Raw genomic sequence first — 57671 nt, 5'->3', positions numbered from 1 at the left:
ACAACAATATTGCATCACCATCTTCACGTTCACCAGTTTTATCAGAAGGCAGATTTTGAGGGATACCATTAATTGTCATCATTGTTGACCCACCACCATCTAACTTCATTGCGTCCACTGCACCAAGGTATTTCATTAATTGCGCAGTCTCTGGTACAGAAAGCCCTGCACTATAGCGTGGAGCACGCCCATCAACTGTGACAAATAGCAATGTACCATCTTGTGTTTTTCCAACAATAGCGTGTGGATTTCTTCTTAAATACCAGTCATTAATGAAGTAGGAACGGTTTGCATTGTTATAGTGAGATGGAACTCCGATAAGACTCTCATAGCCCCACCCTTCACGTATGATTTGCTTACCTTCAGGGAAAGTACCATTTATGAGTAGTGTTGGGCCACCATTTACTGCATATGTAGTTTCAGTAATAGGAATATCTTTTTGAGTATCTTGATTAATTAAACGAGAATCAAATTTTAAAACTTGCCCTATCTGAATATTTTTTAATACCCAATCTACACTTGCCCCAGTTGCCTGTAGTGTTATATTCCCTTGAGCTAGGTTCATACCACGTGTTTGATTAATTTGTTGAACAATACCTTTTTCATTAAGTAAAACTTCAACACCAGCACCCGAATCTGTTTTAGTACCAAAATCCTCAGTAAAAATAATCATTTCATTTGGATCTGTACAAACAACATCATGAAGAGCAAATGATGTTTCAATATCAAAGGGGTTACCGCAGTTAAAGTTCTTGCCAGGGGTACGGTTTAGACCATCAATACGACGACTCTGTCCTTGAGCGGTTGTAATGGTTAATAATGTAGAAATATTTGTTTCCAAATGTGATGCATGTTTGCCATTTTTTGTCTCAAAAAACATTGCTGGACGGCCTTCAACACCTTCACTAACAATTTTACCTTTCACAACTGCTAAACCAGCTAAGTCACCTGGTGTGCCCATTGTTTCATTAACAACAAAAAAACCAGCATTGATTGCTGCAAAAGCCCCTAAACGTTTGGATAAGGATGTAGTGGTTTCCTTACCTGGAATAATATCAGTTGCTAAGGCACTTTTAAGTTGACCGGTAAAACTGGGTCTAACAGCAAGAATATTGATAACCCAAGGACCTGACGTATTTAAACCATCCTCCGCCGTATAACGTGTCTTTGCCTGTACAAATCTTTCTTTCTTGAATAAATTAACAATATCATCAGCTTGGTTTGCTGAAGAAAATCTTGAGTCTACACGTACCCAATAACCCATATTTTTTCCAGCTTGTGAATTATTAGGTGGTATCACTTTCTTAGCTGAATAACCTAATTTTTGAATAGCGGCTTCAAATTTTAAAAATTCTTGTTCATCTTTAGCAAAACCTATTTCAGCTTCAAAACCATCTTGTAAAGAGGCATAACCCCGAATAATACGGTATTGTTCAACGCCTTGGACCAAATCTATTTTTTGGCGATTCTCATATAAATTTTTTTCACCTATAGGCAATTGTGTTGATGGTAACTGCCAATCCAGTAAGGTAGATAAATCTGAATCAGATTTTTTATCATTATTACAACCATTTAAAAACAGTACAGCCATACATGTACTGAGAAGAATATATTTATTCATAGTTAGTATTTCTAAATAATTTAATTTAATAATTATTTATTTCAACATCATTAAAGTAGAATCTAACTCCAGTCACCCTATAAAAAAACTTAACAAAATTAGAGATAGGTAAATTCAATATCTCCAATTTAATCAAATAACTAGTTTTTTAAATAAAATATATGATGAGTAGTTAAAAAATACTCAAGCGATCTCTTCCACTTATCTGGCTTATTTAGGTCTAAAATACGCTTGGGGATGTGTTTCCACAATCCCTCTCATTTTCCAACTAGCTCAGGTTATAATAATGGACTCCCAAAATATTGTTGATCTATTATGAACGCCTCCAATGACCCTTTACACGGTAAAAAACTTGCTGACATTTTGGATGAATTATTGGATTACTACGGTGGATTTGAAGGCTTAAGTCGTAAAATTGAAATTAGATGTTTTTGCATAGATCCAAGTGTTAAATCATCATTACGTTTCTTACGTACTACACCATGGGCACGTGAAAAAGTAGAAAGCTTATATTTGTATGTCTTACGCCAAAAAGCCAAACAGAAATCATAGCGATCAAAATCCTAGCCTCAGCATTTTAATTAGTGGTGGACTACCACCACTCTCCTAGACAAATTTAGTCTATTCTTAAGACCTTTTTAGTAAGAAAAACTGGTTAACCCTATTTCTAGTCTTAGCCAGAATGATTCTCTAGACAGCGTTCTAACAATTAAGCCCTATAAGTTGAACATTTAAACTATTTACTTAAGAAACATATACATCCTTTTCATAAATTTTATTTTACCTTACTATAAATCCCGAAATTCAAGTGATCACACATGACCAAAAGAACAATAAATATCTATGGAGCCAGACAAAATAATCTTAAAAATATTTCGTTGAAGATCCCTAAACATGAAATCGTTGTTTTTACTGGAGTCTCTGGTTCAGGTAAATCTTCTTTAGTTTTTGAGACTATTGGCGCAGAGGCTCAAAGACAAATTAATGAAACTCAAGATAGCTTTGTTCGCAATCGTTTACAGCATTTTGGGGTCGCTGATGTTGATAAAATTGAGAATTTAAATGTACCTGTCATTATTAATCAAAAGCCTTTAACGGGTAACATCCGCTCAACCGTTGCAACCATTACAGATATTTACGCCAATCTTCGCTTATTATTTTCACGCATGGGTGAACCATTTGTTGGCTATTCGAATGTTTTTTCTTTTAATCATCCCAATGGCATGTGTCCACAATGCGAAGGCATTGGTCTTGAACAAACAATTGATATTTATAAAATATTAGACTTAGATAAATCCTTAAATGAAGAAGGTGCTATTAATTTCCCTACCTATCAACCTACTGCATGGCGTTGGACGCGATATGCAGATTCAGGTTATTTCGATTTAGATAAAAAATTAAAAGATTATAGTGAAAAAGAATGGGACTTGTTTTTGCATGCCCCTCAGCACAAGCCTTTAAATCCCACAAGTAAATGGAGAAAAACTGCACTTTATGAAGGACTGATTACTCGATTTGAACGCAACTTTTTAAAAGGTGAAGCGCAGGAAAGAAATCGTTATCGTAATAAACTTGAGGAGATTATTACAACCAAGGAATGTTCTTTATGTAAGGGGCAACGACTTAATCAAAAATCTTTATCTTGTAAGATTAACGGTAAAAATATTGCTGAATGCACAGCTCTATCTGTATCAATGCTTTTAGAGTTTATAGAATCGATAAAAAGTGAAAAATTTGAAACTGTTCTGCATGAAATCATTAATAAGTTGAGCAACTTAAACTTGGTTGGTCTCAGTTATTTAAATCTTAATCGTGTGAGCAATACATTATCGGGTGGTGAGTCACAACGAATCAAGATGGTTAAACATTTGGGTAATAGTTTAGTTGACCTACTCTACATCTTTGACGAGCCAAGTATTGGTCTTCACCCAAAAGATTTAGATAATATTATTAAAATCATTCAAAAGATTAGAGATAAAGGAAATAGTGTTTTACTGGTTGAACATGACCCTGATCTTATTAGAACAGCTGACCATGTCATTGATATGGGCCCTCTGTCTGGTATCCACGGCGGTCAAATTATTTACCAAGGGACCTTCGAAGAGTTAAAGAACTCATCAGGTTTAACAGGCCAGTTTTTTAGAAGACCAAACGTATATAAGAAAACACCACGCATTCGTTGTGAATGGATTTCAATTAAAAATGCCCATTTATTTAATCTAAAAAATATTGATGTCGATATTCCTAAAAATTGTCTAAGCGTTATTACAGGTGTCGCGGGCTCCGGAAAAAGTACGTTAATCAGTAAAGTCTTACCGCAACAATATCCTGAAACAAAAGTGATTGATCAATCTGCAATTACTGCAAGCATTCGGTCAAATTTACTGACCTATCTAGACCTTCTTGATCCGATTCGCCAACTATTTGCAAAAGCAAATAAAGTGAGTGCTAAGCTCTTTAGTTTTAACAGCGAAGGTGCTTGTCCTCAATGTAAAGGATCAGGTATAGAGAAAATTGAACTCGCATTTTTAGATGATGTCGAAATGACATGTGACCTTTGTCACGGCTCAGGATACGCCCCAGAAGTGCTGAAATATCAATATAAAGGTAAAAACATTGCTGAAATTCTAAAAATGACTGTTACAGAAGCCAGCCACTTTTTTGAAGATCGTAATTTACAACAGCAATTTAATTCATTGGTAAGCTTGGGCTTAGACTATATTGCAATCGGCCAACGCTTAAATACTTTTTCTGGTGGCGAGCGCCAAAGATTAAAACTCTCAAAAGAGCTCAATGAAACAGATAATATTTTTGTATTAGATGAGCCGAGTACAGGCTTACACCCTTCTGATACTGAAAAATTGATTAGTTTATTAAATAGCTTGGTTGAAAAAGGCAATACGATCATCGTTATTGAACATAATCTAGACATTATTAGCCAAGCAGATTGGATTATTGATATCGGTCCATTAGCTGGTGACAAAGGTGGTGAATTGGTGTTTTCTGGAACTGTTACTAGTTTGCTCTCAGCAGAAAAATCATTCACAGGTCACTATTTGAAAAAATATCTAGAGCTGTAAAGATTTGATCGACTAGCTTGGCACAACAATGAATCAGATTTTGCTTGAAGCAGAGCGGCATGTATCAAGGAATAAATGGAGTAATTAAAATCAACTACTCCATTTAAATTTAAAACCGATATCCAAATTTTAGACCATAGGCGATTGCATGATTGTCTTTAAAATCTGCCTGTTCTGCGAATGGTTTAATTCCTTCTATTGGCAAGTAATAAGTTCCATCTTCGGTTTTTGTATCACCTAACCAATAATATTTTATGCCACCAGCTATAAAGTAGTTTTTAGCGGGGTTAAATTGGACACCTAAACCAAGCGACCATGAACCTTTGATTGGTCCCATTGTTGATGCAGGATCACCCGTACCAGAATCCCAACTTACATCTGTTGAAGCAGCCCATTTTTCTGTAAATTGATGTGCGAGACCGACAGTCGCACTATATTGATCGTTCTGATAAGAATCGAGCTTAAAGCCTTGGGTATAAGCTCCACCAGTTGCCTCTTTCATAATAATTTCAGATAGAGCGCCATATTGCGGAGGGCGTGTTTCAAACTCTTTCCAATTCACCCATCTTAAATTCATATAAATAAGTGATTGTTCAGAAATGCCTGTCTGAAAATCAATATTTAATGATGCTGGAGTCTCTAATTTGGTTTTCTCATTTTCAACGAGTTTTAGTGGTTCACCATAAATATCTTCATCTACTTGAAATTTATATTTGATTTTAGACCGATAGGTTATCGCTGCTTTTAATGCAAGATCGGGTAATTGATAACTTCCTCCTAACAACCAGCCGACTTCGCCTTCTTGCTGAAACTTAGCATTATAGCCATTAAAAGCCTGAGTATAGGCATTGCCCCGAAGACCTAGGTTTGCTTTTACGGTTTGATAAACTGGTCCACCGTAAATCTGAAAATGCTCAACTGGTGAATAACCCACAATCATACTTAAATTTTGAGTATCGGCTTTTACGAATGTACCTTGATGGCTAACGTCATTATCAAAATAACTATTATTAGAACGTGCCGGATATTTAATGTCAGCACTAAAGGGCTGATCGTATAGCACACCAAAACTTAAACGATCTGTAAGTTGTAACTTTAGAGCAGCTGTATAGAACTGCGTACTTTCTGCAATATCGCCTGTATCACGACTTTGGTGATCTCGTACAAGATCGGCTCTATCGTTGACTATGCCAGAAACAGATGAATCGACTGCAAATAAATTCGCTTCTGCATAATTACCGTTTTCTAGAAATGGCAAGATAGATTGGCCTGATTGTTCCAAGGCTGAAGCGTGACTAATGTTACTCACAAATACGCCAAGCATTCCTATTAAAATCGGATTTGTCCTATTAGTTGGCATTCCATTCATACCTATATCCTTTTTCGTTGTTATTTCCCAAAATCCTTAGGATAGTTTTTTATTTTTAGAGCCATATTTCACAACATGGCTCTAAAATTCTTTACATCTATTTTCGTAATAAACCCAAACCGAAAAGGCTTAGCCACACGACCTGTACTGGTAATAAGAACAGTTCAAGGAATAAGGCCGCTTTAGGAAAGCCTGAGAAAAGAAGTGCAGCAAACCCAACATATCCCAACCCAACCAAAACCAATGGGAAACCTAATGCAGATTTGTTTTTTCTCAGAAGTAGTCCGTTAACTATTGCCCAGAAACCGATTGTCGGTCCTTCCATTGGCCATAAGCCATTTTGTGAGCCTTGAGAAATGGTGGCCCACACAGTGCCCGCTGCCTGTTTAGCCATTTCATTTCCAGACATATATGTTTCAGCAAGTGGTCCTAACACAGCGGCCTGTAAAACAGCCCCTGCTATACCTAACATGGTTGAAATCACAAGGAATAAAATAGCGATATCGGACAACAACCCTCCCGAAGAGCGCAACTTTCTCCACAGATATACGCCCACAGCCAAAAAAGGAAGATAAAACCCAAAACAATCAGAAATCATTGAAGTTCTGAAAAGTGCTTGGTCTTTTGCCGACAAAGTTAATGCAAATTCAGGTTTAAATATTTGATGCAAATCAAAACCTGTAACTGCAAGAAAACAAAGTAAGCAAGTTGCAGCCATTACCGTACCGATTAGTGCAACCCACGCTGTAAATACGTGTCCATCATCATATTGTTTAATCGAGTCCAAGACGTCTTCTCCTAGAAAGTGCTGATACTCGTTCGTATTCGAAATAAGTACGTAGCGCAGCGATAAGACCCGGAATTAATGGGAAACGTTTAAATTTAGCGTGTCCTTTTTCTCCATTGGCAACAAACCAATGCTCGGTAAGCTCCGTTTTACGTTGCAATGCAAGATCAGCTAAAATTCGGCCATAATTTTGTGACATCATTACGCCCGCACCACTGTATCCATAGGCATAAGAAATACGACCATTATGAAGTGTGCCCACTTGAGACCTTACGTCAAAAGGAATAGAACAAGCGCCACTCCAACGTTGAGCAATTTTTAATTTCTGAAATGTAGGAAATACCTTTTTATACATTCGCTCAGCGGCATCATAAAACTGCACTTTCTGAGCTTCATCCATAGAGCGCCCTTCACCCACGTAGATATCACATAGGTTAAATTGCAATCTTCCATCTACAGTCGTTCTACAGGTTGGAGGACAATAGGTTGTTTTGTCATAAAACTGACCACGATGTTTCCAACCAAGCGCTTTCCAATCTTCATCAGTTAAAGGTTCAGTAATTAACTGATATACAAACATTGGAAGTTGTGCGCGTTTAAGCCCCAATTCTGGTTGCAATAAATGGGTAAAACCATTTGTTCCCAATACAATATGTTTAGCTCTAACCTCACCTTCTGGGGTTTTGAGAATAAAGAACTTTTCCTTATCTTCTATATCCAGTACTGGCGTTTGCTCAAAAATTTGTGCGCCCGCAGCTTCAGCTATTCGCTTGAGTTCTCGAGAATGCTTTACAGGGTTGACTTGTCCAGAATGTGGCATTCGGCAACCACCAGAAAATGCATCACTATTTAGAGCTTGGCTGACTGTAGCTCGATCCATATAGACACTGTCTTTTGAGCGAGGTTGATCGTGCCAATATTGAGTAAAATGCTCTAATCTTTTTTCATGGCCGCGAAGTGTCGTAAATGTCACACCGGGCATTTCAAAATCGCTATCCATATTTTCGCGTTTGATTAGGTCCTGCACATAGTCCAGACCATTCCATGCGAAATTTTGAAGCTCAGTTAATCTTTCTTTTCCATAAAGTACTTTTGCAGTGGTAGGGTCAAGTACTGGAACTGGCACAACCCAACCAGAAGTACGGCCTGAGGCACCAAATGCCACACATTCGCCTTCAAGAACAGCCACTGATGCAGCAGAGTCGGCTTTTTTTATGTGATAGGCGGTAGATAATCCAGTAAACCCTCCTCCAATAATCACCACATCTACATCGATAGTACCTTTAAGAGGTGGTGAAGGAATGTATTCGCCTGAGTGGGCTAACCAGAATGACTTATTTGCATGTGGAATATTATTCATCTAATGCTCCTTCCTTTGATATTTGATATTGCTCAGTCCACGTACCCATACTTTCGCCTATTCATTTTTTTTCAAAAAAAAGGCTTATCGCAAACTCAAGACATAATTTCTTCCCTGAAAAAATGTTGAGTGCTTTATCACAATGCGTACGAAATCGTAGAGCTGAATATATATTGCTCCAACAATTACACAGTGTCAATGACACTGTGTAATTAAAAATAAAAATTTAGCTTCTGATAAGAATGTTTAGAAAAAAGGAAAATGAGATTGAAAAAATAATTGAAAAAATTTTATTAAATATTAAACACATATATTTTTTAATTATAGAAATGAATGAACAATTCCTTTTGAACATTCATAAATTTATAGTTAATATTTTTTTAATTAGCACCATAAAGTGTCGATAACCAAATGTTTTGAAGTACCCTTATCGCTACCTTTGGATCAACTTCTGATGGACGTCCGAAAACTTCAGAAAGATATCTTTCTTCAAGCCAGATAAGTGCTTTTGCTGTTTCTTCTACATCTAAATTTTTCTTAATTCTACCAGCTTCTTGTTCTTCTTTAATATGTTGAGCAGCAGCGTTAATAAAGTCTTGCACTAAACTCCGATATGCATTGTCCACACGTTCATCGCCTCCTGCTGCTTCTCCGAAAGCTCGTAGTACACGCCCATGCTGCATGTAAACTTCTACCAAACCAACTAAAGTACGGCGCAAATCTTCTTGAGGACTATCACCTTGCAGCCACCTATCTGCAATAGTAAATAATTCTTTCCCAATATTTTCAACAAGGCGTAAGGCCAAGTCATGCTTATCTCGGAAATGTACATAAAATGCTGGACGTTTTAAGCCCGTTCGGCGCATGACCTCATCTACATTGAGTTCACGAAAAGGATGTTCACTTAAAAACTGTTCAGCAGCATTTAATATTTCATTTTCAGAAACTTTAGGGTCGTGTTTGGGTCTACGTCTTGTAGTTGTCATACTATCCAATTTCTCATTGACACGATGTCATTGTAGGTATTAATAAATTATTCGACAAGCATTAATGCACTATTGTGGAACAAATTCTTGGAAAAAAAATAAATAAGAAGATTTTTATACTTAATAACACAATCAGAATTATATATTTTTAAAATCAAACTTTTCAAATATTTAAATAATTATTTAGAAATGCTCAATAACAAAATAAGTATAATTACACTGTGTCATTGACATTGTGTAATTATTAAATTAATAATATTGAACAGCCCCTTTTTATGACGGGGACTTCTTAAATGAAAACATACTGAGCTTAAGTAAGGCGTTTGTTCATCAGTTCCATGGATCAGGGAAAATGAAGATTAATAAATTCATCATCTTAGAAAATCTAACTGATGCTCAATTTACTGAAATTTGTAGAGAGGAATAAGATATGAATACATCAGAACAAGTTACTACTACTGATGTTTTAATCATTGGCGCAGGGATTGCTGGTATTAGCGCAGCGTACCATTTAAAGAAATATCGTCCTAATTCAAGCTTTTTAATTCTAGAAGGCCGAGAAAAAATCGGTGGTACTTGGAGCCTATTCCGTTACCCTGGCATCCGCTCCGATTCAGATATGCAGTCTTTTGCATTTGGTTTTAAGCCTTGGACCGAAAAAAGGACTTTCGGTAGCGCGCAAATGATATGTGATTATTTGCAAGAAACCCTTACTGAAAATGGTATTGACCAACATATTCAATTTAACAGCTATGTAACGAGTGCCGAATTTTCATCAAGTGAAGGCATGTGGACTGTTAAAGTCAAACAAAAAGACCAAAAAAATTTAGTCACCTTACGTTCGCGCTTCCTGCTTATGGGCACAGGTTACTACGATTATAATAATGGTTATTCGCCTGAGTTTCAGGGAAGCGAAGACTTCAAAGGTCAAATCGTTCATCCTCAACACTGGCCAGAAAATCTCAACTATTCAGGCAAAAAAGTTGTCGTAATTGGCAGTGGAGCTACAGCGGTAACCTTAATCCCAGCTATGGCTAAAGATGTTGAACATATCACCATGCTTCAAAGATCACCTAGTTATGTGATTGCGATGCCAAGTGTCGACCCTATTGCACTGGCTTTAAATAAAGTTCTCTCGCCTCAACGTGCATATGAAATTATTCGCAAGAAAAATATTGCACTCAGCCGAGGAATGTATAAATTAAGCCGCCGTTTTCCAGATGTGATGCGCCGCCTACTGATTGCAGATGTAAAACGCAGACTGCCTAAAGGTTTTGATGTCGCAACTCATTTCTCGCCAAAATACAATCCATGGGATGAACGCTTATGTGTTGTACCAGATGGAGACATGTTTAAAGCAATTTCTTCGGGCAAAGCTTCTGTTGTGACCGATCATATTGACCGCTTTACTAAAGATGGAATCTTACTGAAGTCAGGTAAAACATTTGAAGCAGATATTATTATTACTGCAACGGGTTTAAACATGCTGGCATTCAGCAAGATTCAACTGACTGTCGATGGTAAGAAAATCGATTATCCAGATACCACCATTTATAAGTCTATGATGCTATCTGATATTCCAAATTTTGCCTTTGCATTTGGTTATACCAACATCGCATGGACCTTAAAAGTAGATCTAGTATGGCGATACTTCTGCCGTCTACTTGACTACATGGATGAGAATAAATACGGAACATTTACGCCAGTGATTGCTAATAAAGACATGAAGCGAGTTCCGTTTGTTGATTTGAGTCCGGGATATGTTCAACGTGGTTTAGCTCAGTTCCCTAAGGCAGGAACAGAAGGACCATGGGAATTTCAACATGATTATGAGTTTGATTTAGAAAGGCTCAACAAAGGTCCTGTTGTCGATAAAGCATTACATTTCACTGCTCTTTTACCTAAGAAAAAATTGGCAGTTGTTCCAGAGTCAAATTCAGATGAATTGAAGATCAAAGCTTAATACTACCCTCAAAATTAAGGTCTCTTATTTAAGTAAAACCTAAATAAGAGACTAAATATATTAGGTAAACATTATGGAAAATATTAAATTTACCAGTAAAGGAATTACATGTTCGGCTTGGTATATCCCGACCACATCCGATAAGTACAAAAGCTCTCGAGGGCGCCCCTGCATTATTATGGGAAATGGCTTCGGAGGTACAAAAGATACAGGGTTATTACATTTTGCAGAGCCATTTAGCAAAGCAGGCTTTGATACATTTATATTCGATTATCGTAGTTTTGGAGAATCTGATGGTTTTCCAAGACAGAATGTGTCCTATAAAAATCAACGTGAAGACTATCATGCAGCAATTGCAGCTGTGCGAAGCTTACCCAATGTAGATCGAAACCGTATCGCACTTTGGGGCACGTCTTATTCTGGTGGACACGTAATGGTCGTTGCAGCTCAAGATCCAAAAATCTCAGCTGTAATCTCTATGAATCCAGCTACAGATGGCCTAGCCGCCCTTACCCAGATCTTACGTTACGGCGGGCTTAAGCAGTTAACAGTTGCCGTGGCTCACGGTTTAAAAGACTTAGCCCGCTCACTGTTAGGTCAAGAAGCACATGTTATTCCAATTGTTGGGCAACCTGGCACGGCAGCCATGATTAGTACACCAGGGGCAGAAACTTCTTATAAATCGATGGCTGGACCAACATGGCGTAACGAAGTATGTGCCCGTACAGCTTTAGAAGTTGCAAGAAATCGACCAATTAATTTCGCTCGTCAAATAAAGTGTCCTTTACTGGTACAAGTTGGTTCAAATGATCAAGTTGCTCCACCTGAAGCTGCACGCAAGTCCGCTAATTTAGCAAGTGGTAAAGTTGAATTAGCGGAATACCCAATCGATCATTTTGATTTTTACAGCGGAACATGGCAAACAAAACTATTAGATGAACAAATCAACTTTTTAGCAAATGTTTTAAGCCATCCAAAGGCGAAATAAAATTTTATAGTCATCAATAAACATATGAAAATAAGCTGATTAGGAATCTATCTAATCAGCTTATTTGAAGCCATTATCCCCATAACTTTTATGTATATAGTTAACCTTATGATCGGTACTTGGCCTGAATCATCAGCATGATAATAACGAACAACGAAGGTATTGCCGCAATCACAAATAAATGGGTAATGACCAGAAATTGAGAAAGATAACCACCAAATAACGGCCCAATGACCGAACCCAAACGGGCAATCCCAATACTCCAGCCCACCCCAGTGGTACGAAGTGAAACTGGGTAATAACTCGCAGACAGCGCATTAATAGCAGGTTGCCCACCAACAATCGCAAAGCCAGCAATGAAAATGATGATAAATAATAAAACAATATGGCTAACAGCATAGCCAATTAAAGCAACACTAATTACTGCAACTAAAAAAACAGGAATTAATACTTTATAAAATCCAGTCTTATCGATTTTAAGACCCATCACAACACTACCGATCGTACCGCCTAATTGTAGAGTTGAGCCGATCATCAATGCCTGATTTAATGACAGCCCTGACTCTTTAGACAAAGTCGGTAGCCAGTTCGCCAGAAAATAGAGACTGATCATATTTAAAATACTGATGATCCAGATGGAATAGGTAAAAAACGCACGCTTATTTTTAAATAACTCAAGCGGTGACTTCTTAACCTGAACTTCAGTAGTATTAATGATTTTCATCTCTGAATTAAATGTTAATGCAGGATAAAACTTCTTTAACCAAAATAAAATTTTGGGCGTATTTTTACTATTTTCACTTAAAAAATATAAAGACTCTGGTAACTTAAAGAACGTGATAAAGAAAATAATTAAAGGAACAATACCGCCAAAATAGAAAATCGCCTGCCATCCTCCCCAAGGAACTAACAAGGCTGATATGCCTCCCCCCAACATTGCCCCGACCGTATAGCCACAAGAAATGACCATCATGGTGAAAATACGAGATTTATATGGAACAATTTCGGAGCTATAAGCCATGACATTTGGCATGATACCTCCTAAAAAAATTCCTGTAACAAAGCGGATTGCAGTCAATTGCTCAATATTGCCAACATGTGGTGTTACCAGCATCAATATGGAGAACATAAAGGTTGAGATCAGTAATATGGGACGGCGGCCAAAACGATCAGAAAGTGAACTTAATAAAAATGATCCAACAAACAAACCAAATAAGCTGGCGCTAAACACAACGCCTAGCATAGTTTTATGAACACCCCATTCTTCAATAATCATGGGGGCTGCGTAAGCCATGGACTGAATATCATACCCATCCATAATCATCAGCAATAAACAGGTGAACAAAATAAATTTCTGATAGCGTCCAACTTTCTGCTGATTGATCAAATCACTTAATGCAACTTCTTTCATGGTCATCCCTTCTCCATGTTGCGCTTTAAATTATTCTCATTCTAATTACGTTATTCATAATTAATTTACGAATAACGTAAAACAAAATAACAATATTACCCCCCCAAAGTCAAAATTTTAATTTTTTAGAATATAAAAAAGGTTAGATCAAATTATTTGATCTAACCTTTTTAATGATCTTGACAGAATGTTGAGTGTAACTCTAACGGCTGTTCTACACTTGCATTGTCATTCAAAACTGAAGTTAACTGGCGTCTCACCTTACCGCACAGCGACTGTGGTCTGCTCATCTAATAAAAATCGCTTCAACACCTCCTTTATCAGTATGAAATGATCAACTCATATATTGTCCGCCATTGATATGAAGATTAGCTCCTGTCATATAACTAGCATCGTCATTACATAAATAAGCTACTAATTCTGCAATTTCTTTTGGATAACCAAGTCGTTTCATTGGAATAGAGGATATTATTTTATTACGAATTTCCTCAGGAACTGACATCACCATTTTGGTCTCTTGATAGCCTGGTGAAATACAATTAACAGTTACACCTTTCTCTGCCAACTCTAAGGCCAAGGCCTTTGAAAAACCAATCATTCCAGCTTTTGCTGCCGAATAATTAGTTTGACCGAATTGACCTTTAGATGCATTTACAGAAGCGATGTTAATGATACGCCCCCATCCTTTAGCGATCATTCCATCAATAAATTGATGTGTAATATTAAAAATAGAGTCAAGATTAGTTCTTAAGACTAAATTCCAATCCTCAACTGTCATTCTTTTAAAAGAAGCGTCTTTGGTAATTCCAGCATTGTTAATTAATATATCAACTGAATGACCTTCTTTTTCCAAATATTTAAACATTAGAGATGCAGAATCATAATCGGAAACATCAACTCCAACACAAATAAAATCATATCCTTCTTCTTTATGCTTAGCTTGCCATTCATTTACTTTTGAATTATGAGGAGAATGAGTAACAATTACATTAAATCCCCTATCATGAAGTTTTTTTGCAATTTCTTGACCTATACCACCCATACCACCAGTCACTAATGCAGTTTTTACTATATTACTCATTTATATTAATCTTTTATTTATTAAAAAATTATGTTTCGATTTCAGTAGAACTTTTCCATTTAACTATCGTAATAATCATACCCACCGTGATAATCAGTAAGCCAATTACAGACGAAATATGAGGAAGTTCATTTAAAGAAATTGCTGAGATAATTGTCGCTAAAGCTGGTACAAGTGCAGCAAATACCGATCCCACAGTAGAGCCCAATAAAAATACAGATTTACTATAAAAATAAAGAGCGACAATGGAAACAAAAAAGCCTTGATAAATAATTTGAGGTAAAAGTACTCCTATAGGTATAGAGAAAATATCCAATCCTTTTAAGTAAAAATAGATTGGTGAATAAAATAACATTGAAAAAAATGAAACTAATCCAGTAGCATATAAAGCTGAGTCACAATAATATCTAGATGCTACGGTATACATTGCCCACATAACGCCACCAAGTAAAAAAAGCAGGTAGGAATAAATACTTGATCCATTAAAGGCAAAGAAACCAACTAAGATAACACCTGCTATGATTATGGATATTCCAAGGTATTCATTATTGAGTATTTTATTCTTAAGGAAAATCACACTCAATATAAGAGAAAAAGCAATCATACTGGCTGGAGTTACAGCCGCAAATTGTTCTACTGGAGCAAATTTTAGGCCTTGAGCAATAACTAACATATAAGGAGCACCAAGACCAACAACCATAATTACTATCCCAATAATTGGAATTTTCTTTTGCTTGTGCTTAATAGAAGAATAAAATAAATATGGAGATAATAATAAGCCTGAAAAAATAAAACGGAGAAATGTCATATCCCATGCATCAAGATTTGATCTGGCTACTCCAAATCTTGTCATTACGGGAAAAGCTGCCCAAATAAAAGCAGCAATTAAACCGCATAATACACCTACCCAATATTTATTTTGATTCTTCATGGGAATTCCAATATGTAAGTTAATAAAGTTAAAATACTTACTCTGATTTTAGGTATTTTTTAAGTCCTTCAATTGTCTCAGAATTCAATGGCATTGCTTTACGAGTTTCAACATTAACTTGAACAATAACAGTCTCAGCTGAAGCACAAAGTTGCTTATTTTGAAAAATTCCTTGTTCAAAAATAAGTGAACTATTTCCAATTTTTTTTACAACTGTCCCTATTTCGACAGTACCTGGCCATAAAATTTCATGGATATATTTAATAGTTAAATTTGCGATAACAAACTCAGCATCATGGGGTTTAATGACAATAGTAGGGTTATAAATTAATTCAACACGACCGGTTTCAAGAAATGTTGAAAACAACGCATTATTTATATGACCTTGACGATCAGTATCTGAATATCTTAATTTATCACTTGTAACAATTGGATAATCTATTGACGTTATATCCATTTCTACCTCCAAGACTAAAAGATAGCTATTACAAAGAATATTGTAATAGCTAATTTTTATTATTTATGACCGATATTAACTGACTCAATAGGTGCTTTTTTTCTAAGATAAGCATATTCAAGATCATTCAGTAACATTTGGGCTCTATTTAAATCTCGAGAAGCATAATTAATACTTGTTAAGAAATGAGCGAGTTCTTCACTATTTTCAAAATTATTAAAAACGTCTACTCTCGATACATCTAAGTTTTTTCTTTCTTCTAGTTGTTTTAAATAATCTGCATCTATTACTCGAAATGCTGCACCTATGCTCAGACCTTTTGCATTAAGAACCTTATGCCATTCGAATGGGGGATTCACTAAGACATCACCCAACCGCACCGTTCTGAGGTTCACCATAATCTTGAGTACTATTTCCTAAAAACATATGCCCTGTAACTATCCAATTAGGAATATCAAACCAATTATTTTTAAAAATAGATTCACGAACTTTTTTAAATGCTAATTTCCCCCAAGGGAATGGATCATTGTAACCAGAAGAAATTGTTCCTAAGTGTGAATAGACATCCAATTGATCATCAAAAATATTTTTTAAGAATTCTTTTGCTGGACCAATCTTTCCGGTTACATAATTATAGTCTGATTCGCCATCCTTACTACGCATAGTAACGCCACTATTACCATTCTTTACTCGCCACTGTAGTTCTAAGTTCTCGTCAATTTCACCAAAAAATTGGCGAGACTTTAGTTCATCATCTATTAATGCCAAGTTTTTAAATAAGGCTGGTTTCGTAAAATCCTCAGTGTATTTGTTTAAATTTTCAGAGGTCATTTTTCCTCTATGTTCTTCTGGTTCAACAATATTAAGAAATTTATACTGACTATTTAGGGTACTCATTTTATACTTTCCTCTTCTTTTTTTGAAATCTTGTTCTGTAATTTTGATAATCCACAGTTATCTTTGACAGTGTTGTCAAATTTGACACCCCTGTCAAGTATAAGGAATGTAAATTGTCTGGTATTCGTCAGTTTGATGAGCAAATAGTCTTACCTATCGTGCTCGATATTTTTTGGAACAAAGGATGGCAAGCGACCTCTTTTGTTGAAATTGCCCAAGTTACAGGTGTTCAACGAGGTTCTCTTTATAATGCTTATGGAAGTAAAGAAGCTCTTTTTCTACATGCCTATAAAATCTATACAGATAATTTTATAAAAAATGTAAAAAAAGCAATGGTAGGTGATTCTCTACAAGATGTTTTGAGAGGTTTTTTCAAAACAGCACTAGAAAACATGACTAAAGGAACTCCATCGAGAGGCTGTTTAACAACAAAAATGTTGATTGAAATAGACGTAACTAGCGAGCAAATTCAACAAAGTATTAGAGACTTTATGAATGATTTAAAGCTTATTATGGTTGTGCGATTATCAGAGAAAAATTTAGAAAAATCGTTATCTATTACTGCGGAAGAAGCTGCAGAAGTCATATTAACATTTGTAAGAGGAATTGCAGTAATGGAAAGAATGCATAAAGATCCACAAAAATTAATGACGATTTACGAGGCATTTATTTGCTCATTTATAAACTAATTAATTACATTATTAGTTTATAAGTCCCCTCTCTTTAAAACACATTCATTAAGCCACTATTGAAGATTAGTTGGCTTAATGACTCCCCAAAACTAAATTCAATTGATGAACTTGCCTCATCGTAAGGCTCATGGTCTACTCATCACATCATATTTTTAGATTATTCTTTTTCATTCAAATGTTTGGTTTAAAAAACTGCTCTAACATCACATCCCTTTCTTCTAAACTGTTCGAACTTAGAAACTGCATCATCAAGCCATCGATTAGGTTTAACACCATGTTGGCATCGGGTTTTATTGTACAAGTTTCTAGAATAAAAATCAGATCAAAAATCTCATGAAGTAGCCATTTTCGATATTCAATCGCCATGCGGTAACCTTGCGAATAAACGAGTTTAATTTCAAATATGGCTTTGAGTAATAAGTGGTACAGGCTATTAGAACAGACATGTAAACGCACAATTTCTTTGAGTTTATCGCTTGAAGTGTAGTAACGGTTTGAGTAGATAATAGACAACACTTCTTCTTTAAGGAGTCTCTTTTGAAAGGCGATACACATTTCAATCAGGCGCTCTTTTGAGGCAAAGTAATTATAAAAAGTGGTTTTGGTTATTCCAGATTCTTTCACAATCAGGTCTATTCCCGCTGTGTGAAAACCATAGGTGGTAAATAAGCGTATCGCCGTGCGAATAACCTGTAATTTTTTGGAAGAGATTTCTAAATTTGACATAGTTTTACCGTTATAAATTCTTGTTGTTTCTAAAAGAGATACTTTTCTGGGAGAAAAAAGGCATAGCAAAGCCATAAAGACTGTGCTGGGCACATCTCAAGGTTTATTGTTGATATAAGTTTTTAGACGAAACGAATGAAAGCTTGAAAAGCCGAACGGCGATCAAACCTTTGTAAAAAGTTTAAGTTGTGTCGTTATAGTGAATTTTGGCAATGGTTGCCAATAAATAATGAATGTGCAAAGCCAACTCCTTTATATATGGAGTTCTGCCAGAGCATTATAAATTATGGTGGCAGAACGAAAGAGGGTTAGCAGACTGGTACGACAACCAGCACACCCGAGGGTGTCCCTCTCCCGTCCTACCGCTACGGGAGGGAACGAGGAGCTTACGCACAAAACTATTCCTCAGAAGAAATAATCCTGATGCGGTCGTATACGGTCTGCTAAAACCGTCTGGCAATGTAGGCCAGCCCGCAAATGTTAATCTTCAAAAATTAAGGTGTCAATGTGAAATTGGCTAGAAATTATTTAATTAATTATTGTTTTTCATTTAATTATACAATTAAGGAAAATCTTAAGTAAAGATTGATTAAAGCTTCAGAATAAGAGTAATTAAACTTAACTACTGCATTTAATTTTAGAACCGATAACCAAACTTTAAACCATCCCCATCTTTAAATATATTATTTATCTTTTGATCCCATATAGTTATTTCACCAATTGAATTACTTAGGAATTCAACTTACGATTACTAATTAAGTAAAAAATAAACTTATATGAATAGACTGGAATGTAATCGAATGTTTATTTCGATCATTGAACTAGGAAGTTTTGTTAAAGCTGCCGAAAATTTAAATACAAGCGTAGCACAAGCATCCAAGCTCATTTCAAAGTTAGAGAACGAATTGGGAGTACAGCTTCTAAAAAGATCAACTCGCTCATTGAAGCCCACAGAACTGGGATTAGCGTATTACCACCGAATTAAGCAACTCATGTCAGAGTTTGATGAAATTGAAATTAGTATTAAAAATCAATCTCGAGCCCCAGTCGGAAAACTAAAAATAAGTGCTCCTAATTCTTTTGGAACAGTACAACTAAGTAAAACACTGGTTAACTTTGCACAAAATTATAGTCAAATTGAATTAGATGTGAGTTTTACCGACCGCACGGTGAATGTCATTGAAGAAGGATTTGATATCGCCATTCGAATAGGCGAGCTTAAAGATAACAATTTAATTGCGACTCCTTTATCTCAAATTAGATTTTTATTAGTCGCATCTCCCCTTTATCTAGAAAAATTTGGCTATCCTCAAAGTCTTCAAGACCTAGAATCTCATTCCTGCATAATTGATACAAATTTTAAAGATCCATATGAATGGACTTTTTTTGAGAAATCACCTTCGAATGTATTACATACCATTAATGTGAATGGTCGGATTCATTTTGCGAATACAGAAGCCTGTTTAGCGGCAACCATAGCAGGACTTGGCATCGCCAGATTACCTATGTTTATTTTAAAAGATGCACTTATCGACAAAAAGATTATTCCTATTTTAGAAAACTATGAATTACCGCGAAGAGGTCTCTATGCGGTTTACCCTCCTGCAAAACATCTAGCCAACAAGGTGAGAACCCTGATTGATTACTTAAAAGAGCAATATGCGTACCCTGCCGAATGGGAAATTTACGAGTAATTATTTCCAAAATAGAAATAAATATTCAATTTCAGCCTACTTAATCACTTAAAAAATCAACAGTAGTATGTATTCATCAAGTTAATTCTCATCGAGATAGAAAATGAATACATCTAACACAGCTCCTTATGCGGCATTACTACTCCGTATAACCTTAGCGCTTTATTTCTTTGCCCATGCTGGTCTCAAACTATTTGTATTTACACCAGCAGGTACAGCACAATTTTTTCAATCTGTTGGAGTTCCGGGATGGATGGCATATGTAACTATTCTCTGGGAGATTTTAGGAGCAATATTATTATTGATTGGTTTTAAACCTCGAATTGTTGCGATTGCACTAATTCCAGTCTTATTGGGTGCAATATTTACTGTACATGGTGCTGCCGGTTTCTTTTTTACAAACCCTAATGGTGGTTGGGAATTCCCATTTATGTGGATTATTTCTTTAGTTACTCTGGCACTCATTGGTGATGGATCGTTTTCTTTAAGTAAATCTTTTAAAAACTAAGCTCGTTAATAGATGAGATGCCATCGTATGAATGGCATCTAAACACCAAATATTCAGCTCATTCAGGGTATTAAAATGAAAGATCTATTTATAATTTTATTACACGGCGTAGGTAGTAATGGTGAAGACTTAGAAGCAGTTGGAGAATTTTTTAAAGCCAATCATTCTAATTTAAATTTTGTCGCACCCAATGCTCCTTTTAGCTTTATGAACAGTAAAGAGGCCTATCAGTGGTTTAGTATCGCTGGGGTTGATGAGGAGAATCGATTTAGTCGGATTAAAGAAGCCAGACCTCATTTTGACCAAAAAATCCAAGAAATCATTACTCAAAACCAATTGGAAAACCACCTAGATAAAGTCGTTTTTTTAGGATTTTCTCAAGGTGCAATAATGGCTTTAGATGCGGTCGTTTCAGGGCGTTGGCCTATTGCTGGGCTGATTAGCATCGCTGGAAGATTAGCAAGTCCAATCAATAATGAAATTAATAAAAATACGAAAGTTTTATTAATTCATGGTGAGTCAGACGCCGTCATTCCTCCAACCGAAAGCCAAAGTGCATATCAACAAATGCATGCAGCCAACTTAAATGTTGAGTTGAATATTTTACCCGCTACGGGACATACCATTTCGCATTCAGCCCTTCAGATAAGTCTTGATTTTTTAAACACTATTTAATCCATTTGGCCTAAAAATCCAAATCTGAACTTAGATCTTCCTAAATCTAAGTTCCGTACTTTCTCGTCTCAAATTATTCTTCGGAGTTAAAAATGACTACATCAATCCGTGCAGAAGATATTATCAGCCCTATTACTGATACTATAAAAGCGAATACAAACTCACCAAAAGAAGCAAAAAATCTAGGTTTGTTTGCTTATGATAAACCAACCCCAGAGAATACCGTTTTATTACTTATTGATCATCAAGTTGGTTTAATGGCTAGCGTTCGTGATACTTCAAGCCTAGCTGAATTAAAAAGTAATGTTCTTGGTTTAGCACGTACGGCTAAAGCTCTTAATATTCCAACATTAATTACCTCATCAAATGCGCAATGGCAAAATGGCGACACTCTCCCAGAAATTAAGTCATTGTTCCCAAATAATTCAATTTATCGACGTACGGGGATCATTAATGCATATGAAGATCCGACTTTTCGTAAAGCACTTATTAATTTACTAGAAGCAACAGGTCGAACCCATATTATTATTGCAGGCGTAACCATTGGTACTTGCTGTACTTTCCCAACACTATCGCTATTAAATGATGGATATAAAGTATACCCAGTCATTGATGCATGTGGAGCATGGAATCAATATGAGGTTCAGGCCGCTACATTACGCATGGCAAATGCTGGTGCAGAACCAGTAACGACCTTTAGTCTAGCTTGTGAATTACAAGCTGACTGGAAAAAGCCTTCCGCAGACCAAATGCTTGAGCCTTTCAAAGAAAACTTATCGGAGTATGGATTTGTACTACAAAACTTCTGGGATAATGTAGGCACCCCAGCGGTTGAAGATCCTTTCAAAATCAAATAATTGATTTTTCTTAAGCTTTGTATCTTTGATTTTTCGTTAAAATTATAGATACAAAGCTTTCTAGTTTATTACCGCTGATAAACTTTCTTTCCATTAAAAATGGTCCATACCACCTTTGTTTCAGCCAACTGTTCAGGCGAAACTTTAAAAATATCTCGATCCACTAAAATCATATCGGCTTTTTTGCCCGGTTCGAGCGTGCCGATGCTTTTATCTAAATAAAGTGCCTTAGCCGAATTAATCGTATAAGCCTTAAATACTGTATCTCGATCAATCGCTTCCGCTGGATTTAAAACATCTCCTTCAATTCCTTTTCTTGTAATTGCAGTAGCCATAGCAACAAAAGGATTGGCGGTTGAAACTGGTGCATCGCTTGCGCCTGCAATTGTCGCGCCGTTAACCAACAACGAATGTGCAGGATACATCCCCTTATAAGAAGCTGCATCAATATAAGGTTTTACCAGTTCTTTGTTAAAACTGTCTTCGTAGGCCCATGCTAGTTGCATAGAAGCAATCACATTATTTTGTTTAAAGCGCTTATAGTCTTTAGGGTCTACGAGCTGGAGATGAGTAATACTATGTGGGACATTGCTCTGACGTTTTGAACGAGCATATTCAATTGCATTTAAAGATTCCTGTACAGCTCTATCCCCAACAGCATGGATATGAACCAGCATATTTCGCTTGTCAGCTTCATCAACAACTAACTTAAAAATATTTGGATCGAATAACAAAGTCCCTTGCTTGTTACTATTAGAATATCGGCCAAGTAGTGCAGCTGATTGGGCTGGAAACTCTAATACGCCATCCGCAAATACCTTTACACCAATTAGATTAAAGTTATCTATGTTTTTATATTTACTATTGATTGACCCAATGATGTTAAAAACTTGAGGCGTACTTTTTGAGTTAATTACATGTAACCCAGAAACTCGCGCCGTTAACTCTCCTTTCTGAGATAATTCTTTATACATTGGAATCATCCCTAATGTTTCCTCTGTATTTTTAATATTGGTAATTCCCTTATTGGGACTGGCATTTGCAGCAATATCCATCCATGCCGTGAGACCCAAACTGTTATAGTATTTGACCGCTTCTTTAGAGCCTTTATAAAGCAGATCATGTGATACAGATGGAATTTTATCACTCACCATATCCCAGCCTGAATCGACCACAAATCCAGTTGGCTCAAATTTTTCATTATGTGCAATATTTTGCTGATCATCTGGGCTTAATTGCTGAATGAAGTTTGCGTCTATACCTGCTTTTTTTAAAAGTGCTTGGTTTGCCCATGCTGTATGATGGTCGCTACCCACTAAGGCAATTGGGCGATCTTTCCATTCATTATTGTTAAATACATTGGATAGTTGGTCAGCTAATTCCCAGTATTCTGACGATAGACCATTTAAAAAGAGAACATCTCCAGCAACACCTGTACCATCCAAACTTGACTGTCTAAGTTTTGCTTCCACCTTAGAAATATCTATGGTTGTATCGTCACTATCCATGGTTGCTAATACAGCCTCTACACCAGATGCTAAAGCATGAATATGACTATCGATTAAACCTGGCATTAAAACCTTGTTATCAAGATCAAAAACTTGTGTATTGCTATCTGCAATTTTTTTAATTTCTTCGTTACTACCCACTTTTATAATGGTTCCATCATGGGCAACGGCGATTGCTTGCTGAAAAGAGTCTTTATCTTTAGCGGTATAAATTTTTCCATTAACATAAATACTTTCAGCACCAATATTGTCGGCACTATCATTGTCTGTACATCCTAAGTTTATAAAGAGCAAACCTAGGCTGAGTGCTAAAAATCCTTTTTTAAATCTCATATTTAACTCCAAAAAATAATTTAAATTCTAATAATCGTTTTCCAATCTTCTTGTTGATATGTTTACATCCAGTCTTTGAGCACTTAGGTCTATCCATCGACTACGGTTTGCTTACCACTCATACCTTTAGATAGTTCAATACGATGCTTTGCGCTATTCGCTAGAATCTCTATTTCACTGTTTGGTAGGCCCTTTAGCCCTGAGCCCATAATTGCAATTTTTGTTTTTAAGATTTCCATAAATTTATCTCCATTCGGTAATGGATAAACTAATTTTTAAGTTTATTTGAGGATATAAAAAGAAGAGAGAAAATACCGCTTTATGAGATTTTTGTCCGTTACTCGGACAAAAAATATTCTAAAAATAATAATCATTAATGTAGTTTCCAATCACATTAATGATTATGACTGACTGTATTGTGTATTAGCGGTTTTCAATATCTAAGGAATATGGATACGTTATTATTAAAATATGATAAAAAAGACCTCGATTAAGGTCTTTTTGCATAGCCGCTTCATTTAATAATTTTATTTTGAAGAGTTCCAATAATTGACGTAATTCAACTGCTGAATCCCTCGTTCTACAAACCCAGCATTTTGCCATTGTTTTACATCAACATCGCGTTTTATCAGCTTGGCCTTTAATGCAGTCTGTACACCTTCTTGTAGATGCCCAAGATAGTAGTCATCTAAAAGTGGTGAAAAAACTGTTTTTAAGGCTTTGTCTTGTAGACTCAATGCATAGAGTTCTGTTGGTAAGCCTGCATTTTGAGTGACAAGTTGAATAGCATTGTCCCGGTTTTCAGGCTGTGAGACCCAATGTGCTGATTGTAAAACCGTATTGACCAATGTTTGGACAAGTTCTGGATGTTGTTTAATAAACTCACTACGACCCACCAGACCCGACTGAATTGTCCCAGCTCCATCCTGCCGCTGTCCAGTACTCAGCGGAACCTCTACAATTTTCTGCTGTTTGAGCGCTAGAATTGGCATCAAACCCCAGCTAGCATCAATTTGCTTAGCTGCAAGTGCTGCATTGGCCGCAGCAGGATCCAAATTAATAATGCGAAAATCTTTTTCCGTAAAGCCATATCGCTCGATATATTGATCAAACGACAATTGCATAGCAGTTCCTTGAAAAATCGCAATTCGTTTACCTCTCAACTGCTCTAGGCTGGTATATCCTTTATTTGGCAAAACACCCAAATAGGCATCTAACTGTCGTCCAGTCGCCACCAGTAAAGTGGTATCAATTTGGTTTGATTTACCAATAATGGCTGCTAAGTCACCCAAAAAAGCAAAATCTAATTGCTTATTGGCCAAGGCTTCATTAATTACAGGCCCTGCACCTTTAAAAAATTGCCATTCAATCTCAATATTGTTCTTTGCAAATGCTTTTTCGAGTAGCTGATTTAAATAAATATAATCGACCAGTGGTGTGCCGCTACTATGTCTTTCACTACTGCTTAAATCAGGTACTGCAATTCTAATTTTTACGATATTTTCAGTCTGATTTGTTGTTTTTGAAGGTGCTGATGAAGATGGTTTAAAAATAAATAATAGCAAAGCGATAAAAATAAGCGCAGAAATAATCCAGATAAATCTATTACGTTTTGATAGTGTGGCCATATCGTTTTTCTCAACAACATATACAACGTCACTGCTTAACGACAGTGACGTTTTGCATGTTTAAAATAGTCTTTAGTTGGCATTTAAAACGGCGTGAAGCTTGGCTTTTTCGAGTTGTTCTGCTGATAAATCTTTGGGTAATGTGGTTTTACCCTTTAAGCCATGTACGCCAGTCGTTACTTCACCTGCAAGCGTAATTCGGCGGACAATGCGATGTTGATCTCCATAATCGTTAACCGCATAGTGCTGCGTAGAGCGATTATCCCAAATCACCACATCTCCTTCCTGCCATTGCCAGCGCACGGTATTTTCTGGTCGCGTTACTTTTTCTTGTAAAATATTAAATAAAAACTGTGAATCACTTTGACTGAATCCCACAAGTCGTTTGAAAAAATGCCCCAGTAATAGACTTTTCTTGCCAGTTTCTGGATGTACCACAACTACTGGATGCTCTGTCTCGTATTTGGTAGATACAAAAATTTTCTTTAGTCTTTCTAGTTGTTCCGGCTCGACATTTTGTTTTGGTCCACCATAATCATATTCATTAGAGTGTACGGCCACCAACTGCTCAGCAAATTGCTGTAAAAGCTCAGGCAGATCTTCATAAGCAGTTTCGGTATTTGCCCAAGTGGTATCACCACCTGTTTTAGGAATGATTAGACCTCTTAAAATACTAATTTTAGGATATGCATCCACAAAAGTGACATCAGTATGCCAAGAATTAGCTCGTGCACCTTTTTGTGAGTCAAGTTCAAAAATAAAATCTGTGCCATCCACTGCTGGGACTGTTGGGTGTTTAACGGGTGAACCAAACAATTCTGCAAATTTCTCTTGCTCGGTGTCTCCCAAATGTTGCTGGCCACGAAAGAAGAGTACTTTGTGCTCTAATAGAGCGTCATGTATAAACTGAACGGTTGATGAATCAAGCTCAGAGCTTAAATGAATGCCTGATATTTCAGCCCCAATTCGACCAGTTAATTTTTTAACTTGTAGTTGTTGTGCTGGTTTCTGAATAAATGTAGTCATGTTAATTTCCTGTCATAATATATGACTGAATTTTTATCAGAAACGGCGGCATATTCTGTTATTTCAAAGACAATCCATCACGTAAAAAATTATTTTGATATTTAAATAATTAATAACACGCACATATGAAAATTAAATATGAAATTATATTTTTTTGAAATTTGAATAAATTTTAACTCTGATAAGCTGTTTAAAATCTTAGTTTATATCTCTGATTTATCATGAAAGCATCATCAATTATCGAGTTCAGGAATCCTATCTCAAAATATCAGAATGATTTTGACGGCGGACAATCTTCGGATCATCAAATTATAACGAATGAATTTATTCATAAAAGTATTCGTATTTTAGAAAATTATCAGGTTATTCAATCTTTATCTAATACAGAGAAATCTACGCTTATTCAGCATTTAAAAATAAGAAAGTATTATCATAATCAAACGATATACAATCAAAATGATCCGTGCACTGATATCAATATTTTGCTTGAAGGCGCGCTTAAACTTGGCTGGAGCACATCTCAAGGCAAATACCACACCGATATTTTTGTGCCCTCAGGTACATTAATCAATATTGTTCCGATTGTAACGGGTCAACCCCTCCTTCACGACCACATTGCACAAGGCAGAACGGTAATTGCCAACCTTCCCGGTCAATTGTTTATGGATGTCATCAGAAATAACGCAGATGCTTTGTTTATGGTGTTGAAATTAATCTGTGTAAGAACACAGCTAAATCGTGAACAAAATTTCATTTATTCAACTGAAACATTGCAAACTCGTCTTGCTAAAAAACTAGTTTTTCTAGTGGATTATCATTCCTATCAGGACAAAGATAAAATTTTACTGAATCTCAAATTGAGTCAGGAAAATCTGGCAGAACTTTTGCAGACTTCAAGACAAAGCATTAATAAAGAACTAGCAGTGCTTTCGAACCAAAACATTATTGAGGTTAAATATAACCAAATCTTTATTTTAGACTTTGAAAAGCTAAGCGATATTGCACAGACTCATCAGTTGCACACTACCACCAAGTTCCTTTGATATATCTGCTTTTGTCATAATGATATGATTTTATTAGGAGATAACTGTCAGAATAGAAACAGAATAAAAATTTGTCATATTTACACTAAGCATTTTAGTCGCTTTGTTGGATAAAACATGACAGATGTAAATATCAAAAAACAACCTAATATTTTATTGATTGTGGCGGATGATTTAGGCTTTTCAGATTTAGGTGCTTTTGGAGGAGAAATCAATACACCTCATTTGAATGAATTAGCATTAAACGGCTTAAGACTTACTAATTTTCATACGGCATCAACCTGCTCCCCCACTCGTGCGATGTTACTTTCAGGTACTGACCATCATTTAGCTGGTTTAGGAACTATGGCAGAGGCCCTCACCCCAGAACTCGAAGGTAAAGAAGGCTATGAAGGTGTATTAAATAACAAAGTTGCCGCATTACCAGAATTATTAAAAGATGCGGGATACTACACCCTTATGTCTGGAAAATGGCACTTGGGTCTAAAACCAGAATATTTTCCAATTGAAAAAGGGTTTGAACGTTCTTTTGCACTATTACCTGGTGCAGCCAATCATTATCTATTTGAAACGGATATTCCAGAAGACCAAATTCCACGCTTACTTAAGTCAACAAAAGGGCTCTATGCCGAAGATGATGAGTTTTCGGAAGAACTACCCCAAGGGTTTTATTCATCAGATTATTTTACCACTCGCCTTCTAGACTTTTTACAAGATGATGAAGCACGTCAGGGACGTCCTTTTTTTGCATACTTACCTTTCTCTGCACCGCACTGGCCCTTACAGGCACCTCAGGAAGATATTGATCGATATAAAGGACGTTATGCGGATGGCCCCGTTAAATTACGTGAACAGCGCCTTGAAAGACTCAAACAACTTCAATTGGTAGATGCTGAAACAACGATTCACCCTGTCCTCGCTAGAACTCCATTCTGGGAAAATCTTACTCAAGAGCAACGTGATAAGTCTTCAAGAATTATGGAGGTTTATGCGGCTATGGTAGATCGTATGGATCAAAACGTTGGACGTGTAGTCGAATACCTTAAAGATCGAGGGGAATTAGACAATACCATTGTTATTTTTCTATCAGACAATGGTGCAGAAGGTGCTCAACTTGAAGCTCTGCCCGTCTTTGGTGGTCAACTTAATGAAATTATCGAGCAATATTACGACAACAGTATTGATAATATTGGGCGAGCAAACTCATATGTTTGGTACGGAGAACATTGGGCACAAGCAGCCACCGCTCCTGCTCGCCTATATAAAGCCCATACTAGCGAAGGTGGAATTAGAACAGTTTCGTTTATTCATTACGCAGGATTTAAACGCCAAAATCAGATCAGTAACGAGTTTTTGACGGTCATGGATTTACTACCAACCCTACTGGATTATTTAAATATTCAGCATCCTGGTCAGGTGTATAAAGGTCGTCAATTGGTACCACTCCGTGGACGTTCTATCTTGCCGTATTTACAAGTACAACAAGATCACATTCACAGTGAAGATCATGTCACAGGCTGGGAGTTATTTGGTCAAAAGGCTCTGCGCAAAGGAGAATGGAAAGCGCTCTTCATCCCTGCGCCAAATGGTCCAAATCGCTGGCAGCTATATAACCTTAAAGATGATAAAGGCGAAACTCAGGATTTGGCAAAACAATATCCAGAAAAGCTCGATGAATTACTCAAAGAATGGGCAACTTATGTCAAAGAAAATGGAGTGATCGAAAATGTGCAACAACGAAGATTATTACAGAATGATCAGCTAGAACCGTTTGAAGCATAAAAATAACGAAGAGAAGAGATTAGTATTTAGATTGAACTAAGCCAGCACCTAATGCTGGCTTTTAAATTTGCCGCCTGTACAATATTTTAAAAGGCCTATATTTAAAAAATTACTATTAAATATAAAGATAAGATCATCAAAATATAAACTTAAGTTTGTACTGATAATGACAGTGTTCAATTACATAAAAATTAAAATCATCACAAAGAAAACACAAAATGGAGTCATTAATGTCAGTTCAAAAGCACACCTTTCATTTCAAGAGAAAAAGATTAGTTTTAAATAAAATCACGCAAAGTCTGTTTATTTCACTTATAGGGTGTGCAGGATATTCATCTATTGTCTATGCCGAGGATACTCCCACTACTTCAGGTACAGCGGTAACGGAAGCCAGTACGTCAAATTCACAGTCAAACAATAAAGCAGATGATGTCATTCAGCTTGCAGATGTTATTGTGACTACACGAAGACGTGAAGAAAAAGCACAAAATGTTCCAACCCCAATTAGTATTTTAAGTGCTAAAACACTGGAAACACAAAAACTCAGTAAACTTGAAGATCTGCAACAAGCCCTACCCAGCCTTAATGTTGCTTTCTTGAACCCACGTCAATCTAGTGTAGCGGTTCGGGGGTTGGGTAATAACCCAGCCAGTGATGGTTTGGAAGCTAGTGTTGGGGTCTATCTGGACAATGTTTACTTAGGTCGCCCCGGCATGGCTGTATTTGATTTATTAGATATTGCTCAACTCGAATTATTACGCGGGCCACAAGGGACATTATTTGGTAAAAATACCACGGCGGGCTTATTAAACATTAGCTCAAAACAGCCTACCTTCGACCCAGACCATTCTGCTGAAATTTCTTTTGGTTCACGCAATTATTTGCAGGCTAAAGGAACGTTTTCAGATGCACTATCCGAAAATGTAGCAGGCCGACTCTCTTTTTATAAAACGACTCAGGATGGTTTTATTCATAATACCTATAATGATAAGGATTATAACAATACAGACCGCGAAGGTGTGCGCGGTCAAATTCTTTGGAAGCCGCAAGAGAATTTTAATTTACGTCTAATTGCAGATTACAACAAACAAGATGATGATCAAGGCGCAATGGTGGTGTACTACGCTGGGCCAACGTTCAACAGTACCGTATATGGAAATAACTACAATCGTTACTTAGAAAATGCCACACAGTCAGGTGCCAAAAATCTTTATACCAACTGGAAAGATAAACAGATTCATTCAGATGCCCCACAACACATGTCTGTTGAGCAAGGTGGTGGATCGGCAGAGGCCAATTGGTCGCTAGATAGCGGTAAAAAAATTACGTCGATTAGTGCATACCGCTTTTGGAACTTCACTCCAACCAACAGTGATTTTATTAGTTCAAATGCATTGACTAATGCCGGTGTTTCGGTTCGAGATAAACAGTACTCTCAAGAGCTACGTCTAACATCGGCTGGGAATCAGAAAATAGATTGGGTGACAGGCTTATATTACTTTCAGCAGCATTTAGACAATACGACTTTCTCTTTATATGGAGATAAGGCGGATGCATTTTATCTTTACAACGTTCCGAGCGTAAGAACCTTAATTGCCAATGGTCAATCGAATATTTTGAATAATCGAGACTCATATTCATATGGAACAACTGAGACAAAAAGCTCAGCATTATTTGGCCAAAGTACATGGCATGCGACACCGAAGCTAGACATCACCACAGGTGCACGGGTTACCTATGAAGATAAATCTGCCAGTATCTATAGAACCGACCCTATTGGGGGTACTCCAATTTCGGGTTTAAGTGTGGCAGAGCGTAATTTACTAAATGCCCAACTCGGCGCATACGACTCAGGTGAACTGAAGCAACATGGTTTAAGTTACTCTGGCTTACTGACTGGCAGCTATCGTTTAAATCCGAGCACACTGGCCTATGCAACGTATTCACACGGCGAGAAATCAGGTGGCTTTAACCTAAGCATTGGTTCTGCACCAGCAGCGGGTGCTAACTCGTTAAAGGTTGATCCTGAAAAAGCAGATAACTATGAAATTGGATTAAAACAGAATTTTCTTAATAATACCTTACGGCTTAATAGCAATATATTCTGGATTGATGTTTCTGACTATCAAACCACAAGCTATGAACAAGTCGGCAACTCTGTCGTGAGTGTATTAGCAAATGCAGGTAAAGTACGCAGCCGAGGGATTGAACTCGATGCAACCTATCAACCTATTCGTCGCCTTACACTCAATTTTAATGGTTCTCTTAACGATACCACTTATACAGAATACAAAAATGCGCCTGCTCCATCCAATATCAGCATTCCAACAGGCGTAAATACACAAGATCTGTCTGGAGAACGTGTATATGGCGTACCGAAGTGGATTGCAAATTTCAATTTCCGTTATGACTTAGCTGAGCATAATAACTGGCAGCCCTATGTTTCAGGAAGTTATGCTTGGCGAGATTGGTCATATGGCTCTTTAGATAATAACCCGTACAGTGTTATCAAAGCCTATGGATTAACGAATGCGAGTCTAGGTGCTCGACACCATATTGGTGAAAATGAACTGGATATTGCGCTATGGGTAAAAAACCTCACCAATGAAACCTATGTGACCAATACATGGAATTCTTCCAATGGTATTGTTCTCGCTAGTTTAGGTCAGCCTCGTACCATCGGTGCAACCGTGAAACTTAGCTTTTAATAAATAAAATGCATAATCATTGCAGCATTGGCTCCTTGAAAGCCATGCTGCAAATTTTATATAGAGTTATGGGGTATTTAGAATAGCGTCAATCTGAGTCAATTCATCTGCACTAAACGTCGTATTTTGCAATGCTTTTAAGTTTTCGATGATCTGTTCTGGTCGACTAGCACCGATGATGGTCGACGTAATCCGTTCATCACGTAAAACCCACGACAACGAAAATTGAGCCAACGTTTGGTCTCGGCGCTTTGCTATTTCATTTAACTGCCGTATTTGCTGTAGCTTCAATGCAACGAGATGCTCTGACTGTAAATAGCGACTACCACGCCCGATACGTGAGTCTTCAGGTACACCATCAAGATATCGTCCAGCCAATAGGCCCTGAGCCAGTGGTGAGAACGTAATTACACCAAAGCCCTCTTGTTTAGCCGTTTCTGTTAAGCCCTGTTCAATCTGACGTTCAAAAAAATTGTAAATCGGTTGGTGCAAAGTAAGTGGAACGCGATAGGCCTGAAGCAATTCTATCAACTGTAAAGTTAACTCTGGCGTATATCCAGAAGAAATCCCCACATAGAGTGCTTTCCCTTGTTGCACAATATCGGCAAGTGTCTTTGCTGTTTCTTCAAGTGGTGTTTCTGGGTCATAACGATGTGAATAAAAAATATCGACATAATCAAGCCCTAGTCGCTGTAAGCTTTGATCAAGGCTAGCCATCAGGTATTTTCGGCTGCTACCACCTTGTCCATAAGGTCCAGGCCACATGTCCCAACCCGCCTTTGTCGAAATAATAAGTTCATCTCGATATGGCTTGAAGTCAGTTTTTAAAAAGTGCCCAATATTTTTCTCTGCACTTCCAAAGGGTGTTCCATAATTATTGGCTAGATCGAAATGATTAATTCCATGATCAAACGCCGTGTAAAGTACCGATTTTTGTTGCTGAATTGAAGTGTCATCGCCAAAGTTATGCCAGCAACCGAGTGACAATGGAGGTAATACCAAACCACTATTTTTAATTTTTCGATATTGGAATGATTGATATCGTTCTGAATTTGCGAAATACATACTTTGTCCTTTTATTCGGCAGCAGCCAAGAGGCCGAGGTTTTGTCTTAATGTTTGACCTTCGTATTCTTTGCGGAATAAATTGCGCTGTTGAAGGATTGGAATAACCAGATCAACAAAGTCTCTAATCCCATTTGAGATGACGGCAGGCATAATATTAAATCCGTCTGCTGCACCACTGACGAACCACTCTTCAAGCTGATCGGCGATATATTCTGGCGTTCCAACCAAACAAAAATGCCCACGTCCTGATGCAATACGTTGGTAGAGCTGCTTAATGGTTAGACCCTGCTCTTGCCCGAGTGCCTGAATCAATTGCTGACGACTTTGCTGTCCCGTTTGTGTCTCGGATAAATCTAATGAAGCTAAGGGCTGCTTCACATCAACACCGCTTAAATCAAAATTACCCAGCATTCTGCCTAAAAGCCCAAGACCAATGTCATCATCAACGAGTTCATCCAAAAGCTGTTGCTGCTTCTTAGCATCTTCATTCGTATGAGCAACAAGCACATATACACCGGGCATTACCACTAACTCATGCTCTTGGCGATCAAAGTCTTCAAGACGTTTCTTTACATCACTATAAAACTGCTGTGCAGCTGCCAAGTTGGATTGGGCAGTAAAAATGACATCTGCCGTACGAGCTGCGAGATTTTTACCTCGTTCGGAACTACCTGCCTGAACCACCACAGGGTGAGACTGTGGGCTTGGGCTAATATTGAGTGGACCTTTTACCTGAAAAATATCACCGCAATGATTAAGCGTATGTACCTTATCTGGATTAAAGAAAATACCTCTGGCTTTATCATGAACAGCTGCATCCTCATCCCAACTATTCCAAAGTCCTTTCACGACATCGTGAAATTCTTCAGCACGTGCATAGCGGTCTTGATGTTTGACATGTTCCTTTGTGCTGAAATTTTTCGCTTCAAGTGCAAAATCGGTGGTGACGAGGTTCCAGCCTGCACGTCCAGCAGAAATCTGGTCTAAAGAGGCAAACTTTCTTGCGAGATGATAGGGCTCATTGTAGGTTGTTGTGGCTGTTCCAATGAGTCCAATATGACGGGTTTGTGTCGCAATTGCCGAAAGTAATGTGAGAGGTTCAATCTCGTTACCACGAATTTTGCCTGAGGTCGCAGTTGCTGGATCAACAGCCAAACTATCGGCAAAAAAAATGGCATCAAATTTCCCTTCTTCAGCTATTTTTGCTGCACTTAAGTAGCGTTCATAGGGGCTTAGGTTTAATTCACTCGCTGGATGCCTCCAACTGGCCAAATGATGGCCATAACCGTCTAAAAATAAATTAAGGTGAAGCTTTCTTGTAGACGAATGTTGAACCTGAGATGACCTTACAGGTTTTAAAGGATTACTCATTTTAATCAGTCCAATTGATGGGTGTACACCTCGAAACAAACGAGGCGTACTAGACATACTTTTTAGAAATTTTTACGAAATGAAATACCAAAATAGCGTTCATCATCTCTAGGGACTTGACGATTAATACGGCTACCATTTGTGCTCAGCAAGGTTGCATATGATTTATCCGTTATATTTCGTACATTCAATGCTAATCGCCAGTCAGAGGCGGTATCAGCCAAAGCAATGCTCGCGTTCAAAAGCCCATATGCACCCTGAATGGTGTTTTGGTTTTGGTCGAGACTGAACTGCACTTTGCTCTGCCATGCATATTGGGTTGAAAGTTCAATTTGCTTGTTATTTGCCAGAGTAAAATAGCGATCGAGCTGCGTATTAAATTTCCAGTCCGGAGAAAATGGCAGCGGTTTACCATTTACATTTGGGCATGAAGTATCGGCAGCTGGACATTTGAAGTCATCAATTCGTGCATGTGTATAGGCACCTGAAAAGTTTAGTGCCCAATTTGGATTGATCTTATATACCGAGTCAATTTCAGCACCATAGGTAGAGACACTTCCTGCATTAACCAAGCGGGTTATTGGGAAACCATTTGGGTCGAGAGTTCTAAAATTTGCCTGATAGTTATCATAATCAGTGTTAAATAGCGCCACATTGACACGCAGACGATTATTCAACCATTGAGATTTGAGACCAAGTTCATAAGAGTTAGCCGTTTCGGGGTCAATCACAGGCGTATCATTTTGCTGCATATTAAAATAAACGTTATATGCAGGCCCTTTATAACCTCGCGAATAGGTAAAATAGCCCAATATATTCGGTGTAAAGTCATATTGAGGTCCAATGCGGCCTGAAACTCCGGTTTCACTGGTCGATCCATCACTGCTAAATGAAGAACGAATCGCATTTCGGACACCTACACTGCTTGGAACAGTTGAAACTCGGCTATGATCATAAGACAACTCATCTCGAGTAACACGTAAACCCGCAATCCATCTCAATCGATTAGTGAAATGAAAGGTACCTTCGCCAAATGCAGCATAGTTGGTGCTGTCTGTGTTATAGATTGCCTTACCAAAATCTACGACATAGGCATTAGAGGCGTTGTTGTACCAAGTTGACTCACGTTGATAAGTCTCATCGTTTTTGTTCTTTGAAAAATATAGACCCGCGACATAATCAAAAAAACCATGATCGAGCGGTTTAATTCTAATTTCTTGAGAGAATTGCTTACTGTTAACATGCCCTAAATCAGCAATTCCGGCAAAATTTGGTGTCGGTGCTGCAAGCTGATCACTGTCACCAATCTGTGTGTTTTTCCATTGGCGAAAGGCTGTAATTGATGATAGTTGATGATTGTTTAATGTCCAGTCTGCGGTGAGTGCTACACCCTGATTGGTATCATCAGTCGAGGCTTGATTATTTTCAACCGTACTTCGATTGGTTGGAGATGCCACAACAGGCGATAATGCTGCTGCATAGTTGGCATCGGTATTTTTAACCACAATGCCTGTCGGAGCACTTCCTTTTTTATGCAGGTAATCGGCAGTAAAGCCCAACACTAGACTATCGGTAGGCGTATATTCAAATTTGGTTCTAAAACCATAATTTTTATAGCCGTTGACGTCTTCATTTGTTGTGAGATTTTCTACATTGCCATCAAAATTACCTAATAACGCCGAAACATTGGCAGTTAATTTTTCAGGAATTAATGTACCAGATGCTCCTAGTTTAATTCGTTGTTCACTATCACTAGTGGCATAGGCATCAATATAACCAGACGTTTCAGCGGTTGGATTTTTGGTGACAATATTGACTACACCTGCCGATGCATTTTTACCAAAAAGTGTTCCTTGGGGGCCACGTAGGACTTCAATACGATCCACATCTAACAAATCAAGTGTTGCTTGCCCTGGTCGGCTGTAAACAACACCATCTATCACTGTTGAGACTGAAGGTTCAACACCGGGTGAAGTGGTAACTGTTCCAATACCGCGAACAAACAAGGACGTATCTTTATTTGAGGCTCCAGCCCGAAAGTTAACACTCGGTACTTGTGTTACCAATGTTTCAAGTGAGTTTCGCTGTTGCTTATCGAGTTCTTTTCCACTAATGACTGAAACAGCAACAGGTACTTTTTGGAGTGATTCTTCACGGCGTGTTGCTGTTACTACAACGGTTTCTAACTGAGCCACATCCTCTGAAGAATGTGCGGTATTTGAGACTGTTTCTGCATGAGCTTGCCCCCAAACAGACAAGATACTCAGCGAAAGCAGACTTAAATTTAAAATTTTTTGTTTAGTTGCTGACGTGAACGGATCACGCGCTACATTTTTCGAATGTATCGACATTATTTACCCCATAATTAAGTTTTAAAAGACGGTGCTTATTTCACTGATTTCAAATATTCGTACTGCTGAGTTGGTTTCCAGTAGGTCTTTAAATTTGATTGTTCAAGTGCTTGATTTACAAATGACGGGTTAATCCAGCTTTTGACGTCAATATTTTTGCGTATTAACCCTTGTTGCGTAGCCAAAGTGATTTTTTGCTGCAATTGTTGGGTGTAATAACCATCAAATAACGGTGAATATAAAAACTTCAGATTTACACCATTGAGTTCCTGAGCATATATAGATGCTGGATAGCCAGATTGGGTAAAAAAGAGTGCGACTTGTGGTACGCGATTTTGCTCATTTGAGAGCCAGTTCAGTCCTTTTACAACCTGAGTCACAACTTGTTGTGTTTCATTTGGATGTTGTCGAATAAACGATTGACGACCTAAAAACACACCTTGAGTAGATCCTGCACCATTTAACTGACGACTACTTATAGGCAAGTTAACGATGTGTTTGTCACGTAACGCAAAAAATCGAGAAGGTCCCCATGACGCATCAATTTTTTTTGCGGCCAAAGCTGCGTTGACGGCGTTAAAGTCTAAATTGACCACTCGCACATCGCTGAGCTTTAAACCTTGGCTGTTCAATGCACTCACAAATGACAATTCATCTGCTGTGCCACGTAACAAACCAACGCGTTTTCCTTTTAATTCAGCAAAATTTTTGATCGAGAGATCAGATCTTACCGCCAGATAATTGGTAATCCCACGTGCCGTTGGAACAAGTAATTGGGTATCTAATCCATTGGCTTTACCAATGATCGGAGGTAAATCACCTAAAAAGGCGAAATCCAGTTGATTGTTGGCCAATGCTTCATTAATGGCTGGCCCAGCACCTTTAAAGAAATGCCATTCCACTTTGACATTTTTTTTTGCAAGTTCTTGCTCGAGCCATTTTTTGTTGTAAAGCACATCAACAACTCCACCACCCGCGTGTTTCTGACCAGCAGTTAAATCGGGAGAACCAATTCGGATTGTTTTAAGGCTTTCAGCATAACTGGCATGTCCATAAGCCAATAAGCTCAGCAAGATCAATTTTTTAAAAATTGATGGTTTCATTATCATTTCCACATTTTTATTAATAAATCGGCGTCGTATTATTTAGACACTTATGAAGTAGATGGCTTAATTTGCTTACTCGCTTTGCCATCGATATCAACTGGAACATCACCTGCTAACGTCACACGTCGCATAATACGCAATGCATTACCGTAATCATTGACAGCTAAATGTTGAGTGGCGCGGTTGTCCCAAATAGCGACATCTCCGTTCTTCCACGTCCAGCGAATCGTGTTTTCTGGTTTGGTAATACGATCTTGAAAAATTTCAAACAGCTTGTTGGACTCTTTAGCAGTCAGACCTATAAAACGTTTAAAAAATTGGCCTAAAATTAAAGTTCGCTTACCTGTTTCAGGGTGTACTCTGACCAATGGGTGTTCAGCCTCATAGACAGTTGAAGCAAAGATTTTTTGATGGCGTTTTACGACCTCATCACTCGCTGAGGGACGAAAACCACCATAATCAAAATCATTGGTGTGAATCGCACGGAGCTGATTGGCAAGGAGCTTTAGTGGCTCAGGCAATTCATCATAGGCTGCTTCTGTATTTGCCCATGTGGTATCGCCCCCTCGATTGGGGGTAGTTACCGCTCTTAAAATGCTGATTTTTGGATAATTTGAAACAAAGGTGACATCGGTATGCCAAACGTCTGCACGACCGTCATGACGCGAATCAAGCTCAAATATATAAGTCGAACCCTCTGCCACAGGAACAGTAGGATGAGAAATAGGTTGCCCAAGCAATTCTGCAAACTTTTCTTGCTCTTGATCGGTTAAATGTTCCTGATTACGGAAAAAAATAACTTTGTGTTCAAGCAATGATTGCCTGATTTGATTCAAAACCTCAGCATTAAGTTTTGAAGATAATTCAATACCATTAATTTGTGCACCGATACGACCAGTTAAAGGGATCACATCGATTAACTCATTCACTGGTTTTTTTATTAATAAATCTGCCATATCATCGTTCTCATCATTGATGATATGAGTTTAGAAATTACCCCTTTTAAATTCTGCAACAAAAATTACATAGCATTTCTTCATTTATGAAAAATTATTCATAATTCGTCATAATCTATTTACCGCAGTAAGGCTTTTAATTTGTCGATGTCTTTGACAGAGATATGATTGTATTTTGTTTCTATAATGCCTTCTTCAACAAACCACTGAATTTCCTTTCTTATACTTTGTCTCGATATTTTTAAAAGTTCAGCCAAATTTTCTTGTGATAGTTTTAATAAAACTTCGATGCCTTTTTGAGTTTGAGTAGAAAAAAATTCGATTAAATAAATGAGCTGTCGGGCAATTTGTACTTTTAAAGGTTGCGTAGAAGTGTGATAGATATCATTGTCTAAAAGACGTGTTCTCTGGCATACCAATTTTAAAACCTGATATAGCATGCGCGAATTGTGCTGTATGGTGTGCTTAAAGATATGTTCAGGAATGGTTGCTATCACAGTTGCTTCATGTGCAATATATTCATGCTCTAGCGCAGATTCAGAGATAAGATAGACAATATTTAAGAGTGCACCTGTCGGAATAAAACGATGAATAAGATATTTTCCATCGTACGAATTCCAACCTAACTTGAGCACACCACTTAAAACAATAATGAGTTCACGACAGTTTTGATTTCTCGAATAGAGCACTTGTCCTTGATAAAGATGCTTTATCTTAATTTCATTAAATAAGTTCTGCTTTTCTTCAAGCGAACATGCATCCATAAATTCACATTCTGACAGCATTTGTTCTGCCAGTTTTTTATATTCAAAAGTAATGTTGAAATCTTGATAACGATTAACATGAGTTTGATCTAATAAATCTAAAAAATGCTCATAGTTATTTCTTTTTGTCTCGTTATAAACAAGTGTTGTCATTCGCTATCTCACCATCAAATTGAAGCTCTAAAATAGACCATACAACCTCATCGTGAAATTCAAGTTTAATATAAATTTAGATTAAACAATTATATGAAAATCAAGATCTCAAATTTGGATCTTGATTTTCTTTCTTCCTATTTCTTTTAAGAGAACTTAAGACTTAGGCGATGTAATCACTGATAGTTTATCAACACCTACCCGTTCTATGCTGGCCAGTAACTTGGCAACCGTACCATAAGGAACTGTCTCATCTGCATTCAGGTTCAGTGCCAGTTTAGGATTGGCTGCCTTACGCGTTTGAATAGCCTGTTCAAAGTGTTCAAGAGTGATTTTATCTTTATCTAGATAAATTTCCCCTTTGGGATTAACGCTGATGACCACCGCCTTAGTTTGATCTGTCACCTGCGTCGGTGCAGCTTTTGGTAAGTTCACCTTAACAGTGTTTGTCAGTAAGGGCGCCGTAACGATAAAAACAATCAACAGAACCAACATCACATCCACTAAAGGGGTAATGTTGATCTCGCTAACCACATCATCTTGTTCCGATGTTGAAATTGCCATTATGCATATACCTTGTTTTTATTTTGAGTATGACTTAACTCGCTAGTGGCTGGAGTGATGGTATTTGTTGTTTTCGCCTTGACTGTCTTAAGCTGGAAACCTGATTTCTGATTTAGGCTCACAAAATCGGTCGCAAAGTCATCCAGTTCTGCGCCAATAGTTTTTACTTTACGCACAAAATAGTTGTATGCCAGTACCGCTGGAACAGCCACTGCAATCCCGATGCCTGTTGCAACTAGCGCTTCACCAATCGGCCCTGCAACGACATCCATACTGGCATTACCTGAATGTGCAATCGCCTGTAAAGCATGGATAATCCCAAAGACTGTACCAAAGAGCCCAATGAAAGGTGCATTATTACCAATCGATGCGAGCAAGGCAGAGCCTTTTTCTAGCTGGCGACGTTCTGACAAAATTTGTTTACGTAAATGGCGCTCGAGTAAATCTTGACGGCTCCAGCTATGTTGCAAATCTTGATGCGTATCATCGTCTGCATCAGCAAGTGTTTTAAAACCGGTATGTGCAATACGTGCCACTGGCCCTTGTCCTGTTTCCGATTTCTGAATGGCATCTTGAAGATTTTTGGCACTCCAGAACTCTTCGGCAAAGGCTCTACTTTGGCGGTTGGCTTTTTGGGTCTGAACCAGTTTAATGACAATCAAACCCCACGTCACAATTGAAAAAGTAACCAATAACCAGATAGTCCCATCGTGGATCAGGGAGTTGATATCACTCATGTTAAAATTCCTTATAGATCAATATTAAGTTAAAAAATTATTTCGGGAGTTGATAGTGAATTGGAACATCGACCCAACCTTCAACTGGTGTTTTTCCTTTTAAGGCGGGTGAGAATTTCCATTGTTTTACGGTTCTAATCGCCGCACTATCGAGTATTTTTTTGCCGCTACTCTGTTTGACTGTCACGCTATCGGGACTACCATTTGGCAAGACTTTCACCCTCAAGATAACTGAACCTTCCCAACCTCGATCAAGAGCCTGTTCAGGATATTCAGGTGCAGGATTACTCAAATAACCCGCATAGCCTTTTGCTTCTGTAACAGGTAAGTTGTCATCAGCAGCTTTAGCAGGTGCTTCAGCGGGTTTTGAAACTGGTTGCTGAACAGGAGCCGCCACCACATTTTTACTTAAGGGTTCTGCTACAGGTCGTGGTTGTTCTACTGCCTTATGCGGTTCAACAGGTTTAGGCTGCTCAACGTGTTTCTGTACTGGTTTTGGTGGCTCTATCTGCTTTTGTACACGCTGAGGTTTTTGGCTAACAGGCGGAATCTTTGGCTTTTGCACCACTGGAGGGATTTTAGGTTCAATCACCTTGGGTGGTTCAGGTGGTTTAACAATCTCTATCACTACAGGATCAGGTGTTTTAACATCAAGCTGAGGCGTAGGAAGTTGTTTGGCGATATACCAGATTCCCAAATGTGCCGCAGCAACGGCCACAATCGCGATTGCCAAAGCATTCTTTTTTGGCCCAGCAGGATCATTTCCAACATCTACGTTATGTCTAAAAGGATCATTAACCATCGTTGTATGGGTGACCTGATTGGATAATTGCTCAAATAAAAATGCTTTTTTGATCGAGCCTTGACTAAATTCACTCATCAATAACTCCTATTAACCAATTTTGTCTTCGGTCAAAATCCGAAAAATCTGTTCTTTTAATTGATGCAATTCAAAACTTGAACGATTTCGAGGACGTGGCAAGTTGACGGGAATAATCTGTTCAACACGACCAGGTTTGGGTTTTAAAATCACCACACGATCTGCCAAAGTGACAGCCTCTTCCACATCATGCGTAATAAAAACAGTGGTCATTTTTTGTTGAGATTGAATGCGTAGCAATTCATTTTGCATTTGATGCCGTGTTAACGCGTCCAAGGCACCAAACGGTTCGTCTAACAGAAAAATACGCGGCTGCACAACAAGACTACGTGCAATGGCTACACGTTGAGACATCCCACCAGATAGTTGATGTGGATATGCCTTTTCAAAGCCATTTAATCCAATCAATTCAATTGCTTTCTGGACCAGAATATCTTTATCACGTGCAGTTAATGCTTCATTTAATAAACCCAGCTCAATGTTTTGCTCAACGGTAAGCCAAGGAAATAAGCGATGTTCTTGAAAGACTACCGCTCGATCGCCGCCAATCCCGCTTACATCGGCACCATCAATTAAAATCCGACCATCAAAATCTTGATCAAGTCCAGCCAAAAGACGTAAGAGCGTAGATTTACCGCAACCACTGCTACCCACAATCGCAATAAACTCTCCCTCTTTAATTTCTAGATTAAAGTCATGAATGACTTTGACAGGTTGTTGATTAACAACAAAAGACTTATGAACATGGTGAAATGCCACACGTGTTTGAGCATTAGATTGAAATGAATGGTGATGTTTTTCGGTATTTGTATTAAGGGTAATCGTCATGGTCTGACCTCAATTTTTTCGCCAAGATGTTGCGTAGTTTTCAGTTATTTTGCCCAGCCATGCCAGAATCGCGCCCAAACCAGCGACTAAAACGGTTGCTGCTATTACACGCTCCATTTCAAAGTTTTGCTGTGCTGCCATCATATAGCTACCTATGCCAATTCCAGAGCCCATCAAGTATTCAGCTCCAAAAGATGCCATCCACGAATAAAGTAATGCCAGTCGAAACCCAGCGAACATTGAAGGTGCAATGCTAGGTAAAATCAAAAGCGTTAAGCGTTGAAGCAATGTCATTCTTAAGGTGCTTGAGACTTCAACGAGCTGCATTGGAATGCTGGACATGCCTTTCCATGTCGCAATAAACATAGGAAAAAATGTCGCTATTGAAATGAAAACAATTTTTGATAAATCTTCGAGTCCGAACCAAGCTGTCAGTAGTGGAATCCAAGCAAAAATAGCGATTAGACGTAATGTGTTGAGTGTGGGTGCCAATAGATTTTCAATCTGTTTAAATAGCCCCACCACAATTCCTACTGAAGCACCAATTAACCCACCAATAAGTAATCCCAAGATTGCGCGATAAAGGCTGTAATACATGGCAGTGGTGAGTGAAAAATCTTGAATGCCTAACCACAGTGCCTTTAATACTGCCCATGGCGCAGGTAAAATTTGACTCGAAATTAAGTCAAACCCACTGCTCATTGCCCAAAGCGCTATTAAACTCAAAGGCAAAACCCATGACTTGAAAACATCGGTGCGGCTTTTTTTGTGAAAAGCATGAGCACTTAAAGCAGCATGTGGCCAGAACACAAACTTACGTTCAATTCGATGTAGGATGAAATCGAAAATAATTCCCACAGACGCGATCACAAAAATCGTGACAAAGACGATATCGAGCTGAAATAGCTGACGGCCTGTCACCATCAAATATCCAATACCTTCCGATGAAGCCAACAACTCAACAGCAATCAGGCTTGTCCAACCTGCTGCAACAGCTAGTCTTAAACCCGTAAAGAAATATGGAAGTGTTGCTGGCAGTACAAGTTTTGTGAGTAGCGTTAGACGATTAAACTGTAAAATTGCTGCCATTTCTTTGAGCTTGGGTTGAATATCACGTACCCCTGCCTGAGTATGTAAGGCAATCGGCACCATCGTAGCTTTGAAGATTATGAAAATTTTTAAACTATTTTCGATGCCCAGCCAGATCATTAGCAGAGGCAACCAAGCCAATGTTGGGATAATCACCAACGCATAAAACGTTGCCGATAGGTATTGTTCTGCAATACGGCTATAGCCAAGTAAAACACCCAGAAATACGCCGCCTAGCACGCCTGAAAATAAACCAAGACCAAAGCGCTCAAGACTGATCGCAAGCTGTGACCATAGATCTTGAGATGAGATTTCAACAAAAGAATTCCACGTGTCTTTTGGGGTAGGTAAAATTTGAGCAGGCATCCATTGTTCGTTTGACGCGATCCACCAAAGTAAGAATAAACAAAGAGGTACAATCCAATAGATCGCAAGCGAGTTAAAATACCCAACAGAAATTAACCATTGTTTCTTGGTATTCTTCCAGACAATGCCGGATGAGTTTTTTTGCGAAATTATTTCTTTCATATCTCGATACATATCCATACATTCTGCTTTTATTGAACTCTTAGAATGTTTAACTAAACGTATACCTGATGATCATCTGTTCACGGCATTCAGTTCTGATGTGAGACGTGTTGTGATCACCTGTGGTGTTATGCTCTGGATGAGTGTAAAGAGAGATGTTTTGTTTAACTGTCTACACAGGTACAAAGATCAGAAAATATTTTTATTTATAAATATGAGATAAAGATAAGGTATTTAGAAAACCACCTAGATAAAGCTGTCTTTTGACTTTTTCCCTTAAAATTTTTGTTTAAATGTCATATCTAATCTAACCAAGATTTATAAAATAAATTTTATAATTTAAATAATGGATAACTAAATATGGATCGTTTTAAAATTATTTTATTTATTACAAGTACATGTTTAACAACAACTCTTTATGCAAAACAACAAGCCGTCTGTGTTTTTGACCCAATTGGTAAATCGGGAGATGCTTTCGCTTTAGCCAAAGATTATGCACTTGAGGCCAAAAATTGGGGAGCTGATATATCTTTAAAAGCATATGTTGATGAACGAGTTGCGGCTGAAGATTTAAAAGTTGGAAAATGTGATGGCGCTATTATTAGTGGCTTACGTGGGCGTCAGTTTAATAAATATACAGGATCTTTAGATGCTGTTGGCGCATTAACAAATATGAAAACAGCAATTAATGCCTATAAGCTGTTGTCCTCACCAATGGCCGCAAAAAACATGGTTGTAGGTCCTTACGAAATTGCAGGTTTAGGCACAATTGGCCCTGCATATTTATTTGTAAATGATAGAAGTATCAATACGCTCGCTAAAGCTGCCGGTAAAAAAATTGGGGTATTTAAATACGATGAAGCCCAACCTAAGCTTGTTCAACATGTTGGAGGTCAGGCTGTATCGGTAGACGTCACAAATGCCGGTGCAAAGTTTAATAACCATGAAATTGATATTGTGCCCGCTCCTATTGTGGCATTTAAACCTTTTGAGCTACACAAAGGTCTAGGTGAGAAAGGAGCAATCATTCGTTTTCCTTTAACTCAAATTTCGGCAAACTTCATTATTCGTAAAGATCAGTTTCCAGCAGGTTTTGGGCAAAAGTCGCGGGCTTGGGTAGCCAGCCAATTAAATAGAACCTTTGGCATTATTGCTAAATATGAAAGTGATATTCCCGCGAAATATTGGATGGATATTCCTAAAAATGAACAATTAAACTATATGAAAATGATGCGCGAGGCACGAATACAGCTAACCAAGGCAGGTATCTACGACCCTAAAATGATGAACTTTTTGAAAAAAGTGAGATGTAAAGAAAATCCAAGTAATTTTGAATGCGCGTTAAATGATGAATAAGTACTTAAGCAATCTCTCCTGTTCATCTGGTTTGTTCAGATCTAAAAAATGAACCATTGTCCTGTTAATATCAAACAAAAATATGTGGGCATCTTGTTTTGAGGTATTCAAGTTCGTTATTAAAAGCAAATGGGCTACATGGTTCGTAGCCCATTTCAGCAATGTTAGATTTATCTAAATTGAGCACATATTAAAAATCTTATGCTTAAAAGCATTAGTTAGATTTAATAATTTGCGAATCAGTAAGTTCTTTGATTTTTGCTTGGTCATAACCTAAAGAAGTAAGAACCTCTATAGTATCTTCACCAACTTCCGGCACGTTTTCACGTACACCGAAACGTTGACCATCCATCGTAAATGGTAATAAAGGAACCTTTACTTGCTTACCATTTTCTAGCACTACTTTCCCCATCCCACCTGATTGATTTAAATGAATATCTTCAAATAAATCTTCTGGGCGTTGGATCGGTGAAAAAGGTAAACCAGCTTGTTCACATAGTTCCATTACTTTTGTTTTGTCTAATTGGCTAAGCGTCTCACGAATAATTGGATGGATTTGCTCACGTGCTTTTACACGTTGGTTATTTTGAGCAAAATCTGGATTATTTTTTAGGGCTTCTAAGCCGAAAGCATCACAGAAAGCCAGCCACTGCGAGTCCGTAACTACGCCAATAAAGACTTGTTCATTATTTTTAGTGTTGAAAACATCATATACTGCCCAAGCTGAAACACGATTTGGCATTGGAGCTACAGGCTTATCTGTAACTGCTCTTTGCATCATGTGCTGTGCAACCAAAAATGCAGAGTTTTCGAATAAACCAGTTTCAACAAGCTGACCTTGGCCAGTTAATTGACGTTGGTATAAAGCTGCAACGATTGAGTAAGCACAGAACATTCCGCCCATCACATCATTAACAGATGCTCCAGCACGTAATGGACGTCCCACAGGACCAGTCATATACGCAAGCCCTGTCATCATTTGTACGACTTCATCCAAGGCTGTCCGATGTTCATAAGGACCGGGTAAAAAACCTTTCATTGAACCATAAATAATATCGGGCTTAATTGATTTAACCCCTTCATAATCGAGTCCTAGTTTTTTCATCGCTCCGGGTCTAAAGTTTTCAATCACAACATCCGCAGTTTTGATTAAGTCCTTAACAAGTGACATTCCTTTTTCACTTTTAATATCAACTGACAAACTTTTTTTATTGCGATTATAAGTCATCCAGTAACCCGCACCCGACCCCATAAGTCTGCGAGTGTTGTCACCTTGAGGCAATGGCTCAATCTTGATGACTTCAGCACCTAAGTCTGCGAGAAGTAAACCACATGCAGGTCCCATAACCATATGTACGAATTCTAAAACTCGGATTCCAGCCAGTGGGAGTTTCTTTTCATCTTTCATGTTATTGGTCCTTTGCATATTTAAAATTTTTACCTACGCCTGCATCTGGAATAAATCCGTAGAGTGGTTCTCCTGGTATTCCTTGCTTTAACCATTCGCGAGCTTCAACAAGTCGATCAATATCAATACCGGTACGTAATCCCATGCTTTCTAACAGGTAAACTAAATCTTCAGTGACAATATTGCCTGATGCACCAGGTGCATATGGACAACCACCAATGCCGCCTTGCGAGGCATCAAATGTAGTCACACCCACTTCAATTGCGGCTAAAACATTCGCCAGACCTTGCCCACGTGTATTATGGAAATGTGCGCTACCTGCTAAATTCCCTACTTCCTGTTTTAATTTTTTAAATAGACTGCGGACTTGGACAGGATTTGCATATCCAACCGTATCTGCTAGACCAATCTCATCTACGCCTAATTGGGCCATTCGTTGAGCCATCGTTAGGACTTCATTTTCCGTAACTACACCTTGAATCGTGCAGCCAAAAACTGTTGATAGACCTGCTTCTATTAATATTTCTGGATATTTTTCATTTCTCAGCTGAATGATTGAATTCACTTCTTCATAAACTTCAGCATGAGTTTTACGGATATTTGAGAGTGAATGAGGTTCACTCACTGAGACAGGGATCGTAATTTTTTGAACCCCAGCTCTAAATGCATTTTCGGCACCCTTTAGATTTGGGACTAAAGCTGTAACGAATACATCTTTTAAAGTCAAAGTGTGTTCAACCAGCTCTCCGCAATCCGCCATTTGTGGCAGCAATTTTGGAGATACAAAAGATCCAACTTCTATTTCAGTTAATCCTGCTTGAGCTAAAGCTGAAATCCATTTTTTCTTCATATCGGTTGGCATGGTTTGTTTAATACTTTGCAAACCATCGCGAGGTCCAACCTCACTCACCAATATATCGATGTCCTTTGAATGGCTCATATGCTTACATTTCCTATTGCACAAGAATATTTTTACATACAACGCAGAAGCGTTCTATCTAATAGAACATAGTTCTATTTTTAATGCAAATTAAAAATTTTATCCCCCCATGACAAATTCAATTAATTTTAAAAACACTTGACATGACTCTAAATTAGCTAAAAAATAATAATTAATAGAACATCGTTCTGTACAGTAGAACTATAAGGATGCATGTATGAATCTTTTTGTTTCCCTAAAAGAGTTACACACTAAAGATGGAAATTTGTTTGATAGAGATATCTCATCGAGTCGAATTTTTATTGCTGATTATAGAAATGGAATCATGCCATTAGAAAATTTTGGTAAGCCGATGTTTTTTCAACACTAATTTCTACTTAAAGTTTATTTCTTAAGTAAATCAAGGATTGATTTATGTTAGTCTTTTTAAGTTACAGCATGATCGCTGTATTTATGTATGCGGTAATGTCGAAACGCTTATCTGCGCTTACAGCTTTAGTACTTATTCCAGTAATTTTTGCTCTTCTGACTGGTCATGTAGCAGACATGAGTAGCATGATGATTGATGGGATTAAGTTACTTGCTCCCACTGGCATCATGATTACCTTTGCAATTCTATATTTTTGCATGATGACAGATGCTGGTCTCTTTAATCCGCTCATTCAATTCATCATTAAAATCGTTAAAGGTGATCCGCTAAAGATTGTTGTGGGCACAGGTATTCTTGGAATTTGTGTCGGGTTAGATGGTGACGGTGCAACGACTTATATTATTGTTGCAACAGCATTATTGCCTTTGTACAAAAAAGTTGGAATCCGACCACAAGTCATGGCAACTGTTCTATTGCTTTCAATTGGGGTAATGAATATTTTACCTTGGGCTGGCCCATTTTCTAGAGCTGCGAGCGCACTTAAAGTCGATCCGACTGGACTCTTTTTACAAATGTTGCCAGTAATGTGTGCTGGTCTTATTTGGGTAATATCTGTCGCTTTTTATCTTGGCTTAAAAGAAAGAAAACGCTTAGGCATTCATGAGATTACGCCAGATGACGACCTTATACATGAAGAACCAAATACGAAAAGTTGGAAATCATGGTTTAACCTGATACTTACTATTCTTCTCGTTTTTTCAATGATTAAAGGTTATTTACCTTTAGCTCCTCTGTTCATTTTGGCATTCTGTATCGGTTTAGTGGTTAACTTCCCTGAATTATCTGAACAGAAAAAATTAGTCGCAAAATATGCCGATAGCGTTTTAGCAGTGTCTTCTCTGATCTTTGCTGCTGGTATTTTTGTAGGAATCATGACAGGTACAGGCATGATTGAAGCTATTGCTCAGCATTTAATCTCAGTTATTCCTGAAACGTCTGGATCTTATCTGTCATCGATTACTGCTTTTATCAGTATGCCATTTACCTACATTTTGACGAATGATGCTTTCTATTTTGGAATTTTACCTATTCTTGCTGAAACGGCTTCACATTATGGTATTAGTTCGAATGAGATGGCTATCGCAAGTTTAATCGGACAACCTATTCACTTGTTAAGCCCAATGGTTGCCTCTACTTATCTATTATGTTCTTTAACTAATGTAGATTATGGTGAAAATCAAAAGGCATCCATACTCTGGTGTACTGGAACCTGCATAGTGATGTATCTTGCTGCTCTAGTTATCGGACTTATATAAATCAATAAAAGTGCTTTCAATATTTGAAGGCACTTTTATATTCTTCTATGTTTTATCTCACTGCATACTGACATTCACTAAAAAATCTATTTCATCTTTTAAATTACAGCTATACTTATTTATTCCTAAAACACTTAAATTTAATTGAGTTTTTATATTTTTGTATGACGAAATCAACACAAGATCCTGATAGCCAAATGGATAAGCAAAATTCAGGTGTAGCTGCCGTAGATAGAGCATTACTTATTTTAGATGCTTTTGATATAGATAGCCCTGTCTTATCTCTCGCAGAAATTTCACGCCGTACAAAGCTATATAAAAGTACTATTCTTAGATTACTGAGTTCATTAGAACGTCATGGTTATGTCGTCAGAAATGAAGATGGTCAATTTTCTCTAGGCATAACTCCTTTAAAATTATCAAGAATTTATCAAAATTCTTTTAATATTAAAGATGTGCTTTACCCTGTATTAGAAAGAATCACCAAAGAAACTGGTGAAACTTCTTCATTTTATATTTTAGATAAAGATAAGCGCGTAGTTTTGTTTCGCATTGAACCAGCTCGATCTGTAAAAGTTTCAATCTCTGAAGGAGATACCTTCCCAGTGAATGTTGGGGCTTCTGGTAAAATTCTTCGTGCATTTTCTCAAACTGAAGTGGATGAAAATCTAGAGCAAATCCAAAACCAATTTTGGGCAAGTTCATTTGGAGAACGTGACCCAGAGACTTCTTCGTTATCTGTACCTGTATTTAGCAATGGTAGACAGTTACAAGGGGCGCTTACCATTTCAGGGCCTTCGGAACGTTTAACACAAGAAAAAATTACCGAAAATACTTCTCTTTTACTTGAGTGCAGCATCCAAGTGTCAAAGTATTTGGCAGGAAGTATTTATGGTTTAGAAGATGCTTTAAAACTTTTAAAAGCGCCTAATTAAAATTTTTCTTATTTCAGGCAGTTCTTTTTTAAAGTAACTGCCTATTATTTCCAAGCTAATTTCAAACAAGCCTTTTATAATAAATCACTGTGCCGTCATAGTTCCCGTTTGAACTTAATGCAAAATTTGGAATTACACCCACACGAACAAATCCAATTTTGCTATATAAAAGTTCGGAAACATCGCCTTCCCGTGTGTCTAAGACAAGTAAGCGCAGACCATTTTCTCTTGAAAACTTTTCTAGTTCATTCATTAGAAATATTGCTATTCCTTGTTTTCTTGCCGATGTAAGCACCATGAGTTTTTCAACTTCAGCTCTGTGAACGCCGTTCTTTTTACTCACCAAGGACAATTGAACAGTACCTACAATTTTTCCTTGTTGAATGGCAATCCATAGACGGCTATTACCTTGTGCTAATTTATGGTTGACCTCACGCCAATAATTTAAGACTTCGTTATTTTCTATCGGAGCCAGGAAACCTATTGAAGCTCCGCTATTGATAGAGTCTTCTAACAATAACGATAAGTCTTCTTCATAATCGCCAATTTCTTTTATTTCTAAAATTTCAATGTCTTTCATATTTTTTCTCGAAGTTATTTGAATAAAATTTACTATGATAGCTCGTAATATTTAATTAGAATTTAGCATGGGTATAATGAAATAAATATTATGATTTCTAAAACACAAACACTATTTAGAAATGTGATTGAGTTTTAAGCTTCAACAGTAAAGAGCTTAAATAGACATAGAGTAATAAACAAATGGAAAGAATAGAAATATTTAACGCTCAGCATCTTCAAGCTGCTTGTAAGATCTTGGGTGATACACAAAATGGGCTTACTGGCTCTGAAATTGGTTATATACTCGCTGATTGTCGATTGTTAGATACCGATCCACATATGACAAAATGGAAGCGTCTTTTTAATGCATTGGCAGCAGCTCAAAATAAACATCAATTCGGCAACCATTTAATTATGTTTATTACAAGAGCTTTGAATCCTGTTAGCTATTCAAGAGATAAAGATAAATTTCTTTGGCGTAAAAATGAGCTAAATGTTGTTCTTTCATTTTCTGGTTTTCATATAGGTGATGATGGTAAAGTCCGTAGAGTTTCTAAAGAAGCCACATTAAAAGGTGCATTTGCTCGAGCGAATGCTTTGAAACATGCACTTGAAGATAGAAAAGCTCATCCTGAAATTTTTAAATATTGTCAAGCTGAACTTTTAAATGACAATTATTTTCATGCTGTACTTGAAGCAATTAAGGGTATTGCAGAAAGAATAAGAAAACTTTCTGGTCTTGGAACTGATGGATCTGAATTAGTAAATACTGTTTTTTCAGTTAAAGCTCCTCTTTTAATAATAAATAACTTACAGACTGAAACAGAGATTAGCGAACAGAAAGGTTTTAGTAATATTTTAATAGGCTTATTTGGAACAGTAAGGAATCCTACTGCTCATGCCCCTAAAATTATATGGCAAATGTCAGAACAAGATGCGCTAGATATTTTTTCATTGATATCATTTGTTCATCGAAAGTTGGATATGACAACTAAAGTCTAGCTTCACTTAATGATTTGAAATAGGGTTAAAGAAAAATCAGTAACCCATAGCTTGGCAATATTGTCTAAATGCAATACCGTTACATAATTCCAGCTTAAGAATATTTTCAAAATGATTAAAACCAAATTGTGCTTGGTTCAATTGTACAGTTATCCTAGCACAATTAAGAGCATCATTAAGGCTTTGTGCTGTAAGTGCTCCCCTAATTGTATTTTCAAATTCAGAAATAATTTTAAATGATTCCTTCCGATATCTATCTAAAAGATGAAGATTTCTGTAATGATTTTGAATAATATTAAATAAGTATGAAGGGATTATATTGTTTGGATTATTTAAGTAAAAACTAACATCAAAAGTATTATTTAAATAATTAACACTGGCAAATAAAAATTGCTCTGAGGGTAAAAGGTGCAGATAAGGGTTTAAAAATTCAAATACTCCATTCGTCATCCATTTTGTTGATTTATAACTATTGCACTGAGAACAAGCAGGAAAAAGATTCTTAGGGTGAACAGCAAACTCTGGGAAATTATCTTTGGGCATGATATGGTCTAAAGTATTTATGCTGTTTATTGCACAATATTGACAGGTATGTAGCTCATAATTATTAGGTCGCGTGATAATAGCATTTTTCAAAATAGTAAATGGTCTAGTATCATATTTATATAGTTTTAAAACATCAGATTTTTGACTGTCAGAAAAATTTATGTTTGAAGTGACAGTATGTAAATTATTATACAAAAAAGCTGTATCATATATTGAATACGCTTGGAGTATAATTGGTGATAAATTTAAGATTCTATCTTTATAATATGGAGGAGTTTCGTCCTTACCTTTACGTTTTGAATTAATAACTAAGGTTAGAAAACTTGCACTAGATTTTTGATATGAAGTTAGGTTAATCATATTAAATCACTACCATACATACTCTTTAACAACACAGTAAGATTTAAACTTAGAGGAACGTCATTTGATTTTAGTAAATTGATAATTTGTTCAAAAGAATAGCCCTGTTTAATTAATAATTCTAACTCAGTTTTAAATTGAGATGTCGTGTCCCTTGCTCCAAAAATATCATCAGTTATTTTAGTTAAATTTTCTCCAAATGTTTCAATAGAAGGGTGTTTTGCACTTAAAACATTATTTTCATTCCTTACTACATAAACATTTTTCGACAAAATACCTTGAACAATTATTGGTGAATGAGTAGCAATAATACAATATGATTGGAATTTTTTAACTAATAAATGAATACTATTTATAAGCTGAGAAATGGCATTTGGATGTAAATGAGTTTCTGGTTCATCAAATATAATTAATGAATCATACCGAATATTAGCTAATATTTCTGTTAAGATATATATAAAAATTGCCTGTCCAGAACTAAATGTTCTTAAAGAATTATTAAATTCTTCAAAATTTAATTTATAATCAAAAATTGAAAGATCCCAAGTTTTCCACTGTTTAACCAAGTTTTCTGAAAAGAATTTTTCATTAATTTCACACCAACTTTCAAACCTTTTACTACTTTGAACTTTCATAATTGATTTAAAAAATCTTTCATTTAATTCTTTTTTATTAAGAGTATGATATTCACCATTATTTTTCTGTCTTAACCCACAATAGACATAATTTATTTTTGACGAACTTTCAGGAATAGTAAACTCATCAAAAACACTATAAGAAACAGCTATTACTTTACTAAAGAGTGGTATTTTAGGTAGGAAAACATTTATATTAGAATTTGCTATATCAATCGGAAGTCTGGATATTAGTTGTGTTTTACCAACCCCATTCTCTCCAATGAGAGTATATATTCTCATTGGGATTGTAGACCTATCTTTAAAATAAAAAGGTATTCTCAAAGGATCAATATCTTTTGAATAACTTAGTTGATAAAAATATTCAAAAGAGTAAAGATTACTCATATCATAATTATCAACCATATAGCGAGCTTGGCGCATCAACTGCTCCTGCTCATCATATCTTATCAGACTGTTTTTAAAATCATTAATATCTTCAAATTCTTCACATATTTGTGGAAAAAAGGCAACGTCATTAAGAGCTTTCAGGATCGATAAGTATTGATCTCCAAATAGTTTTTTAATATTATGATAATAATCAATTTTCTCACCTAATGAGCAATATTCATTGTTTAACATTTTAAAATCATTAGATATGCTTATTGTTGTACTTTTAGAAAATTTTGAAATTATTTTTAAAGGACCTATAGTTTGATACTTACCATTAAATTGGCAAGATAAGTTAAACTCATTTTTATTACCAAAATCATCCCATGAACTTGGTGTAAGGAGAAAATATATTTCGTATTGTGAACTTAATCCATTAATAAAATTTGGCTTATAATCACGACTCACAAAAAAAGGAATTTTATTATCAATAATATCTTTGAGCTTATTATTAATATCCAAGATATCTATTTCAAATATTGATAATCCATTTTCACTAATACCTTTTAGTCGATATTCAATAGAGAAGTTATTTAAAATAGGATTTATAGTATGATAAAAATACTTTATTTCATCCTCTGTTTCATTAACAGCAGAAGAAATTATAGTATTAAGTAATTTTGAAAAATTTATATCTGAATTAATAAAATTATATTTATCAAGAAATATCTCCTCCAATGTCCAATCATCATTATTTATATAGTGTTTAGTTAAATCACCTTTTGCATCTTGGTATCTTACATCCGTAGATGGCAAAGTACGTAAATTTAAAATTAAATCAAAAAAACTTACAGCATCAATTTTTTTAAATAATCTTTCTTCTTGTTTAGCTAAAATTTTTAGAATTTCTAATTTTATATTTTTAGGAAGTTGTAAGCTATTCATAATTTATCAATTTACCATTTTCTAATAAAAACTTTCATTAAATAGTTAAAACTATTTTAAGAGAGGACTATCATCTTCTATTTTAAAATAGATTAGTATTTTAAGTCCCCTTACTCCATTCATTTTTAGTGTCAGCTCGAATTACTAATTGCCAAGAGATTCTCGCACCACTAGCATGTTGATGGTGATTTTGTGGAGGAAATGAATCATCTTTATTAGATGCTATTTCTTTTTCACATATTATACATCTATAAATACCAGAAACAGGTACTTCATGACCGGGAGAATATATTTTATCCCACCATTTTCCTTTACCATTTAAAGAAGATAAAAATTTTTTTGTTGCATCTGTATAACCTGCCATAAAATTCCTCATTTTTAAATTTACTAAATAAATTATAGCAACATGAATTAAAATAATTATCATTTAAGTTGTTTGATATATTTATAAGTATATCTTATTAATAAAAAAACTGTTACTTAACTTTCGTATTAGATAAAAATTCCCCCTCACCCCATCCCCTTCAAAAACACTTCCAATACCCTTTCATCAATCTCACCCAAAATTAAACGCTGAATGACGGCGCCTTCGATCATATATAGAAAGAGTTTGGCATCGGTAAAAAAAACATCGGCGTTAAGTGCTCTAAGCTGGCTATATATTTCGTTGGTGAGCCATGTTCTATATCGCACGGCGGTTTGGTAGGCTTTTGGATGAGTCAGTTTTATTTCAAAAATGGCTTTAAATAACAGGTAATACAGCCCGTCTAAATCGGCATGTAAAAGATAGAGCTTTTTGAGTTTATCCATTACGTTTGTGTCGCGGTCATATTCAACCACTGAAACCACTTTTTCTTTTAAGCGCTCTTTTTGCACAATCAGGCAAATTTCGATCAACCGTTCTTTAGAATGAAAGTAGTTATAAAAAGTCGCTTTGGTAACTTCACACTCTTTCACAAGTCTATCGATGCCGACTAAATGAAATCCGTTGTAATGAAATAACTCAATTGCTTTATCTACGACTTTTAATGCACGTGTTGGGAGAACTAAATGTGCCATATTTTTACCGTTATAAAATTATTGTTGTATATAAATGAGATGTAAAAACCGCTGCCTTTGGGAGAAAAAAAGGCATAGCAAAGCCGTAAAGACTGTGCGCAGCACATCTCAAGTTTTAATTGTCTAAGTTTTAAGTAATAACGAGCTAAAGCCTGAAAAAGCCTTACGGCGATCAAGCTGCGTTAAATGTTTTAAGCTGTATCGTTATAGCTTTTGGCAATGGTTGCTAAGAAATGATGAATGTGCAAAGCCAACTCCTTTTTATTGGGAGTTCTGCCAAAGCATAAGATTTATGGTGGCAGAACGGAAGAGGGTTCGCAGACTGGTTAAGACATCCAGCACACCCGAGGGTGTCCCTCTCCCGTCCTACCGCTACGGGAGGGAACGAGGAGCTTACACACAAAACTATTCCTCAGAAGAAATAATCCTGATGCGGTCTTAATACGGTCTGCGACAACCGTCTGGCAATGTAGGCCAGCCCGCAAATGGTAATCTTCAATATTTAAGGTGTCAATGTGAAATTGGCTAGAAATTATTTAAATAGTTATTATTTTTCATTTAATTAGATAATTAAGGAGATTCTTAAGTAATATTTACAATCAAGTTTTATATCATTAAGTTAAAGTTTAAAATTTCAAAACTTAAGGCCTAGTTTTGCTTAAATATTGGACAACTCTTTTCTTTTATGAGTTTATGAAAGCAAGTAAAAGATAATCTGCACTATTTAAAGGATCTACAATCACCTCCTATATATTAACAACGTAATTAATAAAATTTTAAAATTAATGGATTTTATTTTCATGGCACTAATATTTATAAATATTTCTATCTAAATAATTATTATGTATAAAATATCCATTATTTTTAATGATTAATATTTATTATAACACCACCAAACTAGAACCTATAAAAACCACATTTAAATTAAAATATTAATACAACTTAATAATAAAGCCATAAATTTAATCAAGCTAAAATATAATATTTATATCAACAAACTCAGATACTTATAGTATAAATAAAATAATAAAGCTATTTTCAATAAGTGCTTCAATTATCAATATTAGTCAAATTTTAATTAAAAATTATCTTTCTTTTTAAAAAACAAAGCCCTTTTCACACCTAAAAACAATATAGTGAAAAAATCCCAATAAAATATAATTTGTATCAAAAATGGTTTATTTTTTAATGAATATAATATTAATAAGGCAGCTCAAATGATATTTTGATAAAGATAAAACATAAGTCTAAGGCATATAAATAAATCATACTTTTAAACATTTTATAACCAATGGTATTTAAAATACCAGACAAAGCATCCAGCGCGATTACTTTTATAAACAATAAAATAAAGCGACTGGATA

Annotated in this window: 51 protein-coding genes and 1 pseudogene (1 of these 52 only partly in view); 17 read left to right on the top strand and 35 right to left on the bottom strand. The window is 36.7% G+C overall.

Annotated features, from left to right (window positions below):
* Positions 1-1621, bottom strand: the 5' portion of a protein-coding gene (locus RMB03_RS15475) for a phosphodiester glycosidase family protein (protein WP_311076838.1). The gene continues 8 nt to the left of window position 1, outside the view; the window shows 1621 of its 1629 coding nt (coding positions 1-1621); it begins with the start codon at positions 1619-1621; the stop codon falls past the left edge of the window.
* Between the two features lie 315 nt (positions 1622-1936).
* Here RMB03_RS15475 and RMB03_RS15470 point away from each other — a divergent pair, with 315 nt between their 5' ends.
* Complete coding sequence (locus RMB03_RS15470; protein WP_003651786.1) at positions 1937-2173, top strand: VF530 family DNA-binding protein; 237 nt, start codon at positions 1937-1939, stop codon at positions 2171-2173.
* A 266-nt stretch (positions 2174-2439) separates the two neighbouring features.
* Entirely contained in the window at positions 2440-4701 is a 2262-nt protein-coding gene (locus tag RMB03_RS15465) for an excinuclease ABC subunit UvrA (protein WP_311076837.1), read from the top strand.
* Between the two features lie 109 nt (positions 4702-4810).
* On the opposite strand, the gene RMB03_RS15460 is transcribed toward RMB03_RS15465, so the two are convergent.
* The 4 genes from RMB03_RS15460 to RMB03_RS15445 all read right to left on the bottom strand — a co-directional run bounded on the left by RMB03_RS15460 (position 4811) and on the right by RMB03_RS15445 (position 9203).
* Positions 4811-6070: an OmpP1/FadL family transporter gene (locus tag RMB03_RS15460; protein WP_281833983.1), complete on the bottom strand. Its 1260-nt coding sequence runs from the start codon at positions 6068-6070 to the stop codon at positions 4811-4813.
* Positions 6071-6167: 97 nt separating this feature from the next.
* The gene (locus RMB03_RS15455; protein ID WP_056480134.1) at positions 6168-6857 is read right to left on the bottom strand and encodes a hypothetical protein; all 690 of its coding nucleotides are present in this window, start codon (positions 6855-6857) and stop codon (positions 6168-6170) included.
* On the bottom strand, positions 6844-8217 hold the full coding sequence (locus tag RMB03_RS15450; RefSeq protein ID WP_311076836.1) for an FAD-binding oxidoreductase: 1374 nt from the start codon (positions 8215-8217) through the stop codon (positions 6844-6846). Before RMB03_RS15450 ends, RMB03_RS15455 begins: the two co-directional genes overlap by 14 nt.
* Positions 8218-8597: 380 nt before the next feature.
* A complete protein-coding gene (locus RMB03_RS15445; protein ID WP_005040635.1) occupies positions 8598-9203 on the bottom strand; it encodes a TetR/AcrR family transcriptional regulator in 606 nt (201 codons plus the stop codon).
* A 430-nt stretch (positions 9204-9633) separates the two neighbouring features.
* On the opposite strand from RMB03_RS15445, the gene RMB03_RS15440 reads away from it, so the two are divergent.
* Together RMB03_RS15440 and RMB03_RS15435 are read left to right on the top strand one after the other, a co-directional pair.
* Entirely contained in the window at positions 9634-11166 is a 1533-nt protein-coding gene (locus RMB03_RS15440) for an NAD(P)/FAD-dependent oxidoreductase (protein ID WP_311076835.1), read from the top strand.
* A 73-nt stretch (positions 11167-11239) separates the two neighbouring features.
* Positions 11240-12154, top strand: coding sequence for an alpha/beta hydrolase (locus RMB03_RS15435; RefSeq protein WP_192833274.1), 915 nt, complete (start codon positions 11240-11242; stop codon positions 12152-12154).
* 106 nt (positions 12155-12260) lie between these two features.
* On the opposite strand, the gene RMB03_RS15430 is transcribed toward RMB03_RS15435, so the two are convergent.
* The 6 genes from RMB03_RS15430 to RMB03_RS15405 form a co-directional block, all read right to left on the bottom strand.
* Positions 12261-13565: an MFS transporter gene (locus RMB03_RS15430; protein ID WP_199988211.1), complete on the bottom strand. Its 1305-nt coding sequence runs from the start codon at positions 13563-13565 to the stop codon at positions 12261-12263.
* Between the two features lie 334 nt (positions 13566-13899).
* Positions 13900-14646, bottom strand: a complete 747-nt coding sequence (phbB, locus tag RMB03_RS15425; protein ID WP_311076834.1) for an acetoacetyl-CoA reductase — start codon at positions 14644-14646, stop codon at positions 13900-13902.
* A 28-nt stretch (positions 14647-14674) separates the two neighbouring features.
* Positions 14675-15577 carry a DMT family transporter gene (locus tag RMB03_RS15420; protein ID WP_311076833.1) on the bottom strand — a complete coding sequence of 301 codons (903 nt, stop codon included), beginning with the start codon at positions 15575-15577 and terminating at the stop codon, positions 14675-14677.
* A gap of 37 nt (positions 15578-15614) precedes the next feature.
* Positions 15615-16034 carry a thioesterase family protein gene (locus RMB03_RS15415; RefSeq protein ID WP_311076832.1) on the bottom strand — a complete coding sequence of 140 codons (420 nt, stop codon included), beginning with the start codon at positions 16032-16034 and terminating at the stop codon, positions 15615-15617.
* Positions 16035-16093: 59 nt separating this feature from the next.
* Positions 16094-16393 (bottom strand): hypothetical protein, encoded by a 300-nt coding sequence (locus RMB03_RS15410; protein ID WP_311076831.1) that lies wholly within the window; start codon positions 16391-16393, stop codon positions 16094-16096.
* Positions 16394-16400: 7 nt separating this feature from the next.
* Positions 16401-16931 carry a hypothetical protein gene (locus tag RMB03_RS15405; protein WP_281834001.1) on the bottom strand — a complete coding sequence of 177 codons (531 nt, stop codon included), beginning with the start codon at positions 16929-16931 and terminating at the stop codon, positions 16401-16403.
* 113 nt (positions 16932-17044) lie between these two features.
* Here RMB03_RS15405 and RMB03_RS15400 point away from each other — a divergent pair, with 113 nt between their 5' ends.
* Positions 17045-17620 (top strand): TetR/AcrR family transcriptional regulator, encoded by a 576-nt coding sequence (locus RMB03_RS15400; protein WP_311076830.1) that lies wholly within the window; start codon positions 17045-17047, stop codon positions 17618-17620.
* 174 nt (positions 17621-17794) lie between these two features.
* On the opposite strand, the gene RMB03_RS15395 is transcribed toward RMB03_RS15400, so the two are convergent.
* Positions 17795-18349 (bottom strand): TetR/AcrR family transcriptional regulator, encoded by a 555-nt coding sequence (locus tag RMB03_RS15395; RefSeq protein ID WP_311076829.1) that lies wholly within the window; start codon positions 18347-18349, stop codon positions 17795-17797.
* Between the two features lie 800 nt (positions 18350-19149).
* Between RMB03_RS15395 and RMB03_RS15390 the strand changes: the two genes are divergently transcribed.
* The 4 genes from RMB03_RS15390 (at position 19150) to RMB03_RS15375 (ending at position 22083) form a co-directional block, all read left to right on the top strand.
* Entirely contained in the window at positions 19150-20043 is an 894-nt protein-coding gene (locus RMB03_RS15390; protein ID WP_045432059.1) for a LysR family transcriptional regulator, read from the top strand.
* Between the two features lie 103 nt (positions 20044-20146).
* A complete protein-coding gene (locus RMB03_RS15385; protein ID WP_281834009.1) occupies positions 20147-20551 on the top strand; it encodes a DoxX family protein in 405 nt (134 codons plus the stop codon).
* A gap of 75 nt (positions 20552-20626) precedes the next feature.
* Positions 20627-21226 (top strand): alpha/beta hydrolase, encoded by a 600-nt coding sequence (locus RMB03_RS15380; protein WP_281834011.1) that lies wholly within the window; start codon positions 20627-20629, stop codon positions 21224-21226.
* A gap of 92 nt (positions 21227-21318) precedes the next feature.
* Positions 21319-22083, top strand: coding sequence for an isochorismatase family protein (locus RMB03_RS15375; protein ID WP_045432048.1), 765 nt, complete (start codon positions 21319-21321; stop codon positions 22081-22083).
* A 68-nt stretch (positions 22084-22151) separates the two neighbouring features.
* Here the strand turns inward: RMB03_RS15375 and RMB03_RS15370 are convergent, their stop codons facing one another.
* From RMB03_RS15370 to RMB03_RS15355, 4 genes are all read right to left on the bottom strand, one after another.
* A complete protein-coding gene (locus tag RMB03_RS15370) occupies positions 22152-23924 on the bottom strand; it encodes an amidohydrolase (RefSeq protein WP_311076828.1) in 1773 nt (590 codons plus the stop codon).
* Between the two features lie 89 nt (positions 23925-24013).
* Positions 24014-24163: a hypothetical protein gene (locus RMB03_RS15365; RefSeq protein WP_311076827.1), complete on the bottom strand. Its 150-nt coding sequence runs from the start codon at positions 24161-24163 to the stop codon at positions 24014-24016.
* Positions 24164-24451: 288 nt separating this feature from the next.
* Positions 24452-25552: an ABC transporter substrate-binding protein gene (locus RMB03_RS15360; protein ID WP_311076826.1), complete on the bottom strand. Its 1101-nt coding sequence runs from the start codon at positions 25550-25552 to the stop codon at positions 24452-24454.
* Between the two features lie 72 nt (positions 25553-25624).
* Positions 25625-26578, bottom strand: coding sequence for a TauD/TfdA family dioxygenase (locus RMB03_RS15355; protein WP_311076825.1), 954 nt, complete (start codon positions 26576-26578; stop codon positions 25625-25627).
* 221 nt (positions 26579-26799) lie between these two features.
* Between RMB03_RS15355 and RMB03_RS15350 the strand changes: the two genes are divergently transcribed.
* The 3 genes from RMB03_RS15350 to RMB03_RS15340 all read left to right on the top strand — a co-directional run bounded on the left by RMB03_RS15350 (position 26800) and on the right by RMB03_RS15340 (position 32111).
* Positions 26800-27621: a Crp/Fnr family transcriptional regulator gene (locus RMB03_RS15350; protein WP_311076824.1), complete on the top strand. Its 822-nt coding sequence runs from the start codon at positions 26800-26802 to the stop codon at positions 27619-27621.
* A 117-nt stretch (positions 27622-27738) separates the two neighbouring features.
* Positions 27739-29403, top strand: a complete 1665-nt coding sequence (locus tag RMB03_RS15345; RefSeq protein ID WP_311076823.1) for an arylsulfatase — start codon at positions 27739-27741, stop codon at positions 29401-29403.
* A 218-nt stretch (positions 29404-29621) separates the two neighbouring features.
* Positions 29622-32111, top strand: a complete 2490-nt coding sequence (locus RMB03_RS15340; protein WP_311076822.1) for a TonB-dependent receptor — start codon at positions 29622-29624, stop codon at positions 32109-32111.
* Positions 32112-32177: 66 nt separating this feature from the next.
* Here RMB03_RS15340 and mgrA read toward each other — a convergent pair whose 3' ends face one another.
* From mgrA to RMB03_RS15285, 11 genes are all read right to left on the bottom strand, one after another.
* The gene (mgrA, locus tag RMB03_RS15335; protein ID WP_311076821.1) at positions 32178-33176 is read right to left on the bottom strand and encodes an L-glyceraldehyde 3-phosphate reductase; all 999 of its coding nucleotides are present in this window, start codon (positions 33174-33176) and stop codon (positions 32178-32180) included.
* Between the two features lie 11 nt (positions 33177-33187).
* Positions 33188-34549 carry an LLM class flavin-dependent oxidoreductase gene (locus tag RMB03_RS15330; RefSeq protein WP_311076820.1) on the bottom strand — a complete coding sequence of 454 codons (1362 nt, stop codon included), beginning with the start codon at positions 34547-34549 and terminating at the stop codon, positions 33188-33190.
* A gap of 62 nt (positions 34550-34611) precedes the next feature.
* Positions 34612-36807 (bottom strand): TonB-dependent receptor, encoded by a 2196-nt coding sequence (locus tag RMB03_RS15325; RefSeq protein ID WP_311077160.1) that lies wholly within the window; start codon positions 36805-36807, stop codon positions 34612-34614.
* A gap of 128 nt (positions 36808-36935) precedes the next feature.
* The gene (locus RMB03_RS15320) at positions 36936-38003 is read right to left on the bottom strand and encodes an ABC transporter substrate-binding protein (protein WP_311076819.1); all 1068 of its coding nucleotides are present in this window, start codon (positions 38001-38003) and stop codon (positions 36936-36938) included.
* A 50-nt stretch (positions 38004-38053) separates the two neighbouring features.
* Positions 38054-38962, bottom strand: coding sequence for a TauD/TfdA family dioxygenase (locus RMB03_RS15315; protein ID WP_311076818.1), 909 nt, complete (start codon positions 38960-38962; stop codon positions 38054-38056).
* A gap of 119 nt (positions 38963-39081) precedes the next feature.
* Positions 39082-39879, bottom strand: a complete 798-nt coding sequence (locus tag RMB03_RS15310) for a Crp/Fnr family transcriptional regulator (protein WP_005040595.1) — start codon at positions 39877-39879, stop codon at positions 39082-39084.
* Between the two features lie 156 nt (positions 39880-40035).
* Positions 40036-40443: a biopolymer transporter ExbD gene (locus tag RMB03_RS15305; RefSeq protein WP_311076817.1), complete on the bottom strand. Its 408-nt coding sequence runs from the start codon at positions 40441-40443 to the stop codon at positions 40036-40038.
* Positions 40443-41180 carry a MotA/TolQ/ExbB proton channel family protein gene (locus RMB03_RS15300; RefSeq protein WP_311076816.1) on the bottom strand — a complete coding sequence of 246 codons (738 nt, stop codon included), beginning with the start codon at positions 41178-41180 and terminating at the stop codon, positions 40443-40445. The genes RMB03_RS15305 and RMB03_RS15300 overlap by 1 nt, the downstream gene beginning before the upstream one ends.
* A gap of 37 nt (positions 41181-41217) precedes the next feature.
* Positions 41218-42060 (bottom strand): energy transducer TonB, encoded by an 843-nt coding sequence (locus tag RMB03_RS15295; protein WP_311076815.1) that lies wholly within the window; start codon positions 42058-42060, stop codon positions 41218-41220.
* Between the two features lie 12 nt (positions 42061-42072).
* Entirely contained in the window at positions 42073-42888 is an 816-nt protein-coding gene (locus RMB03_RS15290) for an ABC transporter ATP-binding protein (protein ID WP_311076814.1), read from the bottom strand.
* 9 nt (positions 42889-42897) lie between these two features.
* Positions 42898-44523: an ABC transporter permease gene (locus RMB03_RS15285; protein ID WP_311076813.1), complete on the bottom strand. Its 1626-nt coding sequence runs from the start codon at positions 44521-44523 to the stop codon at positions 42898-42900.
* Positions 44524-44865: 342 nt separating this feature from the next.
* Between RMB03_RS15285 and adeT1 the strand changes: the two genes are divergently transcribed.
* Positions 44866-45861: a putative multidrug efflux protein AdeT1 gene (adeT1, locus tag RMB03_RS15280; protein ID WP_311076811.1), complete on the top strand. Its 996-nt coding sequence runs from the start codon at positions 44866-44868 to the stop codon at positions 45859-45861.
* Positions 45862-46075: 214 nt separating this feature from the next.
* On the opposite strand, the gene RMB03_RS15270 is transcribed toward adeT1, so the two are convergent.
* Together RMB03_RS15270 and RMB03_RS15265 are read right to left on the bottom strand one after the other, a co-directional pair.
* Entirely contained in the window at positions 46076-47269 is a 1194-nt protein-coding gene (locus RMB03_RS15270) for a CaiB/BaiF CoA-transferase family protein (RefSeq protein ID WP_311076810.1), read from the bottom strand.
* Position 47270: 1 nt separating this feature from the next.
* The gene (locus RMB03_RS15265; RefSeq protein WP_068527804.1) at positions 47271-48209 is read right to left on the bottom strand and encodes a hydroxymethylglutaryl-CoA lyase; all 939 of its coding nucleotides are present in this window, start codon (positions 48207-48209) and stop codon (positions 47271-47273) included.
* A gap of 217 nt (positions 48210-48426) precedes the next feature.
* Between RMB03_RS15265 and RMB03_RS15260 the strand changes: the two genes are divergently transcribed.
* The 3 genes from RMB03_RS15260 to RMB03_RS15250 all read left to right on the top strand — a co-directional run bounded on the left by RMB03_RS15260 (position 48427) and on the right by RMB03_RS15250 (position 50830).
* Positions 48427-48579: a hypothetical protein gene (locus RMB03_RS15260; RefSeq protein WP_171499140.1), complete on the top strand. Its 153-nt coding sequence runs from the start codon at positions 48427-48429 to the stop codon at positions 48577-48579.
* Between the two features lie 44 nt (positions 48580-48623).
* Positions 48624-49895, top strand: coding sequence for a citrate:proton symporter (locus RMB03_RS15255; protein ID WP_311076808.1), 1272 nt, complete (start codon positions 48624-48626; stop codon positions 49893-49895).
* Positions 49896-50059: 164 nt separating this feature from the next.
* The gene (locus tag RMB03_RS15250) at positions 50060-50830 is read left to right on the top strand and encodes an IclR family transcriptional regulator (RefSeq protein ID WP_311076807.1); all 771 of its coding nucleotides are present in this window, start codon (positions 50060-50062) and stop codon (positions 50828-50830) included.
* Positions 50831-50891: 61 nt separating this feature from the next.
* Here RMB03_RS15250 and RMB03_RS15245 read toward each other — a convergent pair whose 3' ends face one another.
* A complete protein-coding gene (locus tag RMB03_RS15245) occupies positions 50892-51410 on the bottom strand; it encodes a GNAT family N-acetyltransferase (protein ID WP_311076805.1) in 519 nt (172 codons plus the stop codon).
* 182 nt (positions 51411-51592) lie between these two features.
* On the opposite strand from RMB03_RS15245, the gene RMB03_RS15240 reads away from it, so the two are divergent.
* Complete coding sequence (locus RMB03_RS15240; RefSeq protein WP_311076803.1) at positions 51593-52393, top strand: TIGR02391 family protein; 801 nt, start codon at positions 51593-51595, stop codon at positions 52391-52393.
* A 36-nt stretch (positions 52394-52429) separates the two neighbouring features.
* On the opposite strand, the gene RMB03_RS15235 is transcribed toward RMB03_RS15240, so the two are convergent.
* From RMB03_RS15235 to RMB03_RS15220, 5 genes and pseudogenes are all read right to left on the bottom strand, one after another.
* Positions 52430-53299 carry an HNH endonuclease gene (locus RMB03_RS15235; RefSeq protein ID WP_311076802.1) on the bottom strand — a complete coding sequence of 290 codons (870 nt, stop codon included), beginning with the start codon at positions 53297-53299 and terminating at the stop codon, positions 52430-52432.
* Complete coding sequence (locus RMB03_RS15230; protein ID WP_409070625.1) at positions 53296-54771, bottom strand: AAA family ATPase; 1476 nt, start codon at positions 54769-54771, stop codon at positions 53296-53298. The genes RMB03_RS15235 and RMB03_RS15230 overlap by 4 nt, the downstream gene beginning before the upstream one ends.
* A pseudogene (locus RMB03_RS21100) lies at positions 54757-55248 on the bottom strand (AAA family ATPase); the annotation flags it as partial. The pseudogene RMB03_RS21100 and the gene RMB03_RS15230, both read right to left, overlap by 15 nt.
* A 100-nt stretch (positions 55249-55348) precedes the next feature.
* Entirely contained in the window at positions 55349-55612 is a 264-nt protein-coding gene (locus tag RMB03_RS15225; RefSeq protein WP_311076800.1) for a protein L, read from the bottom strand.
* 146 nt (positions 55613-55758) lie between these two features.
* Entirely contained in the window at positions 55759-56307 is a 549-nt protein-coding gene (locus tag RMB03_RS15220) for a TetR/AcrR family transcriptional regulator (protein WP_311076799.1), read from the bottom strand.
* Positions 56308-57671: the final 1364 nt, after the last annotated feature.

Origin of the sequence: Acinetobacter sp. V91_7, assembly GCF_031799075.1 — a bacterium.
Lineage (GTDB): Bacteria > Pseudomonadota > Gammaproteobacteria > Pseudomonadales > Moraxellaceae > Acinetobacter > Acinetobacter calcoaceticus.
This window is presented reverse-complemented; position numbering and strand designations above follow the sequence as displayed.

Bases quoted from the DNA above. Each gene is read 5' to 3' on its own strand.
- RMB03_RS15350 (WP_311076824.1), top strand. From the start codon at position 26,800: ATGAAAGCATCATCAATTATCGAGTTCAGGAATCCTATCTCAAAATAT.
- RMB03_RS15415 (WP_311076832.1), bottom strand. From the start codon at position 16,034: ATGGATATAACGTCAATAGATTATCCAATTGTTACAAGTGATAAATTA.
- RMB03_RS15240 (WP_311076803.1), top strand. From the start codon at position 51,593: ATGGAAAGAATAGAAATATTTAACGCTCAGCATCTTCAAGCTGCTTGT.
- mgrA (WP_311076821.1), bottom strand. From the start codon at position 33,176: ATGTATTTCGCAAATTCAGAACGATATCAATCATTCCAATATCGAAAA.
- RMB03_RS15270 (WP_311076810.1), bottom strand. From the start codon at position 47,269: ATGAAAGATGAAAAGAAACTCCCACTGGCTGGAATCCGAGTTTTAGAA.
- RMB03_RS15315 (WP_311076818.1), bottom strand. From the start codon at position 38,962: ATGGCAGATTTATTAATAAAAAAACCAGTGAATGAGTTAATCGATGTG.
- RMB03_RS15360 (WP_311076826.1), bottom strand. From the start codon at position 25,552: ATGGCCACACTATCAAAACGTAATAGATTTATCTGGATTATTTCTGCG.
- RMB03_RS15465 (WP_311076837.1), top strand. From the start codon at position 2,440: ATGACCAAAAGAACAATAAATATCTATGGAGCCAGACAAAATAATCTT.
- adeT1 (WP_311076811.1), top strand. From the start codon at position 44,866: ATGGATCGTTTTAAAATTATTTTATTTATTACAAGTACATGTTTAACA.
- RMB03_RS15370 (WP_311076828.1), bottom strand. From the start codon at position 23,924: ATGAGATTTAAAAAAGGATTTTTAGCACTCAGCCTAGGTTTGCTCTTT.
- RMB03_RS15320 (WP_311076819.1), bottom strand. From the start codon at position 38,003: ATGAAACCATCAATTTTTAAAAAATTGATCTTGCTGAGCTTATTGGCT.
- RMB03_RS15430 (WP_199988211.1), bottom strand. From the start codon at position 13,565: ATGAAAGAAGTTGCATTAAGTGATTTGATCAATCAGCAGAAAGTTGGA.
- RMB03_RS15385 (WP_281834009.1), top strand. From the start codon at position 20,147: ATGAATACATCTAACACAGCTCCTTATGCGGCATTACTACTCCGTATA.
- RMB03_RS15310 (WP_005040595.1), bottom strand. From the start codon at position 39,879: ATGACAACACTTGTTTATAACGAGACAAAAAGAAATAACTATGAGCAT.
- RMB03_RS15445 (WP_005040635.1), bottom strand. From the start codon at position 9,203: ATGACAACTACAAGACGTAGACCCAAACACGACCCTAAAGTTTCTGAA.
- RMB03_RS15290 (WP_311076814.1), bottom strand. From the start codon at position 42,888: ATGACGATTACCCTTAATACAAATACCGAAAAACATCACCATTCATTT.
- RMB03_RS15265 (WP_068527804.1), bottom strand. From the start codon at position 48,209: ATGAGCCATTCAAAGGACATCGATATATTGGTGAGTGAGGTTGGACCT.
- RMB03_RS15355 (WP_311076825.1), bottom strand. From the start codon at position 26,578: ATGACTACATTTATTCAGAAACCAGCACAACAACTACAAGTTAAAAAA.
- RMB03_RS15390 (WP_045432059.1), top strand. From the start codon at position 19,150: ATGTTTATTTCGATCATTGAACTAGGAAGTTTTGTTAAAGCTGCCGAA.
- RMB03_RS15405 (WP_281834001.1), bottom strand. From the start codon at position 16,931: ATGAGTACCCTAAATAGTCAGTATAAATTTCTTAATATTGTTGAACCA.
- RMB03_RS15285 (WP_311076813.1), bottom strand. From the start codon at position 44,523: ATGGATATGTATCGAGATATGAAAGAAATAATTTCGCAAAAAAACTCA.
- RMB03_RS15305 (WP_311076817.1), bottom strand. From the start codon at position 40,443: ATGGCAATTTCAACATCGGAACAAGATGATGTGGTTAGCGAGATCAAC.
- RMB03_RS15380 (WP_281834011.1), top strand. From the start codon at position 20,627: ATGAAAGATCTATTTATAATTTTATTACACGGCGTAGGTAGTAATGGT.
- RMB03_RS15365 (WP_311076827.1), bottom strand. From the start codon at position 24,163: ATGGAAATCTTAAAAACAAAAATTGCAATTATGGGCTCAGGGCTAAAG.
- RMB03_RS15450 (WP_311076836.1), bottom strand. From the start codon at position 8,217: ATGAATAATATTCCACATGCAAATAAGTCATTCTGGTTAGCCCACTCA.
- RMB03_RS15330 (WP_311076820.1), bottom strand. From the start codon at position 34,549: ATGAGTAATCCTTTAAAACCTGTAAGGTCATCTCAGGTTCAACATTCG.
- RMB03_RS15460 (WP_281833983.1), bottom strand. From the start codon at position 6,070: ATGAATGGAATGCCAACTAATAGGACAAATCCGATTTTAATAGGAATG.
- RMB03_RS15220 (WP_311076799.1), bottom strand. From the start codon at position 56,307: ATGGCACATTTAGTTCTCCCAACACGTGCATTAAAAGTCGTAGATAAA.
- RMB03_RS15235 (WP_311076802.1), bottom strand. From the start codon at position 53,299: ATGATTAACCTAACTTCATATCAAAAATCTAGTGCAAGTTTTCTAACC.
- phbB (WP_311076834.1), bottom strand. From the start codon at position 14,646: ATGAGTAATATAGTAAAAACTGCATTAGTGACTGGTGGTATGGGTGGT.
- RMB03_RS15250 (WP_311076807.1), top strand. From the start codon at position 50,060: ATGACGAAATCAACACAAGATCCTGATAGCCAAATGGATAAGCAAAAT.
- RMB03_RS15395 (WP_311076829.1), bottom strand. From the start codon at position 18,349: ATGTCAAATTTAGAAATCTCTTCCAAAAAATTACAGGTTATTCGCACG.
- RMB03_RS15225 (WP_311076800.1), bottom strand. From the start codon at position 55,612: ATGGCAGGTTATACAGATGCAACAAAAAAATTTTTATCTTCTTTAAAT.
- RMB03_RS15295 (WP_311076815.1), bottom strand. From the start codon at position 42,060: ATGAGTGAATTTAGTCAAGGCTCGATCAAAAAAGCATTTTTATTTGAG.
- RMB03_RS15345 (WP_311076823.1), top strand. From the start codon at position 27,739: ATGACAGATGTAAATATCAAAAAACAACCTAATATTTTATTGATTGTG.
- RMB03_RS15300 (WP_311076816.1), bottom strand. From the start codon at position 41,180: ATGAGTGATATCAACTCCCTGATCCACGATGGGACTATCTGGTTATTG.
- RMB03_RS15420 (WP_311076833.1), bottom strand. From the start codon at position 15,577: ATGAAGAATCAAAATAAATATTGGGTAGGTGTATTATGCGGTTTAATT.
- RMB03_RS15245 (WP_311076805.1), bottom strand. From the start codon at position 51,410: ATGAAAGACATTGAAATTTTAGAAATAAAAGAAATTGGCGATTATGAA.
- RMB03_RS15375 (WP_045432048.1), top strand. From the start codon at position 21,319: ATGACTACATCAATCCGTGCAGAAGATATTATCAGCCCTATTACTGAT.
- RMB03_RS15470 (WP_003651786.1), top strand. From the start codon at position 1,937: ATGAACGCCTCCAATGACCCTTTACACGGTAAAAAACTTGCTGACATT.
- RMB03_RS15440 (WP_311076835.1), top strand. From the start codon at position 9,634: ATGAATACATCAGAACAAGTTACTACTACTGATGTTTTAATCATTGGC.
- RMB03_RS15255 (WP_311076808.1), top strand. From the start codon at position 48,624: ATGTTAGTCTTTTTAAGTTACAGCATGATCGCTGTATTTATGTATGCG.
- RMB03_RS15260 (WP_171499140.1), top strand. From the start codon at position 48,427: ATGAATCTTTTTGTTTCCCTAAAAGAGTTACACACTAAAGATGGAAAT.
- RMB03_RS15340 (WP_311076822.1), top strand. From the start codon at position 29,622: ATGGAGTCATTAATGTCAGTTCAAAAGCACACCTTTCATTTCAAGAGA.
- RMB03_RS15435 (WP_192833274.1), top strand. From the start codon at position 11,240: ATGGAAAATATTAAATTTACCAGTAAAGGAATTACATGTTCGGCTTGG.